The following is a 57671-nucleotide window of genomic DNA, read 5'->3' as shown; positions in this document are numbered from 1 at the left end:
GTTTCTTTTAGTTCTATTGCTTTTAAATGAAGTTCTATTGCTTTTTTACTGTCCCCTTGTTGGGCATATAAATCGGCTAAATTAGTCAAGGTAATGGCATAAAGATCTTGTCCAGGAGTGGGGTGAGAAAGCCGGTTTTTATTGTGCCATTCAATCACTTGAAGGGCTTTTAAGTAATAGCTTATTGCACTGTCGTATTTTTTTTGTTGGTGATAAATAGAACCAATATTGTTATAATTATTACATAAACCTAGAGAGTCTTTAGCCTTGACTCTAGCTTGTGTTGATTGACTAAAGTAATGAAGGGCGTTGGTTGAATTTCCCGTGTTTTGGTAGAGGTTTGCAATGTTGTTTAGAACATTTCCCATGCCTCTATAATCTTTAAGACTGTCTCTAATTTTTAAGCTAATGAAATAGTTTTTAAAAGCTGGAGAATATTCCCCTCTCTTTTCATGTATGTTTCCAAGGTTGTTGTAAGATGTAGATAAACTTTTGGCATTATTGGGAATTTGTTTTTTCACAGGGATTGAAGCTTGAATATATTCAAAGGCCAATGAATCGTTCCCTAAAATTTGATAGATGTAGGAGAGGTTATTTAAATTGGAAGCTAGGGTTTCTAGGTTGTTATTTGTTTTAGATAACGAGACGCATTCTTTCATAATAAATAATGCCGAATCAATTTGATTTTTATAGAAATAGCTTTCCCCAATATAGCTCCATCCTATTAATTTGTAATTGTTTATTGGAGTTGCTTCTGTAGGTAGTTTGGTCAATAATTGATCTGATTTTTTTACTAAGAAATCGGCATAAAAGTCGATAGCAGGCCTACTTTGTAAGCTGTCGAGTAAGTTGGCAATCAATTTTAATTGGGTAAGCTCAGATTTTGTTTCTTGGTATAATTCTAATTGTTTTTGAATGATTAACTTTTCCTGTTCAGGGAGGTCTTGAGATTTAAAGTTACTAAGGTTCAGTTCATTTTCTTGAGACCAAAACAAAAAACCGATAAGTAGTAAAGCTACCGTTATAATATGTTTTTTCAACATTCTAAATTGATAAATTAAAATTGACTTTTTAATACGACTTTTTGAAATTCACGATTTAAGATTTCTTTGGTAATGCTGATATGAGGAGTGCCTTGGGTATTGTGTATTTTTTCTTGAGGAACATCTATTCGATATAATAAGTTAAAAAGCTGGGGTTCATTTTGAATTAATAAGGTTTCAAAGTAACGAATACACGCTGTTACGAATTGCTCAGCAGAACTATTACAATCAAACTGTTGTTCAAAGCCTGTTAATAGCAAATCTTTGTTGAGTTGTTGAATGACTTTTGAAACCCAATCGCCAGAGAACTGAATACCTCTATATGTTGGAATCATAATCATCCAATTTTACTAAAGTGTCTTTTTCTCAAAATTATAATTAGAAGAATGAGAATCAAAACAAGAGCTAAAGAACCAACAATTATTTGTTTCCAATACCGATCAATAATGTTAATGTTTGGAGCTTTTGGTGTTTTGAAAGCCCTATTTCTTTCGCCTAGCGTAGGGAGGGTGTTGATATTCCAATTGGCAATATTGCTGATTTGATTAGGGTTAACTTTTTCTAGAATAATTGGTGTTTTAATACTGTCAACTTTAAAGTTTTTGTTAAGATCGTATTGAAAAGAGTCAACTACCGCTAAGTTATGATCTAACAATGCAATAAACCCATTTTGAGAGGGGATTCCTTGAGGTAAGGAGTCCTTATAAACGGGAGATTTTGCGTTTATTTTGCTTGGGTTTCTAGCGACAATTAGATAAGATTTTGGTGCTAAAAAAGTGTTGTCGTCAAAGTATAAATGACTGTCTTCAATTATTAACTTCCAGTTTGAGATGTTAATGGTGGTGTCCGAATGGTTATAAAGTTCAACCCAATCTTTAGTAAGGTTGCTTGGGTCTGATTTAAGACATAGTTCATTAAGTACAACTTTTTGTCGCCATGAACTAGCTTTCTTTTGTTGGAATTTAGGAGTTATTGTTATGGCTTCAGAAAGCTGATAGTCGTATGCTGAAGCCGTTTGGTTAATTCCAGTCCATTCTACAAAATCATAACCAAAAGCAGGTTGAGCAATGAGTCGAATAGGTATTTCTTTAAAATAATAACCATTAAAATTATCAGAAATAGTAAGAGAGTTAAGGAAGACTTTTCCTTTTTCTGGATGTGGATGTTTTATGGTAACAGCTATGGTGTCGGTTAATTCAAATTTTTCCATGAGGTGTTTACGAACATAAGTTGGCCTATAATTGGCAAAATCTCTGAGTATGTTTACATTTCTTTCCCATCTTTTCATGTTGTTACTTCTCCATTTTTTGACATGGTTAGGCATTTCATCGTTGAGTAATGCTTTGATAGAATCAATTTTAAATAATACATTTTCTGAAGTGAAAATAGTATTTAGTCTATCAGAGAAACGGTTGATATAGTTGTTTTTTAGACTGTCGTTTTCGAGTAGTTTTCGAATAATAAAAGTACTCCATGCAGGGTTGGGCCATGCTTCAGTATTCTTAGCTGTCATTTTGGAAAGGGTATTTGTTTTATAACCTTTCCAATCGCTAATACCAAAACTCATATCAGTGTCAAATAAGATCCAACGCCATTGAGAATTGTTGTCTTGGGGTTTCCAGTAACGAATATTTCCTCCAGCATCTCGATTATCAGCATATATTTGAGTAATGTTGTAATCCATAAAGTTGTCAATGTCCATTAGTTGAGACAAGGTTCTTACAGCTAGGGTATCGCTTAAATCATGTCTAGAAAGGTATTTTAACAAGGCTTTGTATTGTTTTCTATTTCCATGTTGTAAATCATTGCGATGTTTCATTAAATCAACACTGTCTGGATTGGCATTCCCATTAAATTTTAAAAAATGTTCTGTAATTTTTTCTCTTAAGTTGTGAATCCCCCAGTAGGTCCCATTAATATAAACGACAACAGGTCGATAAGCTTGAATTTCTATGTCTAAAGGGGCTACAAGGTTGGTGATAAGAGCATCTCTAAAGTGCGTTTTGTTAAAGTCGCCACCAGAGTTTCTTAGTACAAAGGACTTAAATTTTGTAATTTCCTTATCAGGGAATAGTTGGTATTTAAAGTATTTTTTTTCATATTTCTTTCGTGACGTGAGAGAAATTGATTTCATAGGAAGGCTTTTACTAAAACCTCCAAATATTTTTGCCCCAGCTTTTTGATTAAAAGCGAGTGTTCCATCAGATTCATACAGTTCTACGTTGACTTTTCTTTCCCAACCTTTCCAAAAGTTGGCGCCATTATAGGGAGGATCTTCATTGGCACAACACCCTTTAACATAAATTCCTCTTTCATAACTAAAGAAATCGTCTGGATTTGCGGTAATAGCAATTACGCCCATGTCGAAAGTTCTGTCTGTAAAAAAAGTGGTAGTCTTTTGAGCAATTCTTTTCCCCTTTTTATAAGCTACAACAGAGAGTGATCTTGTTGAGTCAATGAATATCGGTTGTGTATATTTTTTTGAAGAACTATTGGGGGTACGGCCATCAAGTGTATAATAATAACTGACGCTATCTTGAGAAGAAATAGTTAGTTCAAAACTATTGGGGTGGAATCCACCAGTATGAGAAAAACAAATAACACAGCTATCTTCCTGTCCCCATAAAAAAAGACTAATTAGTAGCGTTGATAGTAATGTGATAAGTTTTTGCATTAGATAGATTATAACTAGATAAAAATAAACAAAAAAAAGCCGAAAGAATTTCTTTCGGCTTTTTAGATATGCAATATGAATTGTTAATTATCTTTCAAACTTTTTATAATCGCTAGGGATTTCAAAAATACTAGCTTCATTTGCTTTTGCTTTTACTTCTTTTGTTTTTAATTCTGAAACTAAACGGTTAGTAGAAAGAATATATTCTTGACTCAACATTGGGAAGAATCCGTCAATGTTTTCAATTTTTTGGAAAAACAATGATTGATTTTCTTTTCTGTTTAATGCAACAAGCATTGGAATGAAAAAGTCATAATCTCCTTTAGTAACCCAATAGATAATTTTTCGATCTTTTGCTGTACTTGTAACAACAATTTCTTTACATTTTTTACCTAAAATTTCTTTAGTTTTTCCTGTTCTTTCAACTTCAACGTTAAATTCTCCTGCAGGACGTCTATTTGGAGCTTCCATGTATAACTTTTGCTCAGGGCTGATAGCATACATTGTTTTTTTAGTTAAATCAATTAATTGTATACCCTCAACAGCTCCATCATCAGCAACTTCTTCGATTCTAATATGGTCTCCTTTGACGAAGTATCTGTAGTTAACACTAACACTTCCAACATTTTTTTCAAAATCGATTACTCCTTCAAATTGAGCCTGCGCTCCGAATGATATAATTCCTGCTGTTAATACCGTAAAAGCAAGTTTCTTAATGTTTAATTTCATAATGTTTGTTTTGTGGCGACAAAATTTTGTCTAATATAAAAAAACTATCTTAATAATTATTATTGAATGTTCTAAATAATTCAATTACAGTTGTTTTTGCAAGTTTTATTCCAAAAGGTGAAAATATAGGCGGAAAATAAAAGCTTAACAATCTTTTAACGTTTAATTCTCTACTTCTAAACTGTTGAAAGTCGATAACATTTTTTTTACTTTTTCTCTGTAAATATCACGGTTCTTTTTTAACGTCCACAACATGATTGTGTATAGCCTTTCAGTACTTGCTACATGATAAATAAAGTAACTGGCAGTTTCTTGAGTCCCCTCAATATTGGCGTCAAATTCAGCAAAGTAAGCAGCTGTATTTCTCAATTGAATAAATTGAGGTGTAGAGGTGGGGCGCAAATGCATGGCTGTAGTTAGGTGCGTTGTCTGAACCTCATGAAAATTCTTTAGTGTATTCTGCTCTTCATCGTAGGCTTCTAATGCTCTAAAGGCATCAATAAATTCTTGTTTAGATTCATCAATTATGATTAAATATTCTTCCTTATACATGTGCATATACTGTAAAGAAGCTTCATCATTTAGAATTGTAGTAGACTTTAAGTAGTTGGGAACTTTTATTTTATAGCGATGTTCAACAGTGGCCCATTCAAAGTCTTTTTCTAATGAAAGGTTACGAGCAGATTCAACAGTTTCGGTCTTACAGCTTGTCCAAAAAAAGAAGAAAATAAAGAGTAGTGGAAGATACTTTTTAATCATTTTCCATCAAATTTAATGCTTTCATCCTTTTGTTCTTTAGGATAGTAATTGTTTTCGCGGTTAATGTCAGCCATTCTTGTTGATGGGTCTATTTCAATAGCTTCAATGTTTTCAATAGCTTCGTCAATAATTAGTTCATATTCTGGATAAACCCAAGGCCAAGCAGCCTTATTAACTCTAGGGATTTCATAAAGGTCTTCCCCCTTATTGTTTCTCATAATTCGCATAGGAATATAGTACCATTTTAAAGAACCATCTTTTAGTTTTACAACTAAATCTATTGGCATTGGCATGTCTCCTTTTCTAGCAAGTGTAATGTTTGTTTTTCCATCTTTTTTAGTAACCGACTTAATACTGTAATCAATGGTATTGGTTGTTCCAACAAATTGTTCAAAGTACCAATCCAATTCCATATTTGATTCTTTTTCTATGATGCGCTTAAAGTCTTGTGGAGTAGGGTGTTTAAAATGCCATTCATCAAAATAACGTTTCATCCCACGCATTACAGCAGCATCACCAACAATATAGCTTAATTGCATTAATAAGATCGCCCCTTTTGAATAAGCATTGTTCCCATAAACGGCATTGCTTTTATAAAAATCAGCATGCGTAGTTAAAGGTTCCTGTCTGTTGGCTTCAACAACACGTTTATATCCTCCATATTGTCTAGCGATAGGGTTCAAAGCACCTCCATTATTGAGGTAATCCATCGTTTTATACTGAGCAAAAGTGGTAAACCCTTCGTCCATCCAAGCATATTTACTTTCATTAGTCGCCATTAACCCTTGAAACCAACTGTGAATGGATTCATGAACAGTAACACTTACCAGTCCTTTAAAGCTACTATGAGCAGTAATTAAGGTACACATTGGATATTCCATTCCTCCATCACCTCCTTGAATTACTGAATACTGTTTGTAAGGATATTCGCCAAAGTTTTTATTAACAAACTCAAAACTTTTTTTGGCTTCAGGCTTTAGTTTGGACCAACGTTCTTGCAAGGTATCTTTCATATAGATAAAGTGTAAGATAGTACCATTGTCCAACGCAGTTGTGTCGTGAGTAAATTCTGGATCAGCAGCCCAAGCAAAATCGTGAACTTGTGGAGCGTAGAAATGCCATGTTAGTTTATTAGGGTTTCCTTTTTGTATTTTTATTTTTTTGTTTTTATCCTCGTATCCTTTCCCCACTTCTTGTGGGTTTTGAACATATCCCGTTCCGCCTAATAAGTAGTCTTTATCAATCGTGATTTTAACATCAAAATCACCCCAAATCCCATGGAATTCTCTTCCAATATAAGGGTTAGCATGCCAACCATCTTTGTCATATTCACACATTTTAGGATACCATTGTGTCATTGAATAATCCACACCCTCTTGATTGTTTCTTCCCGTTCTTCTAATTTGTACAGGAACCTGACTGTCGAAACTCATTTTAAAGGTTGACTTTTTCCCAGGTAAAATAGGAGTTGCGAGTTGAACCTCTAAAATAGTACCAACGACATTATATTTTAAAGCTTTTCCGTTTTGAGTTAAGCTATTAATTTTATGAAAACCAATTTCATCAGGTTTTAAATGTACAATACGATCCCCCACTCTTGGGTCAGGATCAATAATAGTTCTTGAACGAACATCCATCATCGATCCGGGTTGAAAAGCATTGTAATACAAATGATAAAAAACATGGTGTAATGTATCGGGAGAGTTATTGGTATAGACTAACTCTTGTTCTCCTTTAAACTGATGCTTTTTAGCATCCATATCGATATCCATCTTGTATTTCGCATGTTGTTGCCAGTAACCGCGCTGTGCAGAGCATGATGTTTGAATAAAAGCTAAAATGATTAATAATGTGACGAATTGTTTCATGTTGTAATTTATTTTGTGTCGGAATCTGAGTTGCGAAGATACTATTTTCTGTTGGAACTTGATGAGTTGTTGGATTGCTTCAATTCAATGACTGTGATTTCTGGCCATATCCCAACTCTTCCAGGGAAAGCATGATAGCCAAAGCCTCTGTTCACATTAATATATCTACCCAATTCTTGATACAATCCAGCCCATTGTTTATAGACATATTTAGAGGGACTCCATTTGATGAATCCAGGTATTTCTATGCCAAATTGTAGCCCATGGGTATGGCCACTTAATGTCAATTGGTAATTAAAGTCATCTTTTTTCACTTCCAATTCCCAATGACTAGGGTCGTGACTCATTAATATTTTAAAGTCGTCTTGATGAACATGTTGACTAGCCAATTTTAAGTCTCCTGCTTTTTTGAATTGTTTTCCCCAGTTTTCAACTCCAATTAAAGCTATTTTTTGTCCCTCTTTTTCAATTGTTCTACTTTCATTTAATAACAGTTCAAACCCAATTTTGGGATGAATGTCTTTTATCGCTTGAAAATTAGCTGCTTTATCTTCTGGTGTTTTCCATTCGTTATATTCACCATAATCATGATTACCCAATACCGAATATTTACCATAGGGAGCGTTTAATTGCTTAAAAATAGAAATCCATTGGTCCATTTCAGTTGCTTTATTATTTACAATGTCCCCAGTAAATAACAACAAATCAGATTTTTGCTCATTAATTAAGTCAACTCCATATTGAACTTTTTCTTTGTTGGTAAAGCTTCCAGAATGTATATCAGAAATTTGAGTAATGGTAAAGCCGTCAAAAGCTTTAGGTAAATCATCGAAAAACAATTGGTATTTAATGACTTTGAAATTATACCTTCCTTTAATAATTCCATATAGAAAACTAGAAAATGGAATAGCTGCTATTCCCAAAGCTAATTGTGAAATAAATTTTCTTCTCCCTTTTATTGGAGTAGATGGTGTACCCTTAAAAAGTTTGAAAATTCGTTGACTCCCCCTGTTGAGGTCTTCAATCAACAGAAGGATGAGAATAAATAACTTAGGGACTACATTGATTAAAACAAGCCCCAAAGCCCATTGTAATTGTATTGTTTGTCCCTCAGTTCTAGGGGTTGTAATAAATCCATAGGCTAGATTAACGAAAATTAAAATAGGAATCGCCAACCAAAGCTTTTGTAATGTCTTGTTTTTGGTCAACTGTTTTATCGCCTGAAAAACATAGAGTTCTATTAAACCTCCAACGATGAAGAAGAGCAATAAAAAAACAAAAATATTCATTACAGGAATAGCTTTTTGTCAAGGTTTAACCATTCAAGTGTGCTGTTACAAAAAATGTCATCAACTACAGGTTTTTCTAAACCAGCTTCTGTAACAAACTTTCCAATTTCTAAATCCCCTAGTGGAAATGGATAATCGCTTCCCAAAGTAACTCGATTAGAGCCTTGAACTTCTAATACATATTTTAACATCCTTGGGTCATGCGTGATACAATCGACCCAAAATTTTCCTAAATAATCTTTGGGATTAATTGGATTGTCTACAGCGACTAAGTCCGGACGGCAATTAAACCCATGTTCTATTCTACCAATTGTAGCCAAGAAAGAGCCGCCTGCATGTCCAAAGTTGACTCTTAGTTTAGGGAATTTTTCGAATATTCCACCAAAAATCATCGATGAAATAGCTCGTGCTGTTTCAGCAGGCATTCCAACCAACCATGGCAACCAGTATTTTTCCATGTGCTTTTTTCCCATCATATTCCATGGATGAACAAATATGGCTAACCCTAATTTTTCACAAGCTTCCCAAATAGGGTAAAACTCAGGTTCATTCAAGTTTTTATTGTCAACGTTAGAACCAATTTGTATACCTACTAAACCGATTTCTTTTATTCGATGTAGCTCCTGCACAGCAAGTTCAGGGTCTTGCATCGGAATAGTCCCCAGACCAACATAGTTTTTAGGATATTTTGCTACTAAATTAGCGATGTCGTCATTTAGAAACTGAGCGACTTCTAATCCGTCTTTAGGCTTGGCAAAATAAGCGAATAATACAGGAATCGTACATACAACTTGAACTTGCGTTTCATGCTGCTGATATTCCTTAATTCTAACCGCTCCGTCCCAACAGTTCTCATTGATTTCTCTAAAGAACTTTTCTCCTTGCATCATGTTAGCATAACCCTCCCTATGATGATCCAAATGGATAAAACCGTCATAACCAAATTTGTCGGCCCAACGTGGAAGATTTTTAGGCATGATGTGCGTGTGCATGTCAATTTTAAGCATAGTATTGTGTGTTTTAGTGCGCGTGATTACAGTGTTCGTGATTGCATTTTCGAGGGACTGGGTCATACCCAGATGTTCCCCATGGATGACATTTTGCTAACCGTTTCATTCCTAGCCAAATGCCCTTTAGTGGTCCCCATTCCTTTACTGCTTCAACAGTATAAACAGAACAAGTAGGGGTGTGTCTACAGGTAGCAGGAAATAAGGGAGAAATAATCCATTGATAAAGTTTAACAGGAAATAAAACGATATAGCTTAAAATGGTTTTCATAATTAATTCTTACAAGATAAGATATTCTATTCTGAATCTAATTCAAAAACAGAAAAAATACCATCAGTAATGCTATAAATCTTATTGTTTTTTAACGTTGTTTTTGAATTCTTAGGTGCTTGAAATGGTGTTTCTTGCGTTTCAAACGTTAATAGATTATAAGCTTTGATGTAGTTGGGGGTTTGATAAAAAATAGTGTTTTCTTCTATGCTCAATACTTGTTGGTTATCCTGTAAATGAACGGTTGAATAGTAAGCACCAAAGTTGTCGAAAATTAAAATTGATGTTGGGGTAATGAGGTATAGCTTGTTTTTATGCTCAATTAAATCAACAACATCAAGCGTATCTAGCCCCAAAATTTGTAGTAAGTTACCAGATTCATAGATTCGGTTCATGGTAAGGTCAACTTTGATGATTTGAAACAATTCTTGGTCATAAAACCAAACGCCATTGTCAATAGAACTGTAGGCAAAAACACTGGTGTTATATAGATTAGCATTAGTTAGGTCTAGTGTTGTGTTACGTTCAGTTGATAAAGTATTGTCTAAAATTTCTAATGTGTTTTGGTCTTTATGTAGGACTAAAACTTTGAGTGGATTACTGACATCTATTTTATTGATAGCTCCTAGTTGATTGTTACTATATGTTGCTATTTTTTTTCCTTTAGCGTTGTACTGATCTATTGTTTCTTTATTAAAGATATAAATTTTGTCAAGGTGGTCAATACAGATGTCGCTGGGGGGATCAATTTTAAAGCTAAGGATAGGTTGGGGCTGGGCTTTTATGAATAAGCAGATAAACGATAGTATTATGAGAGTAGAAAATTTCATAGATAAAGATTAGTCTTATTTCATTAACGCCAAGAGTTCTTCAATTAGTATTCTGTTGTTCGACAAACGAGGTATTTTATGTTGTCCCCCCAATTTATCTTTACTAGTTAACCAATCATGAAATATGCCAGTTTTTGCAATATGAATGATCGGTTTTCTAATAGTAAGGTCATTCGATCTTTTGGCTTCATAATCACTATTCAAACTTTTTAAAGCATTGTCTAAAACGTCAACAAAAAAGTCAATGTTTTTCGGTTGTTTATAAAACTCAATAATCCACTCATGTCCGCCAGTTTCATCTTCTTTCATAAAAACGGGCGCCAGTGTATAATCTTTGACTGAGGAGTTGGTGCGTTCACAAGCAATGCGAATGGCATTGTCTGTGTTGTCTACCATAACCTCTTCTCCAAACGTATTGATAAATTGACTTGTTCGCCCAGTTACGATAATTCGGTGCGGTTTTAAATGGGTAAATTGGATAGTGTCTCCAATCATATAACGCCATAATCCAGCACTAGTCGTGATAATCAAAGCATAATTGATGCCTGTTTCAACATCTTTTAATTCTAGCGTTTTGGGGTGCTCTTTATGAAGTTCTTCTAGTGGCAAAAATTCGTAATAGATGCCATAGTCCAACATCAATAGCATATCAGTGGCTTTGACTTGATCTTGGATGGCAAAAAAGCCCTCGCTAGCATTATAGGTTTGAACATAGTTCATGTTCTTGTTTTTTATAATGGCTTCAAATTGAGAACGGTAAGGTTCAAAGTTAACACCTCCATGCATATATAACTCTAGGTTGGGCCACACCTCCATGATGTTGTCTTTTTGAGTATGTTCCAAAACTTGTTTTAGAAAAACGAGGGTCCATGAAGGAACTCCTGCTAAGATCATTACATCTTCATTGACGGTAGATTCAACCATTTTAGGAAGTTTTTCATTCCAGTTTTCCATCAATGTAATTTCTTTTTTTGGGGTTCTTCGCCATTCACACCACCAAGGTAAGTTATTGACAATAATCGCAGATAAATCCCCAAAATAGGATTGATGGTTAAAATAGTTAATTTGAGAACTCCCTCCTAAAATAAGGTGCTTCCCATTAAAAAGTTGTGTATTGGGATGATGGTTGTAGTACATCCCCAATAGATCTTTACCTCCTTTATAATGACAATCTTCTATCACCTCTTTGGTCACAGGAATAAACTTACTTTTCCCTGTCGTTGTTCCTGATGATTTTGCAAACCATTTAACTTCTTCTGGCCAAAGTAAATTTTGCTCGCCTTTTATATTTCTGTCAATGTAAGGTTTTAAGGAACTGTAGTCCTGAATAGGAATGTTTTTAGTGAAATCGAGGTAATTCTCTATGGATGAAAAATGATGCTTCTTCCCGAATTCAGTATTCTTTGCACGCGTTATAAGTGATTCTATGAGTTCGTTTTGAACTTCTATAGGGTGTTTTTTGAATAAGTCAATTTGATGGATTCTTTTTTTTATGATCCACGAAAAAATAGAATTGAAAGGTTTTCCAATTCGCTTATTCATTGTCTTGAAGCGTTTATCAAATTATCCGAAAAAAACAATAGTGAAAATAGTAACTAATGCTAATCCAACATAGATGTATCCAATTCCTTCTGTGCTTCCGTGAAAATTTTTATCTGCCATTTCTTATTCTTATTTTACACAAAAGTAATAAAAAAAGTGTTCTGCTTATAAGAGATAAATTAAAAATTTAGTTATCCTATAAGGAATTTGTTTTTTTTAAGACAGATATATAAAATGAATCAAGTCAAATAGAATAAATCAAGAGATGAAAGTGACAAAAGAATTTTACAACGAATTACCTGATTTTGATGTTTATTATCAGCATATTCAGGAGTTATTTGAAGACGGGAAGACTACAGGTACAAACCAGTCTGAAGCAATGTTGAACTATACCAAATTGTCTTTAACAAGAACAAAGAGAGGGTTGAAGACTTATCGGTTAACTGAGGAGTTGGTGGATAAAGTAAAAACACACCCTACTAAAAATTGGTTGCTAATATCAGAAGCTTGGTGTGGAGATGCAGGAAACATTATTCCAATTATGAAATTGCTAGCTGATGAGGTAGGTGGCATAACATTAAAAGTGATGATTAGGGATGAATACCCTGAAGTGATGGAGAATTATTTAACAAATGGAGCCAAAGCAATTCCCATTTTTGTGTTGTTTGATGAGGATTTTAATGAAGTTAAAAGATGGGGGCCTAGACCAGCTCCAGCTCAAAATATGGTAATGGAGCATAAAACTAATCCACAATTGTCCTATGAAGAGTTTAGTGTGGAATTACAAAAATGGTATGTAAAAGATAAAACACACACGTTACAAGAAGAGTTAGTAGAATTGTTTAGTTAGTCTCTATTTTGTCTTATCACTGATGAATTCAATAATAAGGTTAGAAGTAAACAAAAACAGTTGAGCTAAACATCCCCATTTTAAAATTTGAAATACTAATTTTTTATCCAAAAATAAACTCATAAAAAAATAAGCTATTAGATTTAGAATTGAAAAGAAAATTAGAAAAAGAAAGGTTTGTTTTACAGCTTTTTTCATCGTCTAAAGCTACATTAAAAAGCCCCAAAATAAAATTTTATTTTGGGGCTTTTTTTATTAATTGTATTTTCTTTTTTATCCATTCATAGAAGCTAAGAACTCTTCATTAGTTCTACTCGCTTGCATACGGTCTTTTAAGAATTCCATCGCTTCAACAGATTTCATGTCTGCCATATATTTTCTTAATAGCCAAACACGTTGTAGAGATTCTTTGCTTAATAATAAGTCTTCTCTTCTTGTTCCAGATGTTAGAATATCTATGGCTGGGAATATTCTTCTATTGGCAATCTTACGATCCAATTGTAACTCCATATTACCAGTACCTTTAAACTCTTCGAAAATAACTTCATCCATTTTAGAACCAGTTTCAGTTAACGCAGTAGCTAAAATGGTTAGAGAACCTCCATTTTCAATTTTACGAGCAGCACCAAAGAATCGTTTTGGTTTGTGTAAAGCATTTGCGTCAACTCCACCAGTTAAGACTTTTCCAGAAGCTGGCATTACGGTATTGTAAGCTCGTGCTAAACGAGTGATAGAGTCTAATAAAATACAAACATCGTGTCCACTTTCTACTAATCTCTTTGCTTTTTCTAATACAATATTCGCAACTTTTACATGTCTTTCTGCTGGTTCGTCAAATGTAGAGGCGATAACCTCAGCATTTACACTACGTTGCATATCGGTAACCTCTTCAGGACGTTCATCAATTAAAAGAACCATTAAGTAAACCTCAGGGTGGTTACTAGCAATAGCATTAGCTACATCTTTTAATAAAACAGTTTTCCCTGTTTTAGGTTGAGCTACGATCATTCCTCTTTGCCCTTTTCCTATAGGTGCAAATAAGTCCATAACACGAGTAGAAAGTGTTTCTTTACTGTGTCCTGTTAACTTTAGTTTTTCTGTAGGGAAAAGTGGTGTTAAGTATTTAAATGGTACACGGTCTTTAATTTCGTTAGGTTCGCGACCATTAATCTTTAAGAATTTAATTAATGGGAAATAACGTTCTCCAATTTTAGGAGGACGAATGCTTCCTTTAATCGTATCTCCAGTTTTTAAACCAAATAGCTTGATTTGTGAATGTGAAACATAAACATCATCTGGAGATGGTAAATAATGATAGTCAGAAGAACGTAAGAAACCGTAGCCATCTTGCATGACTTCTAAAACCCCCTCGCTGGCAATTAAGTTATCAAAGTTATACCCCAATTCCTCTGCTGTCGTTTGCGGTTTTCTAATTTGCTTTTGATTAGGGTTGTTACGCTGATTTTGATTAGCGTTTCTTTGAGAATTGTTGTTCTGAGGTTTGTTCCCTTTATAACTAGGGTGGTTAGGGTTGTTGGCGTTAGCCTTACTGTTGTCAGTCTTTTTTGGGGGATGCTGTTTTTTCTGTTTGTTAGAGGTGTCTTCTGCTTCTTTTTTTTGAGTTTCTTTAACTTCGTTTTTGTTGGAAGTGTTGGCTTGTTTAACAGGCTTTTTTGTCTCGTTTTTGTTCGTCGAGTTTGTTTGTTTAACAGGCTTCTTCGTTTCCTTGTTTTTAGAATCTCTATCAGTAGTTTCAGTTGTTTTTGATTCTTTTTCAGTAGCAACCGCTTTTGTTGGTTTGTTTTCAGAACTAGCCAATTTTTCTTTACGATTGGTTCTAGGCCTTTTAGGCTTAGGCTTTGAAATTTCCGATGCAGATACTACAGCTTGTTCATCTAGAATCTTATAAACTAATTCTTCTTTTTTAAGCTTATCTACCCTTGTTAATTTTAACTCAGCGGCGATTTCGCGTAATTCAACAACTTTTTTGCTTCTTAGTTGAGCTATATCGTACATATAATACTGTAAATGTTATTTTGAAAATGTTTTGTGCGTATGTAGTGAATATTATCGTTTGGAATTGATGATAGAACTTAAATTCCTTTTCACTGTATGTAGCACAAATGTAAACATTTTTTTAAACTATTGATCTTTTTTTATCTTTTTTTAAATGTGACTTATTGGCCATTTAAAAGATGGCTGAGAGTATCTTTTGCTTCTTCAATACTCCTAATGTTGTTGAAGCGCATTCTTAACTTTCCGTTCTTTTCAGCAATTGTACAGTTTTTAGTATTTTTCTGAATGTAGTTGAGTACTAATGTAAACTTTTCTGATTGGAAATAAGGAGATTGTTGATCCGCAATAAATGAACCTAACATAATGTTGTTTTTAATGATCAGTTTTGTGAAGCCAACATCTTTAGCCAACCATCTTAACCTTACAGCATTCATTAATTCTTCAGTTTCTTTTGGAATGTCTCCAAAGCGGTCTTTTAAGTTAGAAGCAAAAAGGTTCAAGCGCTCTTCGTTTTCAGAATCGTCTAATTCTCGATATAAGCTTAACCTTTCTGTAATTTCATTTACATAATCATCTGGAATAACAAGCTGTAGATCTGTTTCGAGCTGACAGTCAGTAACAAACTCTTGGTTAGCTAACTCCTCTTCAAAAACATCTTTGAATTCTTTTTCTTTTAATTCTTTTATGGCCTCATCTAAGATTTTTTGGAAAGTATCAAAACCAATATCCCCTATAAAACCACTTTGATTGGCTCCTAACAAATCTCCTGCTCCACGGATGTCTAAGTCGCGCATAGCAATGTTAATCCCACTCCCTAAATCAGAAAACTGTTCAATTGCAGCTAATCGTTTTCTGGCATCATCAGTTAAATGTTGTGGAGGAGGAGTGAATAAATAAGCAAAGGCTTTTTTGTTGGAGCGCCCAACGCGACCACGTAGTTGGTGCAAGTCACTTAATCCAAAATGATTGGCGTTATTGATGATGATGGTATTCGCGTTAGGAACATCAATTCCCGACTCAACAATAGATGTAGCAACCAAAACGTCATACATTCCCGCCATAAAATCCATTATAATGGCTTCGAGTTGTTTGCCATCCATTTGGCCATGTCCAATAGCTACTCTTACATCAGGACATAAACGCTGAATCATTCCGGCTACTTCTTTAATATTTTGGACTCTATTGTTAATGAAATAAACTTGCCCACCTCGTTGAGTTTCATAGTTGATAGCATCTCTAACTGTAGCTTCACTAAATGATTGTACTATGGTATCTATAGGAAAACGATTGGGTGGAGGAGTATTAATAACCGATAAATCACGGGCGTTCATCATACTGAACTGAAGCGTTCTAGGGATAGGTGTTGCCGTTAATGTCAATGTATCAACATTGTTTTTTAATGTTTTTAATTTGTCTTTTACTGATACTCCAAACTTTTGCTCTTCATCAATAATCAGTAAACCTAAATCTTTAAATTGAACATCTTTTCCTGCCAATCGGTGCGTACCAATGATAATATCTACCTTACCTTCTGATAACTTTTTAAGTGTTTCTTTATTTTTAGCATTAGATTTAAAACGATTCACATAGTCAACAGTACAAGGGAAGTTTTTTAATCGTTCAGAAAATGTTTTGTAATGTTGATAAGCAAGCACTGTTGTAGGGACTAGAAGAGCCACTTGTTTATTGTCGGTAACAGCTTTAAAAGCTGCTCTGATGGCTATTTCTGTTTTGCCAAATCCAACATCTCCACAAACTAAACGATCCATTGGAGCTTCAGATTCCATATCCGCTTTAACAGCTATTGTTGTTGCTAATTGGTCAGGTGTATCCTCGTATATAAATGAAGCTTCTAACTCATTCTGTAGATACGAATCAGGTGTATAGGCAAACCCTTTACTTGCTTTTCTCTTAGCATACAATTGAATTAAATCGTATGCCATTTCTTTTATTTTCGACTTGGTCTTTTTCTTGGCTGCAGCCCAAGCAGGAGAGCCTAGTTTGTTTAATGTAGGTTGTTTCCCATCTTTTCCTGTGAATTTTGAAATTCGATGTAAAGAATGGATGCTGACATATAGAATATCCCCACCTTTATATACCAAACGAATTGCTTCTTGCATTTTTCCGTTAGTGTCTACCTTTTCTAGCCCAGAAAACTCCCCAACACCATGGTCAATATGGACAACAAAATCGCCTTTTTGCAAATTGTAAATCTCTTTTAAGGTGAATGCTTGTTTGGATTTTTTGTAGCCTTCTTTTAGTTTAAAACGATGATAACGTTCAAAAATTTGATGATCGGTATAACAAGCTATTTTTAAATCTTTATCAATAAAACCTTCATGTAGTGCAATTGGTATAGAACTGTAGCTAACTTCTTGTCCTATATCTGCGAAAATTCGGTGAAGACGTTCCAGTTGTGTCGTGTTGTCTGAAACAATGAGGTTGATAAAATTGTTGGAAGTGTTGCGGTTTAGACTTTCAATTAGTAAGTCGAAGTTCTTGTTGAAAGGAGGCTGAGGTGTGATAGCATAGTTGAGGGTGAGTTGAGCGTCGAAATGAAAACGCTCTCCAAACTCAATAATGCTGTGTTGTAGTAATTGCTTTTCGAAATCAGCGGGAGCCAAATAAAGTTGTAGAGGAGATAACCTCTTTACAGTGCTATCTAGCTGATTGTAGGTATAGTTTGCTTTGTCAAAGCCTTTGAGTATTTTGTCTTTGGCGTATTCAAAGTCTTTAATCCATATTTTAGTATCGTTAGGAATATAGCTTAAAAAAGAAGTCCTGCTTTCTTCCAACATTTTTTTATTGACATTGGGAACTATAGCGACTTTTTTTAGTGTTTTAACCGAGAGTTGATCTTCTGGGTTAAAGATTCGAATAGATTCTAATTCATCACCAAAAAATTCTAAACGATAAGGCTGGTCATTAGAAAAAGAATAGATGTCGACAATGTCTCCACGTATAGCAAACTGACCTGGTTCGAATACGTAATCCACTTTCTCAAAGTCATGTTCAATTAAAAGCTCATTAATAAAATCAACCTCGTATTCAATGCCAACTTCAAGCTCTAGGGTGTTTTTCTCAAACTCTTTTTTAGTAACAACGTTCTCAATAATAGCTTCGGGATAGGTCACTAATAGGATGTTTTTTCGTCTTTTTCTTACCGTATTTAGAACTTCAGTCCTTTGGATAATATTTGCATTATCAATAGCTTCTATTTGATAAGGTCTTCTGTAGGATGCAGGATAAAAAAGTAAGGAAACCCCTTTTTCATCCTTTAGAATGTGCTCTAAATTGTTATAAAAATATGCTGCTTCTTCTTTGTCTCGTAATACATATAAATAATTACCATTTAAGTTATGACAAACGCTGGCTGCAATTAATGCATCAATAGAACCAGCTAATCCTTTTAAATGAATTCGAGTGTCTCCTTGTTTTAAGGTGTTCGCAATTTGAGTCGAATGGGGAGACTCTTTGTAAATCGATTTTAATTTTTCTAAGTTCAAAGCATTAAGATTTATGAGCGGTTACAAAACTAATAAAATCTACTGGCTAATAACTTATAAAGAAGGGTAAAAAGCAGTCTTAATGTGTGTTATTTTGTCGCTATTGTTAAGCGGTATTATGATTAGATCAAAACGTGCTTCTTCATCAATATCGTGGGCTATGATATAGTGGTGGGCAGCTTCTATAATCCTTTTTTGTTGAGCAATACTTAATAAGTCTCTCAAAGATTCTTCTTGGTATTGACTACGTGTTTTGACTTCCAAAAAAACAATGCGATTTTCTGTTTGAGCGATAATGTCAATTTCAGCCTTACCATATCGGTAGTTTCTACATCGAATAACATAACCTTGCTGCTCTAAATAATTTACAGCAATTTGTTCTCCTTTGTTACCAGTAGTCTTGGTGTTTTTTCTAGTGGGGGTCAAGGGGTTTCAGATTGAATAGTAGGTTTTATAATTCTGCCTTTTTCGTCAGCCTTACATCTGCAATAACCTTCTTGGTATTCTTTGCCTTTAAATTTATGAATTACATAAATCTTTGCTCCTCTAATTGGGTAAGAATCACAATCATATCCATCATTTAGCCTTCCTTTTTTAAAGCTTACCACATAGTTGACGTTGTTTTTGAAATATAACTCAACTCCAGTAACTTTATTGGGGGTAGCAGTTAATAACCTACAACTAACAAAAGAGGAATCGTTTTTGATTTTTTTATAAAGTGAACCGTACCTTTTACCAGCATAAGGTTCAATGTCTATTTGGGCAAAAGAGTAACTTCCGATAAAAAAAGTAACGAAAAATAAAACATATTTTAATGTAGTCATAATGCTAAAATTTCCACCAAAAGTAAGGATTTTATTATTTGAGTGAATATGAAAGTCAATAATTTTATAAAAATAGTTAATTGCTATCATATCTATGGCTTTGTTCTGTTTTTAGTGTTATTTATATTTCTTACCTTTCGAGCTTATTGAGTTTCGGAAGTAAAACAGATGAGTAAGTTAAAAAAATTAATGGGACAAACATTAACTTATGGTGCTAGTAGTATCATAGGTAGAACCCTAAATTACTTTTTAACGCCTTTATTTACTTCGGCATATACAGCAGCTGAGTTTGGAGTGATCACAGAAATGTATGCTTATGTTGCATTTTTAGTTGTGATGTTAACGTATGGAATGGAAACGACTTATTTTAGGTTTTCTAATAATGAGGAATATAGTGCAAAAAAAGTATATGGAAATGTTTTGTCGTTATTGATCTCAACAACAATAATTTTTCTTTTTTCAACATTTGTTTTTTCTCAGGACATTGCCAACAGTTTAATGTTTCCAGAAAACCCTGAATATATAATTTGGTTTGCTACGATAGTGGGATTAGATGCCTTAGGAAGTATCCCTTTAGCTCGATTAAGGCAGGAAAATAAAGCAAAGAAGTTTGCATTAGTTAATTTGGTAAACATAGGGGTCTTTATTTCAATGAACTTATTTTTCTTGGTGTATTGTAGATTAAACTATAATGAAAATTCCAATTGGTTGATTGATTTGTTATATAATCCTGAAATAGGGGTGGGGTATGTGTTTATTTCTAACCTAATTGCAAGTGTGGTGAAGTTCTCTCTTTTGATTCCACAAATGAAAGTGAAATTGCAGTTGAATAAAGCGTTAATACTAAAGATGTTAAGGTATACTTATCCTTTGCTTTTTGTCGGTTTAGCAGGGATTATCAATGAAACATTGGATAGAGCCATGTTGAAAGAAATGCTGTTCAACCAAAATGTAAAGCTTGGTATGCTACCTGAAAAAGCACTGAACTTAGCACAAACACAACTGGGGATTTATGGAGCAAATTATAAAATAACAATGGTTATTTCTATGGCTATTCAAGCTTATCGATATGCTGCCGAGCCTTTTTTCTTCAAAGAAGCGAAAGAAAAAAATGCAAAGAGAACTTATGCATTGATTATGAATTTCTTTGTTGTTGTGGTGTGTCTAATGTTTTTGGGAGTTGCCTTAAACCTGCAAATATTTAGATATTTTACACCCAAAGAAATTTATTGGCAGGGATTAACAATTGTTCCTATTTTATTATTAGCGAATGTAGCATTAGGGATTTATTTTAATCAATCGATATGGTATAAATTATCAAACAAAACCATTTATGGGGCAATGATTTCTGTTATTGGAGCCTTAATAACCATTACCATCAATTTAGCTTTTATTCCCTTGTATGGCTATATGGCATCTGCTTGGGCAACATTAATATGTTATGGAAGCATGATGGTTATATCCTATTTCTTAGGTCAAAAGTATTATCCAATTCCATATAATTTAAGAAAAATAGGGCTGTATGTGTCTGTAGCTCTTTTGTTATTTTTTGTACGTTATCGACAAGATTTAACTGGGGATTTCAGTTGGGGAGTATTAGGATATCATACATTATTAATTCTAGTTTTTATAGGGATTGTAGCTTTCTTTGAGCAAAAGACACTGAAACGAATTTTACCCTCAAAAATTATAAAAAGATTAACATGAAAGTAGAGATTATCAATAAATCAAAACATGATACACCAGCATATGCTACAGCACTTTCGGCAGGTGTAGATTTAAGAGCAAATATCGATGAACCAATCGTTTTGAAGCCTTTAGCTCGAACACTAGTTAAAACAGGCCTATTTATTGCATTGCCCGAAGGTGCAGAAGCACAAGTAAGGCCTCGAAGTGGATTAGCATACAAAAAAGGAATAACAGTTTTGAATTCGCCAGGAACAATTGATGCTGATTATAGAGGGGAAATAGGCGTGTTGTTGGTCAACTTATCTAATGAAGAGTTTGTTGTAGAAGATGGAGAGCGTATTGCCCAGTTAGTCTTTGCAAGGTATGAAATGGCGGAATGGGAAGTTGTTGAGCAATTGTCTGAAACAGATCGAGGGGCTGGAGGATTTGGCAGTACTGGTGTTAAATAATATACAATATCTAAGAGTCAAATAATAAAAGTTAATAATTATTCGTTTATTTGTAGCCGAACTACCCAATTATATAGTTCAATTAAGAACTTGAATATAAATAAAAAGATTACAAGAATTTAATATGAAAATTATAGTACCAATGGCAGGGAGAGGTTCTAGGTTGAGACCTCATACCTTAACAATACCTAAACCACTAGTTCCTGTAGCAGGAAAACCAATTGTACAACGGTTAGTGGAAGACATTACAAAAGTTTGTGCAGAAAAAGTAGATGAAATTGCCTTTATTATTGGTGATTTCGGGAAAGAAGTTGAGGATAATCTGATTAAAGTAGCAGAAGATTTAGGTGCTAAAGGTACAATCTATCATCAAGAAGAAGCGTTAGGGACGGCACATGCTATTTTATGTGCTAAAGAATCTTTAAAAGGAAATGTAGTTGTTGGTTTTGCTGATACGCTTTTTCAAGCTGATTTTAAATTAGATAACGAAGCAGATGGAATTATTTGGGTAAATCAAATAGAAGATCCAAGTGCTTTTGGAGTTGTAAAGTTAAATGATGATAACATCATAACCGATTTTGTCGAAAAACCTGAAACTTTTGTTTCTGATTTAGCAATCATTGGGATTTACTATTTTAAGGATGGTGAAAACTTAGCCAATGAGTTGCAATATTTAATTGATAACGATATCAAAGAAAAAGGAGAGTATCAATTAACCAATGCTTTGGAGAATATGAAGCAGAAAGGGGTGCAGTTTAAAACTGGAGAGGTAAAAGAATGGTTAGACTGTGGGAATTATAAAGCGACAGTATATTCAAACCAAAGAGTTTTAGAGTTTGAAATAGAAAAGGATAATGTTTCGCCAATCGCTACGATTCAAGATTCAATTATTATTGAGCCATGCTTCATAGGTGATAATGCTGTAATAGAGAATAGTATTATTGGTCCTCATGTATCTGTTGGTGCCAATTCTGTTGTTAAAAGCAGTATAGTTAAGAACGCTATTATACAAAACGACTCTTCGATTAATAATGCGAATATTGCAGATAGTATGATTGGTAATAAGGTGCAGTATTCAGGCCGAAGTAAAGAGTTGAGTATTGGTGACTTTACCGAAGTTAAAGAGTAGTTTTGTTAAAATATATCGTCTATATCGCCCTTTTGTTAAGTTTTTTTTCGAGCTGTAGTTCGAAAAAAAGCTTGGGTGGAAAGACAGAAAGTAAATTGAGTCAAAAGAAAGAAAATCAATTTGCTACCAACTTTATTGAAGCAACAACTCAAAAAATAATCGGGAACTATGAGTTGGCTGAGAAATTGTTTTTGGAGGGCTTAAAGTTAAAGCCTAAGAGCGCTGCTACCTATTTTGAACTTTCAGGAATATACGATTATAAGAAAGAAGGGCAAATGTGTATCGAGAGTGCACAAAAAGCTGTGGAGTTAAATGCTGAAAATGATTGGTATAAAACCAATTTGGCAGTATTATACCAAAAGTATGGTTTGTATCAAAAATCATTAGAGCTATACAAAGAGTTGGTCAATAAACACCCTAATAGACATGAGTACTTGTTTACGCTCGCTGAAAACTACTTGATATTAGAACAAAAGGAAGAAGCGCTAAAGGTGTACGACAAAATTCAAGAGGAAATTGGGAATTCAGAAGAGCTAGCAAAGTATAAACAGAGCCTTTACCTTGAATTGGGACAAATAGATAATGCAATTCTGGAAATAGAAAAATTAGTGGAAGAAAACCCTGCTAATGCTGCTTATTATGGCTTGTTAGCTGAGCTTTATGAAGAAAAAGGGGATGCAGAGAAAGCACTAAAGCTTTATAATAAAGTACTAGAAATAGAGCCTAATAATGAAAACATTCGTTTTGCTTTGTACGGGTATTATAAAGAAAAAGGACAGCATGAGGAGGCTTTTGAACAATTAAAAAAAGCATTTGAAAACCCTGATGCATCTATTGAAACTAAAATCCAGATCTTATTAGGTTACTTAAAAACAGAGCATAAAGAAAAAAAGGAACAAGGAAAAATCTTAGCAGATATCTTAACTGTTGCTCACCCAATGGACGCGAGGAGTTTTACTGCAGTGGCTGAAATTTATATTCAAAAAGAGGAACTAGAAAAAGCATTAGAAGCGTATAAAAAATCAGTAAAAATTAATCCTGACCAACATCTAATATGGGAGCAAATAGTGTTTCTTGAAGCAGATTTACAATGGTATGATTCCTTAATAGTTGATAGTGAAAAAGCCTTAGAGTTGTACCCTACTCAACCTCTTTATTATTTTTTTAGTGGGTTAGCTAATCTTCAAAAGCAAGAATACGATTTAGCTATCGATCGACTAAGTGTGGGAAAGGAGTTGATTATTGATAATCAAAAAATGTTAGCAGAATTTTATCAAAAGATAGGTGATGCTTACCACGCTAAAAAGGAACATCAGTATTCAGATGAGCACTATGATAAAGCATTGGAAATAAACCCTAGTAATCCTACGTTGCTAAATAACTACAGCTATTACCTTTCAGAAAGAGGAGAGCAATTGGAAAAAGCAGAGAAAATGGCTCAAAAAGCGAATCGCTTGGTGCCTCAAAATGCTAATTTTTTAGATACATATGCTTGGGTGCTGTTTAAACAAAAAAAGTATGCTGAGGCCGAAGAGCAATTAGATGAAGCCTTACAGTATGGAGGTAGTAATTCTGCTGTGATATTAGAGCATTATGGAGATGTTAACTTCTTTTTAGGTAAAAAAGCTACGGCAATAGAATATTGGAATAAGGCACAGGAAAAAGGTGAAGGATCGCAATATTTAGAAGAAAAAATAAAAACAGAGTCTTACATAGAAAAGTAATTGATGAGGATAATAAAGCTTATAATATTATTTGTTGTTTTGAGCTGTTACCATTCTGCTTGGGGACAAAAGAAAGTTGTAGAGGTAACATTAGATATTAATGGAGTATTGGCAACTGTTCAGCTGGATGATTCAGGGAAAGAATATAAAGTTAAGTTAAATGAAACCTATTTTTGGTATAAGTCCAACAAAGTAATACAGACTGTAGGAGGATATCAAGGAAAACTCTTAAATGGCTATTATATCGAAAGCTACCCTAATGGACAATTAAAGCTAAAAGGTTGTTTCTGTAGAGGACAGCAGTGTGGAGAATGGAAGTATTGGAATGAAGAAGGGAAGCTACAGCGTGTTGAGCAATGGAAACAAAACCAATTGCATGGAAAGGTTACATACTTTAAAGATACTGGTGAAGTTGCGTTAGTAAAAGAGTTCAAAAAAGGAGTTGAAGCTTCAAAAGAATAACGAAGTAAGTTTAAAATAAAAAACATTGTTTACATTTCATCAAGTAAACTCCATGCTCTCTTTAAATAGTTCTTCTGTCCTTATAGGAAAGGGAAAGGCTGTGTGTGGCCTTTTTTCATTTTTTTGTCAAACTTAAAAAAATCAATTTTTTCATTTTTTTTTTAAGTACAAAACTCTATTTTTTTTAGTTGTAATATTCTTTTTTTTAGCTGATTTAGTAAAGTTATTCTATGCTATCAAAGAATGACTAAAGTCATGTCATATTATTTTTAATGAATCTAAATAGCAGATAGCTTTGCAGAAAAAATAATAATATGGACAAGAGAATAGTATTAAAATTGGCTTTGGGGCTGGCGTCTTTTCAGCTATATGGACAAAGCTTTAGAGAGATAGAAATCTTAAATGGAGAAGGGACAATTTATGGAGAGGTTTTATGGATAGATAGTCAAAATGATAGTATAAAAGAAGCCGTTGTCTCAGGTGCATCAGATAACTATGATCATTATGCATCATTGGTAAACAATACTGAGGGAGATTTGTCAGTAGATAGTGTTAATCAGTTGGAAGGCGTTTCTTTATCTTCTCTAGATAAAGCAGATTTTAATGGTGATGGATATATGGATATCATCATGACAGGTTATAATGGAACAGAGAATGTGGTTAATTTGTACACGAATAATACAGATGGTAGTTATTCAAAGACATTAACAGATATGATCGGAACGACCAATGGTAGAATTAGAAGTGCAGATTTTAACAATGATAATTTAGCTGATGTGATCATCACAGGAGTAGATACAAGTAGTACTTATTCAGCAAGAGTGTATCTTCAAAATGCCCAAGGTGGTTTTGTTTTAAAGGCAAATACTCTGATGGAGAACTATTTTGGAGATATTACCATTCTTGATGGAGATCAGGATGGAGATTTAGACGTGTTGTTAACAGGATTTGATTTAAGTTATGCACCAAATGCTAAATATTATTTAAATGATGGGACTGGAGTTTTTACTGAAAATGCCAATGCTGGTTTTGGGGGAGCTTACTTTACAGGTTCAAGTGTAGCAGATTATGATAATGATGGAGATGAAGACGTGTTGATTACAGGATTTAATTCAAGTTTTTCAGCTGAGACATTTTTATATGAAAATGACGGTAATGGTATTTTTACTAAACTAACAACTATGCCATTTGAGGGATTGTATTTTGGAACAGCCGATTTTGTAGACACTGATTTAGATGGAGATTATGAAGTCTTTATTACTGGTCAAGATGCATCGAGTACTTCAAAATCTTTATTCTATAGAAATGATAATGGAGTATATACACTAGATCAAGTGATCTCAGATACAATTATGGGGTTAAGTATAAGTTCAACTGCATGGGAAGACTATGATAAGGATAATGATTTAGATTTGATTTATTCAGGTTTTGATACAACATCATCCAGACAAATAAGAGTGTATGTAAATGAACTGTATGAGCCTACTTATGAGTACGCTTCAATAGTGAATGAAGAGAAAGGTAATTTGGTTCTTTTTCCAAATCCATGTGAAGAGCAATTTACGATTCTAACGGAAAATCGTTGGTTAGATAACGCAACTTTTATGATATATGATTTATCAGGAAAGATAGTGGTTTCAGGAAAAATAAAAAGTCCTGAACAAAGTGTTTCAATGTCTGGTGTAGATGCTGGGGTTTACATTGTACATGCTATAGTTGATGGTAAAACATTTATCCAAAAAGTAACTGTTAAATAACCAAGTTATAAATCAGAAGAAAAGGGCTGGCTCTATATAGAACCAGCCCTTTTTAGTTAAATTAACCCAGCTTTTTTTAATAAAGCTTTCGTTGAGGGAACAGCTCCTCTAAATTGTTTGTATAATTCCATAGGGTGTTTACTTCCACCTTTACTTAAGATATTGTCTTTGTATGAAGTAGCAACAGCTTTGTTAAAGATACCCTTTTCAAGAAAGAAGTCGAAAGCATCAGCCTCAAGTACTTCAGCCCATTTATAACTGTAATAACCAGCTGCATATCCTCCTGCGAAAATATGAGAAAAAGCCGCAGAAGTATTCGTTTTCTCATTATAAGGGAATAATTGCGTCTTTTCTCCCGCATTTTTTTCAAACTCACTAACCGAAATTTCTGGCGCTTTATTGAGGTTGTGCCATGCCATGTCTAATTGACCTAAACTGGTTTGTCTAACAGTTTGGTAAGCACTTAAGTATTGAGCGCTATCCTTTATTTTTTGGACAAATTCCATAGGGATAGCTTCATTTGTTTGATAATGTTTAGCAAAAAGATTAAGGCTTTCTTCTTCATAACACCAGTTTTCCATAAGCTGAGAAGGCAGCTCTACAAAATCCCAAAAAACAGAAGTCCCAGATAAACTTTCGTAATATCCATCGGCAAGCATGCCATGTAAAGCATGCCCAAACTCATGAAATAATGTCGTTACTTCATTAAACGTTAATAGCGAAGGCTTAGTTTCTGTAGGTTTAGTAAAATTACATACAATTGAAACAAAAGGTCTTTGATTGCTGTTGTTGTATTTGTTTTGTCCTCTAAATGAAGTCATCCAAGCCCCACTTCTTTTTCCTTCCCTTGGAAAGAAATCAGCGTAAAACAATGCGATGAAGTTATTATTGTTGTCTTTTACTTCGTAAGTAACAACGTCTTCATGGTATAAAGGAATGTCTTCACGTTGATGAAAGGTAATGTCAAAGAGTTTATTGGCAACTTTAAAAGCACCTTCTAAAACATTCTCCAATTTGAAGTATGGTTTTAGTATTTCGTCATTAATTGCAAATTTCTCATTTTTTAATTGTTCAGCATAATAAGAAAAGTCCCATGCTTCTAACTGTTCATTAAATCCCAGTTTTTGAGCATAGCTTTTTATTTCGTTAAGCTCTTCTGTTGCTTTTGGTAAAGCTACTTCAAGTAGTTCGTCCCATAGTTGGTATACTTTAGTTGGTGATTTAGCCATACGTTCTTCTAAAACAAAGTCAGCGTAGGTGTGATAACCTAATAATTGAGCTTTCTTTAAACGTAAAGCAACAATTTCAGCAATAGTATTTTCGTTATTGTAGTTGTTCTTGTTAAACCCTCGAGCTCCAAAAGCTTCGTTTAATTGCTTCCTTAATGTACGATTTTCTGCATATTTCATAAATGGAATATAAGATGGGTAGTCTAAAGTAAATAACCATCCATCAGTTTTTCCTTTTGATTTGCTTAACAAAGCTGCAGCTTCTTTTATCCCATCTGGTAAACCTTTTAAATCATCTTCGTTGGTGAGGTGTAATTCAAACTCCATAGCATCTTTCATCACATTTTCAGAAAATGTTAATGTTAGTTGAGCCAGCTTAGTATTGATTTCTTTTAATTCTTCTTTTTCTTCAGGCTTGAGGTTAGCACCATTTCTAACAAAGCCTTTGTAGGTTTTTTCTAATAGATAAGCTTGTTCTTGAGTCAGCTCTTGTTTATTCGTGTTTTCGAAAACCATCTTTACAGCATTAAACAAAGCTTCATCCAACGAGATTTCACTAGAGTATGCCGTGAGCATAGGAGAGACTTCCTGTGCCAATTGTTGCATTTCATCAGAAGTGTTAGCGCTATTTAAGTTGAAAAAAACACTAGAAACTTTATTCAGTAATTGACCTGCTTGCTCTAAAGCTTCAATGGTATTGGAAAATGAAGGAGGGCATTGTTTGATTTTTTCGATTTCTTTTTTGCCCTCTTTTATACCTTCTTCAAACGCTGTTTTAAAATGTACTAGTTCAATTTTATCAAAAGGTATTGCCTCTAGAGGGGCAGTGTATGGTTGTAGAAAAGGATTATTCATTTTGCTTTAAAATTTAATTCAGCCACGAAGATAAACATATAATATTTTAAAGTACTTAAAAAACTGTCTCGTATTGGGAAAGTGTGTTTGTTGATTTAAATTGGTTTTTTGTCATAAAAAAAGAGGAATTAGTATATAAATTATATATATTTACTTCACTAACCCCAAAACCCCAATCCCAAAATGGAAAAATTTAAGATTGCTATTGCCGAGGATGATCGTTGGTATGCTGAAATGCTAAAACATTCGTTAAGCATGAATCCCGATTATGAAGTTTTTGTCTTCAATACAGGTAAGTCATTGTTAAATAATATTGCTGAAATTCAACCGTCAGTGGTTACCGTAGACTTTTCGTTACCTGATATGGAAGGGGACGAGGTCTTAAAGCGTATAAAAGGGATCGATTCCGATATTGAAGTCATTATTGTATCAGGACAAGATGACATTAGCACAGCCATAGACTTATTAAGGCAAGGAGCTTACGATTATTTAGTAAAAAACGAAGAGGTTCGTGAACGAATCTGGAAAACGATAATTAATATTCGAGAAAACGTAGGTTTAAAAAAAGAAGTAAAAAAATTAAGAACAGTTGTAGGGAAAACCAACGAAATAAAGAATCTAATAAAAGGAAATAGTAAAGAAATTACGAAAGTACACAACCTGATTAATAAATCATTGGAGACCAATATAAATGTTTCTATTACAGGAGAAACAGGGACTGGAAAAGAGTTGGTGGCTAAAGCAATTCATTTTAATTCTTCAAGAGCCAAGAAGCCATTTGTAGCCATTAATGTTGCTGCAATACCCGCAGATTTGATAGAAAGTGAGCTGTTTGGTCATGAAAAAGGCGCTTTTACTGGAGCTTCTGAAAGACGAATAGGAAAGTTTGAAGAAGCTTCGGGCGGAACATTGTTTCTCGATGAAATAGGAGAGATGGACTTAAATATGCAAAGTAAATTGCTAAGAGTGCTTCAAGAAAAGGAAATTGTGAGAGTTGGTGGCAATAAAGTTATAAAGGTGAATTGTAGAATTATAACAGCAACCCATAGAGACTTAAAAAAAGAAGTAGCAGCAGGGAACTTTAGACAGGATTTGTATTTTAGAATAATGGGATTACCCATCCAAATTCCAGCGTTGAGAAATCGCCAAGGAGATGTTTTATTCCTCGCTCATTTTTTTATTTCAGAGTTTTGCCAAGAGAATGGTATTCCCAAGAAAATTTTTACAGCAGAAGCAAAACAGAAGCTGCTAAGGTATGCTTTCCCAGGAAATGTGAGGGAGTTGAAGTCGGTAATGGAATTGGCGGTAGTACTGTCTGATGAATTTATTGATGTAGACGATCTAAATTTCGAAGAACATGAAGGATTTGGAGAGTTGATGAATCGAGAAATGACATTGAGAGAATACAACATTAAGATTGTAAAGCATTATATAGAAAAGTGTAATGGTAAGATATTACAAGCAGCTAAAAAGCTAGATGTTGGAAAGTCAACAATCTATAGAATGTTACAAGAAGAAACCGAAAAATCAAGAGCAATATGAAAGGAATAGTATTTACAGAGTTTTTAGAAATGGTTGAAGAAAAGTTTGGCTACGAAACCGTAGATGCCATTCTTGAAAAATCACAAGATGTTACTGATGGTGTATATACAAGTGTTGGGACATATAAACATGCAGAATTAGTCGCTTTAATCGTGTCGTTAAGTGAAGAAACAAAAGTTTCTGTTCCTGACTTATTGAATGCTTACGGCGTTTATTTGTTTGCTGTTTTTGTGCGCTCCTACCCCATGTTTTTTGAACATGTAAAATCAATGTTCGATTTTCTCGAAAATATTGACCGTCATATTCATAAGGAAGTCGTAAAATTATATCCAGATGCTGAGTTGCCTCGCTTCGAAAGTTTTAGAGAGAATGAAAAGCATTTAGTGATGATTTATTATTCTCAACGTAAGATGGTTGATTTTGGGATGGGGTTAATTACAGCTGCTTCCAATCATTTTAAGACCAAAATAGATTTAACAAAAACAGTGTTAGGTGACCTATCAGGTAATGAGGTTAGGATAGACATCAAAATCATAGAGTAGTATGTTAGATCCCGAGTTAGACATATTACAAAGAAGAATTAAACGAGAGCGTTTAGCACGAAAAGAAGCTGAAAATATTTTAGAGCAAAAAAGTCTAGAGTTGTTTGAAGCAAATCAAAAGTTAAATGCTTTGAATGATGAGCTACAATCTGAAGTTGATAGAAGAATTAAACAGCTGGAATTTGCTGAACACGAATATCAAGAGTTGGTAGAAGCAGTAAACGATATTATATACAAAACTGATATTCGTGGTCGATTTCTATATGTGAATCCTAAAACTGTTGAAGTTACAGGGTATACAGAAGCGGAATTTATGCGATTAAGGATTAATGATATCATCGATCCGTCTTTTGAAAAAGAGGTGACAGCCTATTATTTAAATCAGGTAGAACTAGACCTTCCGGCAAAAGATATGGAATTTCCCATTGTGACGAAGTCGGGGGATAGAATCTGGATCAATCAAACAGCAAACTTTGTTTTTAATGCGTATAAAGAAAGAAATGAGTTTATTGTTGTAGCAAGAGATGTAACGGAAAGAAGAAATTTAACTCAAGTACTTAAAAATAGTGAAGAAAAGTATAGAGGAATAATAGAAAACTTGGAATTGGGACTGTTGGAAATAGATGTCAATGGAGCAATTACTAGAGCTTACCCAAAATTTTGTGAATTATGTGGGTATGAAGAGCAAGACTTAATAGGTTTAAATGCCCGAGAAGTGTTTTTACATGACGACGATAAAACAGAGGCAAATGAAGATGGAGCAAGAAAATTTGCAAGTGTTTGTGAAGTTAGAATTCGGCATAAAAATGGGAACTATTTATGGGTGATTGTATCTAATGCACCCTTCTATGATGTCAAAGGAGTTTATTTAGGATCAATAGGTATTTACTTAAATATTTCTCAGCGCAAAGCAATGGAGTCGGAGCTAAAAATTGCAAAAGAAGTAGCTGAAGCCTCTGTTAAGAGTAAAGAAATGTTCCTGGCAAATATGAGCCATGAAATCCGAACGCCGATGAATGCAATACTTGGGTTGGGAAATCTTTTAACGGAGACAGTACTTACCAATCAGCAATATAAGTATGTGAGTACCATTAATACATCAGCAAAAAATTTATTGACAATTATCAACGATATTTTAGATTTCTCAAAAATAGAGGCTGGAAAGTTACAAATAGAAAGCATTCCGTTTGATGTAATGCAAACAGTAGACAAAACAGTAGAAGTTTTTTTACCGTTGGCGAAAGATAAGAAACTTCACTTTGTACGTGATTTAGATAAGAAAATTAGAAAAGAAGTATTGGGAGACCCAACGCGTTTAAATCAGGTGTTGATTAACTTGTTAGGAAATGCATTTAAGTTTACCGAAGAAGGAGAGGTTGTATTAAAAGTTGAACTGTTAGAAAAAGATAAAAAGAACTATAAAATTCATTTTTCTGTGAAAGATACAGGAATTGGTATCTCTCAGAAACATCAAAATACCATATTTGATTCCTTTGCTCAAGCAGAGACTTCAACAGCACGTTTGTTTGGAGGTACTGGATTAGGATTGTCCATTAGTTATCAGTTAATTAAATTGATGGGAGGAGACCTTAAAGTGAAGAGTAAAGTAGGAGAGGGCACTGAGTTCTCATTTGAGTTGGACTTAGAGATCCTCCAATTTCAAGCAATGGTTAATAATGCTTCCGTAGAAAAATTACCCAAAGGAGTTAGAGTGTTATTGGTCGAAGATAATAAGGTGAACCAGTTCTTAGCTCAAACAATCCTAAAAGGTTGGGAATGTGAAGTGGTATGCGCAGATGATGGAGAAATCGCAATAGAAAAATTAAACGAAGCCAACTTTGATATTGTATTGATGGATGTTAGAATGCCGAATATGAATGGAGAAGAAGCGACCAAAATAATTAGAGAAGAAATGAAACTTAAGATCCCAATTATAGCTCTTACAGCTAACGCAATAAAAGGAGATAAAGAAAAGTATTTGAGTATGGGCATGAATGACTATGTATCAAAACCTTTTGAAAAAGATGTTTTAAATGAGAAAATTTTGAAATGGATTAAATAAAGAAAAAATGGAAAATTTAATTGACTTAACCTTACTAGAGGAGCTCGCCAATGGAGATGTAGGGCTTCTCAATAAAATGAAATCTATTTTTATTGAAGAGACGACCCTTAACATAAAAAAAATAGAACAAAACCTAGAAGAAGAAAACTTTGTTAGAATTAGCGAAATAGCACATAGCATAAAACCCTCATTGGATTATATGGCTGTAGTTCAAATGAGAAATCAAGTAAGAACCATTGAGAAACAAGATTTTACTAATGATGATGCTATTGAAAACGTGACAAGTTTTATTGGAGATTTAAAGTCTCTAGTCAATCAATTGTCTTGATTCCCAATTTGGGAAAACTGAATCAAAATAGGAAAATCTGTTTGGCTTTTAATAGCTTAAAGAGTTGCTAATTAGCAGGTTGGATTGTTGGCTTGATTTCAGCGGCAAAAAATGTATAATTAAAAATAACTACCCCCCATGAAACAAAATGTATTAATTATCAGCTTCAACAATTTTGGGCTCTCATTCTGGAGAAACCATATTGAATTATCAGAAACGAATGTTTGGTTAATCCAAGCATCTGGTTACACTAACATTAACTTTAGAGAATTAAACCCTAGTGTTGTTATTATAGACTCTTACTTTCATAAGGAAGATAATGAAGAGCCAATAGTAGATTTACTCCGAACTGTGAAAATGCAAATGAAAGGCACTGCTGTTTTTCATTTCTCTCCAGATTATTCGGATGCTATTAACAATAACTATCCAATGTTGGATGTACACAAAACAGTAATCTGTAAAGAGGCTTTTTGGGATATTAACCATGTGTTAAACTCGAATTATTTTAATGACTTAACAGCATAACTATTATGGCAGAAAAAGATAACCCTAAAATTTTTATTGTAGAAGACAATGTCTTCTATTCTGAGCTAATAAATAGTAGGTTGGAAGAAAAAGGCTATACGAATGTAGAGCTTTATCATTCTGGTGAAGATTGCGTTGACAACCTATTTCGAAATCCGTCCATTATAATTTTAGATTATGATTTAGGAAAAATGAACGGTTTAGAAGTTCTGAAAGAGATTAAAAGTGTTAACCCGAATATTCAAATTGTATTTCTATCTGGACAAGAAAATATTTCTGTAGCAGTAGATTCCTTGAAATATGGAGCTTATGATTATGTAGAGAAAAATAATCATTCTTTAGGAAGAATTCCTGGGATAATAGCACAAATCAATAAGTATAATATAATTCTTCAGGAAAATGAAGACCTCAAGAAAGCCAAAAAAACATTTATTGTCAGTTTTGTATTGCTGGCTATGGCCTATATCTATTTGCAAATAAAGTATTTGTCTTAAAATGAAAACTTGGAATTTACATATCGTATTAGCATTTTTCGCCCTATTATTCTCACAGTGTAAAACGATAAATATTTTCGAAAAAACACCGAAGTATGATGTGCTCGACGTGTCTTTAGATGATACATCATATGAACATATCATTAAACCAGATGATAAGGTTAGTTTAAGTATTTGGAATCACAATGATGTGAGCGTTGGCTCAACGTTTAGTATCTATAATTCTAATGAAGCTTTTGGTAAATGGTTGCTGGTTCAAGAAGATAGTACCGTGGCATTGCCAAAGTTAGGAATCTTTAAGATTGGTGGTTTAACATGTAAAGAGGCAGCAGAAGAATTAAAGACAGAGTTTGGAAAGACCTTAAAAGATCCCATAATAGTCATCAAAATTATGAATAAAAAGGTAACTGTTTTGGGAGAGGTCAATCAGCCTGGTGTATATGTTTTAGAGAAAGAACGAACGCGTGTAGCTGAAGTTATTGGAGAGGCACAAGGGCTAACATTCTATGCGAATAAATCTAAGGTTCAATTGATTCGAGAAGGGAAAACCTATATTTTGGATTTTACTGCTAAAAATGCCCTAGAATATAATGTCGTGTTACATTCAGGAGATGTGCTAAATGTGTTGTCCAAAAATGAGCAACGAATCGACAAAAAAGCACCTACAATTATTCCATTTGCAAGTTTAGTTTCTTCTTTAGCAATCCTATATTCAGTATTAAGTAATTAAGATGAGTGGTTTTCAAAATATGAAAAAGCAATTAGGAGTTGTTCTTAGAGGAATTCCCATTATAATCCTTTGCCTATTGTTAGCATTGTTGTTTGCTGCAAAAATTATCTTGTATACCAATACAACCTATCAAAGTATTGCTAAGGTCAAATTAGATGATAGTAAATATGGATTCTCTAGTACAGCAATGTTTGAGGATTTTGATGTGTTTAGCTCTGAAAAGTATATCGAAACAGAAGCAGAAATTCTAAACTCACCTTTATTGGTGGGAATGGCTATTGATAGTTTAGATTTTGATATAGCAATTTATCGAGCTGGAAGTATTAAGAAGACTTTGTTGTACGATAACTCTCCAATAACAGTAACGTATCATTTTGAAAATCCAGAGCTGTATAAAAAAGAGTATGGTCTTATTATAAAAGATGACTCTGTAACATTAAAGGTAGGAAAGGAAGAAAATGCAATTGCTTACGAGTCATTTTTAGGAAAAAGCTTTGAGTTTGAAGGCGGAACGATTACTGTTTTTAAAAGAGAGTTGGCCGATAAAAATATTGTAAGAGATGGAGCCTATAAGGTGAAGTTTTTTGATAGAGAAAGTTTAATTAAAGATGTCAAAAGCCGATTGGATGTAAAGGCTGTTAGTAAGGAGATTTTTGTGTTGAGGGTTGTATATACCGATGAGTCGGCTGTTAGAGCAGCAAAGTTTACCAATAGATTATGCCAAGTTTATGTCGACGATTATATTGCAAGTAAAGCTTCGGCGGCCAATACCTCAGTGAACTTCATTAAAAGTCAGTTAGCAGAAGTGCGTCAAAAACTAGAGCGAGCCGAATTGGATTTGAAGCGCTTCAAAGAACAAAATGATGTAGTCAATACTTTGCAAGAAACAGAAACGGGATTGAGAGAAATCTCGAAGCTGAAAATACAATTAATTAACCTGTCAATTAATAAACAGAGTGTAGATCAATTAGAGGCCTATATAGCTGAGGGAAATTTCTTTGATGAAACATCTGTAAGTTTTGGTTTTGGAGATCTATTAATGACAGAGTTGGTCAAAAAAATGCAAATTCTGATTGGAGAAAGAAAAGACCTTTTGGCACTTTATACCGAAGACCATGAAAAAGTCGTTGCACATGATGAGAAAATAGAGGAAATTAAAAATTACATTAAAGAAGCCATTAAATCAAACAAAAAGGAGATAGCAACTAAAATTATTGAAGCTGAAGAGGCACTTAAAATAGCAGAAGTTCAATTCAAGCATTTTCCCCAAAGAGAAAAGGATTTAAAAATCTTAGAAAGAGAGTTTAGGTTACAAGAAAGTAGCTATAACTTCTTATCAGAAAAATTAATAGAAGCTTCCATTGCAGCATCAGTAAAAACAGCATTTCATCGAGTGATTCAAAAAGCTGTAGTCGAGAAAAAAGCTGTGAAACCTAATAAGACTTTAATTACATTCGTCTTTGGGTTGTTAGGTTTAATCATTGGAATTATTATCGTCTATTTTAGAGCGGCTATTGTCAAGAAAATTATAGATAAAGTAGATATAGAAAAAACTTCGCTAACACCTATTGTTGCTTTGGTACGTCGTAGAAAAGAAAATATGGTCAGTAGTGAGTTTATCACTATTGCAAAAGGGCTGCTGCTTAAAGGATTTATCAATAAGAAAGATCATAATGTTTTAACAATTGTTTCGGCAGTTGAAGGAGAAGGAAAATCATTTATCACCAGAAATCTAGGCGCTGCTTTAGTTGAAATGGGATACCGCGTTGCACTTGTTGATTTAGATATGGAACGCCCATCATTGCAAACAGGAGTAAAAAAGTTTAACTACTTAAATGCAGTAGATGAATCTATAGAGTTAGCAGAAGGTATAGCGCTGTATTCAACGTTAAATAAAGACAATTCTTTTTTAAATAATGTAGAGCATGTTTTGGCGAAAATAGCCATTTTAAAAGAGAAATACGATTTTGTCGTAATAGATGGAGGTTCTATTAAGGAGTCTATATCAGCTATAGAACTTATGAAAGCATCAAGTGTTTCTTTGTTTGTTGTTCGAGCAAACTATACTTATTTTAAGTATGCAACTTTTCCAGATATTTTGAAAGAAGAATATGGAGTAGATAATATTCAATTCTTACTAAACGATATTAGTTCAAGTATAAATTATACGGGATATTTCTCTAATTATAATCTAAGCTTAAAGCATTTGTATTACCGTTTAAAACATTATTACAATGCTAAATAAAATAAAACATATCGTACATTCAAAAAAGCACCAGTTGTATGTTTTGTGTGATCAAGCTTTAGTAAGTGGAGTTAACTTTTTAATAGCCATTTTATTAACGCGCTTCATGGGGCTAGAAGAGTTTGGTGTGTTTGCTACAGCTTGGATGTTAGTGCTGTTCTTTAGCAGTGTTCAACAAGCAGTCATTGTTGCACCAATGTATACTTTGCATGCAAAATCTGAAGAAAAATCTGTTTTTTTAAGTCAAGCATTTAATTTACAATTATTATTTACTGTGTTGTCAATGTTGGTAGCATTGGTCGTTGTTTTAATTGTTTTTTATTTCAATAATACTTGGTACAGAGCAGGTGTGTTTTATAGTTTACCATTAGTCGTGGGAGCATTTCTAATGCAAGATTTTTTTAGAAGAAAGAATTTTGTTGAAAATAACGGCTTTATCGTCTTGGTCTCTGATATTATAGCTTATGGATTTCAGCCTGTTTTAGTGGTAGTATTGTATGTTTTTGATTTGCTCACTATTCATAGCTTTTTTATGGGGTTGTTTGGATTAATGATCGTGGTTTCAATAGTCCAATATTTCTTAGCAGAAAAGGAACGCTTTAGTCATCAAACTGTACAGTTGTTTAAAGCGTTTTGGGGGTTTTCAAAACATTTATTCTTTACTTCAATATTGCAATGGTTTTCAGGAAACTATTTCATTGTTTTTGCAACAGGAGTCTTAGGTCCTTTAGCAATTGGAGTAATCAGAATCGCTCAAAATTTGATGGGAGTATTGCATATTTTGTTTTTAGCATTGGAGAATTTAATCCCTATACAAGCTTCAAAGATTTTAACAAAAAATGGAAAAGAACCAACCTTAAATTTCTTTAAGCAAATGACCATTAAAACAGGCCTAATGACAGTGTTGATCCTAGTGTTGATAGCTGTGTTTAGAGGTCCAATTATTGAGTTGGTATATGGAGCAGAATACCTTATTTACGATTATATCATTATCGGCTTTGCAGTCATCTACATCTTTATCTTTTTAGGAACAATTCTAAGGTTTGTAATTAGAACTTTTGAAGAAAATCGAATTGTACTAGAAAACTACATTATTACAGGTTTGTTTAGTTTTTTAACAGCAGGTTTCTTTGTCGCTAATTATCAGTTGAATGGAGTTTTGGTAGGACTTTTACTCGTGCAAGTTGTTTCACTTTTTTACATGCTAATTCGATTAGCAGCCAAACTTAAAACAAAATAAATATGAAAGTTATACATGTCACTTTAGGAAAAGCGAATCCAAATAAAATGAATGGAGTTAACAAGGTGGTGAATAGTTTGGCTATTTCACAAACCCAGTTAGGGTGTGAAGTAGAAGTGTGGGGTATAACCAAAAACCCTGTGCACAACTATCCAGAACGAATTTACAGTACTGTTTTGTTTAAAGATTTAGAGAAGTTCGCAATGCCAGAAGGTTTTGAGCAAGCATTAAAAAACGAAAGTAAAACCGCTGTTTTTCATATTCATGGAGGGTTTATTCCACAGTTTTTTACCATTTCGCAACTGATGAGTAAGTTAGGTTATCAATATATATATACGCCTCATGGGAGCTTTAATACTATAGCAATGAAAAGAAGTTGGGTGAAGAAAAAAATCTATTTTTCACTCTATGAAAGAAAGATTATTAAAAATGCCAAAGCAATTCATTTTGTAGGAGAAAGTGAAATTTCAGGAACCAATAATATGGTGAAAGTCGATCGTTATTGTTTAATCCCTAATGGAGAACAGGTCAATGAAAGCAAAATAAATTGGGTAGATGAGACTAAAAAAGATCCCGTCTTTGGTTTTTGTGGTAGGTTGGATTTGCATACGAAAGGATTGGATATACTCCTAAAAGGTTTTTCAGAATATTTAAAAAAATATAACGGAAAAGGAGTGATGTGGATGATTGGTGATGGAGAAGATAAGGAGACGCTTGTAGATTTAATCAAGGAATTAAATTTAATGTCTAAAGTGAAGTTTTTGGGAGCTCAATATGGAGAACAAAAAATAGATCTATTCCAAAAATTAGATTATTTGGTGCTGACTTCACGTAATGAGGGGTTGCCAGGTGTTGTATTAGAGTGTGCAGCGCTGGGGGTACCGAGTATTGTTAGTAAAACCACAAATGTTAGTCAAGTTGGGGTATATAATGCAGGTATTGTATTGGAGGAAAACACCCCCGGAATTTTGGCAAAAGCTTTTCAAAAAGCCTATGAATGGAAAAAAGATGGAAGCCACCTTAGAAAAAGAAAAGCAGCAATAGAGATGATAAAAAAAGAATACGATTGGAATGTCATTGCCCAAAAGTTGTTGAAAGTTTATGCAGAATGAAAAGCTTCCATATTTTGTGAGGAATATTAGTGGTTTGCTAATCACTATTCTGTGTCTGAAAATTGCGGGCTATTTTTCTATTGTAGAGGATAGAGGAATCAATCAGGTCTTCAAAATTATTACTCGAGTTGGGATGACTGGAGCCATTTTTTATTTGCAATTTAAGCTGTCCAAAATAGGTTGTATTCCAACTTTTCGTTATAAAAATGTGGTGTCGCCTTTGTTGTATGGAGCTTATTTAATATTAGGGTTTGCATCTTTTTCTTGGTCTACAGATCCAACATACTCCGTGTTGCAATGGATAATGGTTGTCGAAAGTTTAACTTTCGTTATCGTGTATATGCGAGTTGTAGCAATGGTGAATTTTTATTTTCCAGAAAGACCGGTTAACATGGTGCAAATGTTTGTCTGGGGAGCATTCCCAATTATGATTATCTTTTTTATTGGTTCTATGGCTTTTCCAGATTTATTTTGGAGAGGAATGCGTGGAGGGGAAGAGTACCGATTAGGAGGTTACCTAATGAATCCCAATGAACTCGGGATGTTGTCGAGTATTGCCGCAGCTATGGGGTACATTCATTTTCAGAAAACCAAGCATAAAGTAATTACAGTAATTAGTATTCTTATAGCTTTAGCCGTTTTAGGGATGACTTCATCAAGATCAACAGCTATAGGTTTCTTTTTGATTATTGGAATATTAATCTTAAAATCAGATAATGCAAAACTTAAAATAGCAATGTTTTCTTCAATGGGGATAGCATTTCCTTTTATTTTAAAATTTGTGATTTTTAAAGAAGGAGGAGGAGTTGAAGAGGTGATGAGTATGACTGGACGACTCCCATTCTGGAAAGCATTGTTAAATGAAGGAATTGTAAGAGAACCTTATTTTGGTTATGGGTTTATGCGAATCAATTATACAGACTATTTTCAAGGGTTAAATACCTATCCAGCAAAGATGACGCACAATACCTTTATGCAAGTTTTAATGAATTTAGGCTTTGTAGGTTTTTTTATTGCATTCTGGCAATTAGTTACGACCGTAAGAAATTATTTTAAAGAAAAAGACTCTCCTTATGGTGATTTTTTTATTGCAATGTTTATTCCTGCTTTTATCAACTCTATTACCGAGTTTGGAATTTTTGGTGAGACCAATTATGGAATCCTTTTTTACCAATTTTTGATCATGTTATTTGTGATTGAAATAAGAACAAATTGGACTTTTCAAGAAAAAGTAAGGTATGCTATTTTTAAAAAATCAACCCATAAGTTGGTAAGCCGAGTGCAGAATTCGGAATAACCGTCCCATTATGGGAAAGTTATGGTAATAGGATGATTTGACTCTTCTGTTTATTTATTTGTAGGTCAGTGCTTTACGTTTTGTAAATCGACTTTGGCACTATAATGAATAGTATAAATATGAACCCCAACCCCCAAAAATATGAAAGAAAATCTAAGATTATCAGATTTAGATATTCTTCTCAAAACACTCATAGGAGAAGAATACCAACTATTTGTTTTTGATCCATACCTTAAATTAGAAAGTGATATTGCTTTTGATCTAAAAAAGACGAATGAAAAAGCGCCACTAGTTTTAGTCAATTTGGCAGGAGAAATAGTAGGATATAAAAATATGGACTTAACAGAGTTCGATTATATATTTGATTTTGAAAACCAAAATACCAATCCAAATTTTAAGAAAACTACATTTTCGTACATTGCTAATAATGATGGATCAATGCGTTGGGTATACCCCAAAGAAAATAAAAGTGCATCATTCTTGAATTTTTACAATGCCTCAACGTTAAAGGCTAAGTTAATGAGCCAATCGATTCGTACGGCGTTTTTTTTAGGAATGGGAAGCTTGGTAGCAAAATCTAAATTTACCATTTTACATAAAAAAGAGTTAAAACCCAACAAAGACTATGCGTTGTTAGCCCATAAAACGTATTCAATTTTTACAGGAACAGCTGGACTAAACCGAACAGCATTAATCGAATTAAGTACTAAAGGGCAGTCGACACATTTTATTAAAATTCCTATAGCAAAAACTAGTCAGAAGTTGATAGCTAAGGAAACAGAAGTGCTTCAACAAATCAAAGGGAAGTTTAAGACGTTTAAAATACCTCAGGTGTTTTCTGTAAGTAACCTTAACGAGTGTGTGACAACAAATGAGGAATTAAAGAATAAAACACGTTCAAATGATTTATTGAAGCCGCATTTTGAAGCCTTAAATGAGTTGTTGGTTAAGACTGCTGAGTCAAAGTCTATAGAAGCATGTAGCGTATATCAGAATGGTAAAAATAATGTAGCCTTTATAGAGGCGCACGCAAAAACGCCAAGGCATGAAAGAATGGTTCGGTTACTAAAAGGAGTGATGGAGCAGTTAAATCCAGAAGACGAAATCGTAACCAGTATGGCTCATGGAGACTTTACACCTTGGAATATGTTTGTAAATGAAAGTGAATTATATGTTTATGATTGGGAGCTAGCTAGGAAAAACTTCTCGCCATTATTCGATCTATTTCATTTTCATTTTCAAACAGGAATATTAGTCGAAAAAATAGCCTTAAGCGTTATTTTAAATAAAATAGAAAAAAGCTTGTCTAACCCCACACTACAAAAGCAAATAAATAAGCTAAATATAGATACTGATGTCGCTCTAAAACTCTATTTGTTAGGAGTTGTAAGTTATTACGAGGCGCTTTATTTAAAACAAGGAACACATAGCCTGCAAAACCAATGGCAGTTTAGAATGTGGGAAGAAGCATTGTTGTACCTTAATAGAAATAAAGAAATGAAGCAGTCAATTAATTGTAGAGAAGAATTTATATTAGAATTAGGAAATCGTTTGGAAAAAACACCTTACGCCATGTTAAAAATGGTAGAGGAAGAATGGACTAAAATCTCAGAATCATCCGATTTAGATATCGCCGTCTTAAAGGGAGATGTAAATAATATCAAAAGCTTCTCAGTTAAACATCCATTGGTGATAAAGTCAATCGTAAAAGAGAAATCTTTTATGACGATTATTCAATTGTTTTTCAGAGATGGAACATTCTTGAGTATTGATCTAATACATCAGTTTAAACGTAAAACATTAGATATGTTTGCGTCCTCACTAATGTTCAAAAATAGAAGAAGAACTGGAGGGAATGTGTATAAGCCAAGCTTAAAAAACGATTTTGAATATAGCTTTTTGTTTTACACTTTAAACGGAGCAGATACTCCTCAGAAGTATCAAGATTTTTATAATCAAAAAATTACACATCCAGAGCAAGATACCATTTTACATTATTTAAACAATAAGTATGGATTAAAGGCCAAGACATTTAAAAGCTTATTCAACTATTCTTCTGAATTTAGACAGCAATTGATGCAGGAATTAATTGATAGAGATGAAAATAGAGGGTGGAATAGACTCAAAAATAATTATAACTACTTGTTGGATACCATTAGAGATTTGAAGCTGAATAAGGGGATGATTATTACATTTAGTGGTGTTGATGGAGCAGGCAAAACAACGGTGATTAGTAATTTCAAAAAGCTAATAGAAGAAAAGTATAGGAAAGATGTCGTGCTAGTGAGGCATAGACCAGGTTTGTTACCAATATTGAGTGCGGTTAAACATGGAAAAGAAAAAGCCGAAAAAGAGGCGGGAATAAAGCTTCCTAGACAAGGGAAAAATAAAAATATCATCTCCTCTTTATTGAGGTTTGGGTATTATTTTACAGACTATATAATAGGACAGTTCTATATTTATTTTAAGTATGTTTTAAGAGGAAAGGTCGTCTTGTATGATCGTTATTATTTCGACTTTATCAATGACGCTAAACGTTCAAATATAGTCTTGAACCGTAAGTTTGTTAAAAGTTTGTATGCATTAGTATGGAAGCCCGATTTAAATTTCTTCTTGTATGCAGATTCAGAAGTTATTCTCAAAAGAAAGCAAGAGTTAAAAGCACAGGATATTGATGTGTTAACATCGCGTTATCAGGAGTTGTTTGATGGGTTTAATAAACGGCAAACTAAAGGGATGTATGTGGCGATTCAGAATCATGATTTCAAGGATACCATGAATGCTGTTGAGTCAACTTTTAGAAAAGTTTCTTAAAAATGTTGCCTTATGAAAACAGTATTAATCACAGCGTATGCAATAAACCCCTACAAAGGATCTGAAGATGGAACAGGGTGGAATATTGCAAAAGGAGTATCCAAAGACTTTAAGACAATTGTCATTACAAGAAAAAACAATCGAGAGCATGTAGAACGGTATCTCCAAGAGTTTCCCGATCCAATTCATAATAATATGGCTTTTTATTATTTTGATTTGCCTAATTGGGCGATGTTTTGGAAAAAGAAAATAGGAGAGAGAGGGTATGTGTTATATTTCTATTTATGGCAGTTCTTTATTACTTTCTTTATTGCTAAGCATAAGTTAAAATTTGATTTGGCTCATAATTTAAACTTTCATAGCGATAGCCATCCAACTTTTTTATGGGTGTTTGGTAAACCAACGATATGGGGGCCAATAGGTCACCATCCAAAAGTTCCCAAGGAATTCCTGTTGCCAATATATGGTCGTAAAGCATTCTTAAAAGATCGTTTGTACTACAGTGTCAAATGGATGATGCGAAACTTAGATCCTTTCTATCGTTTGAGTGTTTACAAGTCTGCTAAAATTATAGGGATCAATAGTTCTGTGCAGAAAGTGATGAGGGCTCATGCTGATAAAGTTGAAATTATTCCAGCAGTAGCCTCTGAGCCTGTAAAGCCTAATGAAAAGCAAAAAGGGAAATTTACAATATTGTCTGTAGGTCGATTTGTGGAGATGAAAGGATTTGATATCGCAATAAAAGCTTTTGCCAAATTCGTAGGAACACTCCCTGAAGATCAAAAAGATGAGGTGCGTTTAAAGTTATTGGGAAAAGGTCAGTTTACAGACTTTTTAAAAAATATGGCAGAAGATTTAGGTGTAGAGAAATATGTAGAGTTTGTAGCTTGGGTGGATAAGTCAGAAATGCATGAAATTTATTCTCAAAGTGACCTCTTCCTATTTCCGTCGCATGAAGGAGCAGGTATGGTTGTTCCTGAGGCTATGAGTTATGGTTTGCCAGTTTTAACATTCGATAATGTGGGGCCAGGTGAATTGCAAAAAGAAGCAGGAATAAAAATTCCTTATTCTACTTATCAAAAAGCAGTGGACGAATTTTCAGAGGCTATCAAAATGCTTTTTGATAGCCCAGGCCAACGTTTAAGATTGAGCATAAACTCAAGTTTTACATTTAAAGAAAGTTTTACCTGGAGTAAAAAAATAAAAGCGATTACAACAATATACAATGAGTGTTTGCCGAACGAAATGGTTGCACCCATCACTAACCCTATAGCACACTAGATTATGAAAACTCTTGCAATATTTCATCCAAGCTCCGAATTGTATGGAGCAGATAGAATAATGGTGGCAGCTTTACAAGCAACGCCAGATCATGTAAAAAAAGTCGTTTATCTTTTTTCTCAAGGGCCATTGGTCGATTATATCTATCAAAATGTGACCAATGTTGAGGTGGTAGTGAATTTAAAGATGCCAGTGATTTATCGGGCAATTTTTACCCCAACTGGTGTGTTTAAGTTTGGGTATTATTGGTTGAAGTTTTATCGTTTCCTAAAGCGAGAACATAAAAAACATCAATTCGATTTAGCTTATGTGAATACCCTTTCATGTTCTTTGATTTTACCACAGTTAAAATGGTTGAAAATTAAACGATTTGTACATGTGCACGAGATCATCGATTCCCCTAAGTTAATTGGAAAGGTCACTGCAAAACTTTCTCGAAAGTATGCCGATAGAGTTGTCTGTGTGTCTAATGCTGTGTTAAATGGTTTAAAAAGATATGATGCCAGTATAGGAGCAAAGGCAGAAGTGTTGTACAATGGGATTAAACCATTAGAATTAAAAGAACGAACAGAAGAGAGTGACGTTTTAAATTTTTATTTATTTGGACGTATAAAACCCGAAAAAGGGCAATGGTTTTTAGCTGAAACTATTGCAAAATTGAGTGATTTAGAATTAGAGAAAACGCACTTTACTATTGTTGGGAGTCCTGTTAAGGGGCAAGAGAACAAACTAGAAGAATTAAAAAGAGAGTTGGAAAAAGAAGGGGTGCTAGGCTATTGTTCTTTTGTCCCCTTTGTTGATGATATCAGCCAAGAGATGATGAAAGCTGATGTTTGTTTGGTGCCATCTATAATGAAAGACCCTTTTCCAACAACAGTGTTAGAGGCAATGTCTGTAGGTAAGGCAGTAATCGCAACTTCTCATGGTGGAGCAAAAGAGGCTTTAGATAAAACAGGGATGTTAATCAAACCGCACGATGTCTCTGGTTTTGTTGCGAGTTTAAGAAAGTTAATTAAGTCACCACAAGAGGTTGTAGACCTAGGGGAAAAAGCAAAAAATAGATTTTATCAGAAGTTCACAAGTGAAGTTTTTAATAAAAATTGGAATGCTTTTTTGGTAGGTATATTATGAGTCAGCTTCCCAAAAAGGGAAAAATAGTTTTGTTTTGGGATTCTTGGATTGGTGGGGCGTTTTATAAGTGGTTGTTTTAGAGTGGATTGAGGAGTTTGGCGTGATTTAGGTAGTAGGATTAGTGTAGAAAAAAACGCCCCATCATGAAAAGAGTAGCAATAATCGGAACAGTAGGTATCCCTTCAAAATATGGAGGTTTTGAGACCTTAGCACATTTTTTAACAAAAGAGCTTCAAGATGAATTTGAGTTTACTGTGTATTGCAGTAAAAAGAGTTATACCAAAGAAGAACGAATAGACAGTCTGCATGGTGCAGATTTGGTGTATTTGCCGTTCGAAGCCAATGGAGTTCAAAGTATTATCTACGATATGGTGTCTATGCTTCATGCCTTGTTTGTGGCAGATACTTTATTAATTTTAGGAGTCTCAGGAGGTTTGCTGATTCCTTTTCTAAGAATTTTTACACGTAAAAAAATTATCATCAATATAGATGGGTTAGAATGGAGGAGAAATAAGTGGGGAAAATTTGCGAAGCTGTTTTTAAAATTCTCAGAACGTATAGCAGTAAAGTTTTCGCATGGAGATATTACGGATAATTTATCAATAAAAAGATACACTTCGATTAATTATAAAACATTAAGTAATTTGATTGAATATGGTGGAGATCATACCGAAAAAGTAGATATTACTTATAAAGATCGGGTAAAATATCCTTTTCTAATCAAAAATTACGCTTTTAAGGTTGCTAGAATAGAACCAGAAAACAATATTCATGTTGTGTTAGAAGCCTTTTCAAAGTTAAAACAAACACTCGTTGTGATTGGGAATTGGAAGAATAGCGAATATGGTATAGAGCTAAAGGAGAAATACAGTCAGTTTGAGAATATCATCTTGTTAGATCCTATATATGAACAAAGAACGTTAGATTTATTACGAGGAAATTGTGCCGTTTATGTGCATGGACACAGTGCTGGAGGAACCAACCCTTCTTTAGTAGAGGCAATGTCATTGGCTTTGCCAATTGTAGCTTTTGATGTGTCTTATAATCGTGCAACAACAGAAGATAAGTGCCTTTACTTTAAAAAAGCTGAAGATTTACAACAATTAATGGAAAATACCTCTTTAGCTGAATTGAATAAACAGAGAGCGGTGATGTCCGAAATAGCGACACGCAGGTACTCTTGGAAAAGTATAGCCAAAAAATATAAAAATTTAATTTATTCCTTTGACTTTAAGTATAAAAAGCAACACATTCAGGCTAAAATATCACATGTTGATAGCAATGAACTGAGAAACCAAGGGTTGTCACACTTAAAGAATACGAAACCTTATTATAAATAGTCATGAGCTTTTTAATGTCAAATATTTTTGAAGCTCATTATATTGATATGTTTATCCTGTCGATAATAGGAGCGGTGGTGAGTTATTTATCTATTTTGGGTGTAATCAGGTTGCTAAAAATATACCGTTTCATGGACAAACCTAACGAAAGGAAGATTCATGAAGCTCCAACTCCTACCATGGGAGGTATAGGTATTTTTCTAGGAGGTCTCCCAGCTTACTTTCTAAGAGGAGAACCAGAGTTATTTCTAATTTTTATTTTATTATTTATTCTACTGGTTATAGGTACAATAGACGATATGCTAGATTTGAGTGCAATGTTACGTTTAGTGCTTCAGATAGGTATAGGAATTACATTATATTATTTTGACTTTAAAATAGATAACGTACATGGAATCTTTGGTCTAACTGAACTTCCTGAAGTCTTTAGCTTTATAATAACAGTATTGTTTACCGTTGGAATAATCAATGCATTTAACCTTATAGATGGGATTAATGGATTGGCTGGAGGTGTTGTGGCGTTAAATGCAGCCGTTTTTGGAGTTTTGTTTAGCTATAATGGAGAGTACGAATATGCTACGATGAGTTTTGTTTTAGCCAGTGCAATTGTTGGTTTCTTATTACATAACTTTAAAAAGAAAGCAGATATTTTTATGGGAGACTCAGGCTCTCTAGTGTTAGGAGGTGCAATGGCAATTTTTAGTTTAAAAGTATTTGGGCTAGAATCAGCGCATCAAGTGCTCAATATCAATCTTGTTTTAGGGATGTTGTTAGTGCCAGTATTGGATTTATTAAGAGTGGTAGTAGTGCGTCTATACGATGGGAGAAAACCATTTGATGCAGACAATAATCATATTCATCATAAATTACTTAAGATTACAAAATCCCATGTGCGTTCATCATTTTTGATCCACTTTGTAACATTAATCTGCGTGTTAATTATACCGTTGTTGTATAATAATAACGAAAAAACACTGTTGGTGATTTGTGTTTTTATATTTGGATTAAATTTATTCATAGATACACTCTTGTATTTCATTGCACGAAAGAAAAAGCGTATCTATGAATAGGGAGAGTAGTACGACTTATACAGAAATAAAAACCAATAACTTATAAAAAAAGCACGATTGATATCGTGCTTTTTATAGGGGAGGGGGTGTTTTATCTTTTCAAAAGTTGCATTCTAGAAATGGAGGAGTTGCTGGTATATACCAGTTGGTAAATGCCATTTTCCATAGTTGTCAAATCCACTGTGAATGTTTTCAGTACTGTTTCAAACGATTGAACTAACTTTCCATTCATATCGTAGATATAAACAGTTGCGTTTTCATTTGCAGTTCCATTAACCTCATAGACACCAGAAGAAGGGTTGGGGAATACCGAAAGTGAAGTTTTAGCTAGATGATCAATACCATTAGTGTAAATGGAAACACAGTCAGAAGTGTCAGAACAGTTTCCCTCAGTTATAATTACTGCATAATTGCCATTAACAGAACTCGTAAAAGATTGCCCTGTTTCGCCAATAATTTCTGAATTGTCAGAACAATCTATCCATTGATAAGTTGCATTCGCATTGTTTGCTGTTATAGTTAATCCACTTGTAGTTGTAGTAATGTCAGAAACAGTATTGATGGTTAAATTCAATGTGACAACTGAATCACACCCTGCTGCATTGATTAATGTATCTGTTGCAGTGTTGTTAGATGAAGTGTAGGTGTTCCCATCAATCCATGTGTATGTTCCGCATGCAACTTGCGTATCTATTCCCATACTTGAACATTGACTCATTTTCTGTACAAATACGTCTCGACCTCCATTGGAAGAAAGGTTAAAGGTTCCCGTTCCTGGATCAAAATCCGGTGTTCCTTCAAAATAGCCAGTTATATACATATTTCCCGAAAGGTCTACATCAATAGACTGTGCTATATCATAAAGATTTCCTCCTAAAGATACTGCCCATTGAAAGTTTCCAGATGGATTCATCTTTTGGACGAAAATATCAGTAAACCCGGTACTGGTAAGGTTGTATGTTCCTGTTCCTGGATCAAAATCTGACGTTCCTTCAAAGAGGCCGAACGTATAGATGTTTCCAGAAACATCAACCGCTAAGGAGTGCCCATAGTCATTGGAGCTTCCACCTAAAGTTTTGGCCCATAGGAAATTTCCAGACGGATCCAATTTCAGAACAAAAGCATCTCTACTTCCATTAGAAGTAAGATTGAATGTTCCTGAGCCTGAGTCAAAATCAACTGTTCCTTGAAAGTTCCCAGTAGCATATATATTTCCAGAAGCATCAACGACTACAGACTCTCCAACATCATTAATAGGTGCGCTTCCAAATGTTTTCGCCCACAAGAAGTTTCCAGAAGAATCTAGTTTATGAACAAATATATCTCTATTGTTTGAAGTGGTAATTTCATAATTCGCAGCTCCAGGGTCAAAATCTACAGTGCCAACAAAACGTCCAGTAGTGTATGCGTTTCCGGTAGCATCTACAGCGATTGATTGAGCAGATTCTGGTCCGGTACCACCAAATGCTTTTGCCCAAAGGAAGTTACCGTTGGCATCTAATTTTTGTACAAAAACATCTTCGTTTCCATTTGAAGTGATATAATCTGTTCCTGTTCCAGGATCGAAATCTACTGTACTTCTAAAAGATCCTGTAGTGTATATGTTTCCTGCGGCATCTAACGTGATTGACTGGCCTGCATCTATTGAGGTGCCACCGAATGCTACTGCCCACAGAAAATTACCATTGGCATCTAGTTTTTGAACGAAAATATCGTCACTTCCAACGGCGTCAAGATCGAATATCCCAGCCCCAGGGTCGAAATCTACGGTGTTATAGAAAATCCCTGTGGTATAGACATTTCCGGAAGCATCAGTTGTTATGGATGTGCCATAATCTTCTCCACTTCCTCCGAATGTTTTTGCCCAAATAAAGTTGCCGTTAGCATCTAGTTTTTGAATAAAAATATCATTACCTAAAAAGGAAGAAAGGTTATAGGTTCCAGGACCAGGGTCAAAATCAACCGTTCCTTGAAAGAATCCCGTAGTATAAACATTTCCAGCTGCATCAACTGCAACAGATTTACTACCATCATTTGAGTTCTGTCCAAAAGATGTGGCCCATTCAAAGATTTGAGCATTGGTTACAAATACTCCAGTACTAAGAAGTATTAATAATGTAGTTTTTAAAAAGTAAGCGTTGTGTTTTTTCATAAAATAAGTTGTCGAAAAATTTATATATACATGTTTTGTCTAGCAAAAATAGGCCTGCTAAAATGTTGTGGATAATATATTTCATGGAGGGTAGGTAAGAATTTACCAAAGTAAATTTTTAGTTCATGAATGCTTTCATTTGGGGGGCTGATCAACCGGTTAGACGAGAGAAACTAATTGAATAATAATATATTTGCACATGTTTACATCGAGATTGTAAATGTATGCAACCACATTTAGCTATGCTAACATAGCTAAAATGATGTCTTAATTATACTGATGATATTACGAACATATATTTTGCTTTTGATCTTTTCATTCTATGGAGGAATGGTGTATTGTCAGTATCCATCACACTATACCTACAAAGATGAGCAAATAGGAAGCAATACTGTTTATAATTTATGTGAATTTGATCATTATATTTATGCAGCAACAGAAAATGGAATTGTAAAAATCGACCAAGGAAAAACAACGGTGTACAGAGATAAAGAATCTGTCAAAAACAGTTATACACAATTCCAAGTAGGACCAGATGGTGGATTATATACTTTAAATTTCGGGAACCAGATTTATAGAGTGACCAACGATGGGCTTGAATTGTATTTGGATCTTAGAGAGGATTTTTCGCATCCTGTTCAGTCATACAATTTTTTTCATGATTATATCTATGTCAGTTCGAATCATGCAACACGTCGCTATGTGGTTTCTAGTTTAAAAAAGGATAGCTTATGGGAAGAGAAAGGTACGAGGTTGGAAGGGCATATAGTTGGAGATACATTGTTTTTAGGGGTTAATAAAATTACAGATGATTCGGTTTATTTTAATGCTGCAAGTAAAATTATGGGGAAAAAATATCAAGCACATGCCCGAGATCCCTTTCTTGTTTCTCCAACTGTTTCTGGTCATTACATGGCTGTTAATGGAAGTGTTTATTCAGAAAGGGGGCATCTAATTAAATTTAAACAGTACCTTCCTGAAGCTTCCAATATGCATTATTTAAAAGTATTAGATGAGGATAGAATCTGGTTGTCTAGCAATGCTGGTGCACTTATATTTAACCCTAAAGACAAAGAAGAGGTTGAGGTTCTTTTTCCTGAACAGTCGATTTCGGATATATTGGTTGATGAACAAGGAAAAATATGGGTGGCGACGTTGGGAGATGGTATTAAAGTGATACCTGATGTACAGATAAAATATTATGCTTCACCATCAATCGTCTCTGCTTTTACCATCGATAAACAAGGTAAAGAGAGTTATGTTGGGACAGAGTCTGGAGATATTTATAACTTGAGTCAATTAACTGGGAAACCTTTATTAAAGGTGGATTCAAAAATTAATGCCCTATACGTTGAAGAGGATCAGTTTTATGTATCCCATCTTAATGCTAATGCACTTTTTGTTGACGAAAAGTTAGCTAAAGTAAAGCCTATATCACCAAAAGCTGACCGTATTATAAAAGTGAATGACCTTGTGCTTTTTTCTTCTTGGCATGGAGTTGATTTAACAACAAGTTCTTTAGTGGCTTACGATTCTATGAATTCCTTTCTTAAGCAGAATACCTATACTGTAGGAGCTTCAACAAGATTAAAAGAGAATCTTTCCCCTCTTTGGATTTCAGCTGACTTTGATCAGTTCCTAGGGTTGCAAAATGGAAAGCTGGTTGCTCGTGGAAATGTCACAATTCCAGAGGAAATTCAGGACAAGGACTTTTCGGATCTTCAAGTATATGAAAACCAACCGTTTTTATTATCTCGATCAGGAGAAGTCTGGACCTATTCCGTTGCTAATAATCAATTTGATAATTTATTCAAAGTCAATTGTAATGTGGGGTGTCAACGTCTAGCAGTAAGCAATTTTGGGTTTTTTCTCTATGAAAGTGGAATCATACACTATTTTTCAAATAAAGGTCATTATTCTTATACAGCTTTTTCTAGGTTTAAGCATGAAGAGCTGATTGACTTCAGGGCGAGTAAGAACTATTTATTCGTAGTCTATAGAAATGGAGTTCATAGAATCCCCATTGCTTCATTACAGCGGATATTTGAAACAGTCAGTCTCCCTCTTGAGTTGTTGGTGGATGGAGTGTTAATGCCAGAACATGACAGTTATTCTATCACTTCAGGAGAGCATTCTATTGTTGTTCGATTCAATCATTTTGATGAATTATTGAGTCCAGGAACCTATTTTTTATACCAAATTAACGCAGGTGATTGGATGGCGGCAGAAAGTCGAAGTCAATTGCAGTTGAATGGTTTGTCTTCCGGAAAGTATTGGGTTAAAATTAGGATCGATAGGCCTGTTGGTAGTCCAGTTTATAAAAAGATTTTTTTTGAAATTCGCCCATATTGGTATGAAACCTTGTGGTTTTATTTGGGAATGTCCTTTTTTGCGCTGCTACTTGTTATATTCTATTTTTTAAAGCGTATAAAGTCTATCCGAAACAGGCAACAAATGGAAAATGAAATTGTGCATGCACGTATGGCTAAAATTAATGCGCAAATGAAGCCGCATTTCATCTTTAATGTATTGACAAGTATTCAATCTATGATTTTGAGAGAAGATAGAATTCAAGCGAGTAATGCCATTGGTGAGTTTGCAGAATTTATTAGAAATACTTTGGATATCTCCAAAAGAGAATCAATAACCATTCGAGAAGAATTAGCAATCTGTGAAAAGTATATACAACTTGAACAGAGAAGACGTATCCGTGAGTTTGATTATCAAATAAATGTTGATCATATTTCTGGTTCTATTTTTCAGGTTCAGATTCCACCACTAATAATTCAGCCTTATGTTGAGAATGCCATTATTCATGGACTTAATCATTTGAACAATAGAAAAGGAAGTCTCATTATTAATTTAGTAGAAGAACGAGACTTATTGTGTATAACAATTTTAGATAACGGAGTTGGGAGAAGTTATAAAACAGGAGTTTATAAAGAACCAGAAAAAGTACATAAATCCTTTGCAAATAGTGCAAATTATAACCGTTTTTCTCTTATAAACAGAGGGCGTGTTCAAATTGTGGATTTGGATGAAGGAACTAAAGTGATTATTGAAATACCTATAGAGAAATGAAAATATTGATCGTTGATGATGAGGCCGGAGCAAGAGAAACATTGAGGTTGTTGCTCGAAAATTTTATTTCTGGTAAAAATGAAATTCTTGAAGCAGAATCCGTTCCAAAAGCGGTGAAAGTGATTCATGAATTCAATCCAGAACTGGTTTTTTTAGATATAGAAATGCCAGAGTATACAGGATTTGACTTGTTTAAGTTTATTCCTAATCCCTCGTTTTCTGTTATCTTTTCAACAGCTTATAATGAATATGCGCTCAAGGCCTTTGAAGTTTCAGCAATAGATTATTTGTTAAAGCCAATCATTGCAGATAGACTTGTTCAAGCTGTAAATAAAGTTGTCAAAAGAAATCGTTCAGCGCTTACTCCAGATCAAATAAAAACGATTAAAAGTTTACATGAAGAAAGGAGTTTAGATAGCTCTAAATTGGTCATTCCAGTGTCTCAAGGATATAACTTTATTAGAAAGGATGAAATTCTATATGCTAAGGCTGATGGTTCTTATACTCGAATATATTTGAAAGGAAAGGACGATCTTTATTTATCAAAAAGGCTGAATCTCATAGAAGAGGTTTTAAAAGACGAATGTTTCGTTAGAATCAATAGATCTTATATTATAAATTTTAACAAAATAGCCCATATATCAAGAGCTTTAGGGGGAATGGTTCGTATGGAAGATGGTCATGAGATAAGCTTGTCTAAAGAAAAAAGAGATTTTTTGATCGAAAGGTTTTCGTTTATTGAAAAGTTAGGCGATAACGCTTAAGTATAAGCATAAAAAAAAGCACCTTTAAAAAAGGTGCTTTTTTATACTAATTATTGATTAGAACTATTCCTCAATGTAGTCAACAATTAAGGAATCATCTGTTTTAGTCACTTTAGTTACTCCAAGCTTTCCAAGGGCTTTAATACCTTTGTCCCATTGCTTGTTGGATAGTTCTGAAGCGTCTTTTAGTTCACTAAGCTCCATCGATTTACGATTGGCAATGATGTCGTAAATCACTTTTTCGTTTTCTTTTAATTCCAATGTTTTTTTAGTCTCAAATACCTCTGGTCGCATCTGTGGGAAGAATAAAACTTCTTGAATAGATGGGTTATTCGTTAAGAACATAATTAATCTATCCATTCCAATACCAAGTCCAGAAGTTGGAGGCATACCGTATTCAAGAGCTCTCAAAAAGTCGTTGTCGATAAACTGACTTGCTTCATCATCTCCTTTTTCGGAGAGTTTTAATTGCTCCTCAAATCGTTCCCTTTGATCAATAGGATCATTTAACTCAGAATAGGCGTTGGCAATTTCTTTACCGCAAACCATTAACTCAAAACGCTCAGTTAATGAAGGATCATCTCTATGTTCTTTACACAAAGGACTCATTTCTTTAGGGTAATCTGTAATAAACGTAGGTTGGATATAATTTCCTTCACATTTTTCACCAAAAATCTCATCAATTAATTTTCCAACTCCCATCGTTTCATCAACTTCAATATCCATTGATTGAGCAGCTGCACGAAGTTCTTCTTCTGTTTTACCTTTGATGTCAAAGCCAGTAAAGTCGATAATAGCTTGTCGCATAGTAACGCGCTTGTATGGAGCTTTGAAATCAATTTCATGTTCTCCAAAAGTAGCTTTGCTAGTTCCATTTACTGCAATGGCACAGTGTTCCAATAAACGCTCTGTGAAATCCATCATCCAGTTGTAATCTTTATAAGAGACATAGATTTCCATCGCAGTAAACTCAGGGTTATGGGTTCTGTCCATTCCCTCATTTCTAAAGTTTTTAGAAAACTCATAAACACCATCAAATCCACCAACAATTAAGCGTTTTAAGTAAAGCTCATTGGCAATTCTCATATAAAGAGGAATGTCTAATGAATTGTGGTGTGTAATAAATGGACGAGCAGCAGCTCCTCCTGGTATAGGCTGTAGAATTGGAGTTTCAACCTCAAAATATCCAGCGTCGTTAAAGAATGTTCTCATAGCAGTAAAAAGTTTAGTTCTCTTTACAAATACATCTTTAACATGAGGGTTTACAGTTAAATCAGCATAACGTTGTCTATATCTTAATTCCGGGTCAGTGAAACCGTCATAAACATTTCCTTCCTTGTCAGTCTTAGGAAGAGGAAGAGGCTTAAGAGATTTGCTGAGCAGTGTAAACTTTTTTACACGGACGCTAATTTCTCCTACTTTCGTTTTAAATAATTCACCCTCAACTCCAATAAAATCACCTAAGTCAAGTAGTTTTTTGAATACGGTGTTATAAAGCGTTTTGTCTTCACCTTCGCATATCACATCACGGTTGATGTAAATTTGAATCCTTCCCGCAGAATCTTGTAGTTGAGCAAAAGAAGCTTTTCCTTGAACGTTAATAGCCATCAATCTTCCCGCTATAATCACCTGTTTATCCTCTTCATAGTTTTCCTTTATCTCTTTCGATAAATGGTTTACAGGAAATAGGTCAGCTGGGTACGGATTAATGTCTAAAGCTCTTAGTTTGTCTAGCTTTTCTCTACGTACTAATTCTTGTTCAGAAAGTTGTAAATTCATTGGTTTATTTCTATAATGTTATCTCAAAAATTAAATACAAATGTATTGATTATCTTTTTTGTTTTTTATTGGATGGAATAAAAGTTGTAATAAAAACGAAAACCTTTTTCTCTTTTTGAAGTATAAAGGATACTTTTTTGTAAGGATTGAACCTTTTTAATTCAGAAGTGTAAAAGAATTAGAATGGGTGAAAAATGACTATAATTTGATGATTAATAGGAGGTATTTTTATAACTCGTATTAATTATCGATATTTGTAGGTTAAATTGTTTGTTAACAGTGAATAAAATATATAAAATATTAATTTTAATTGGAATGTTTTTTCTATTTGAAAACAGTTTCAATTACGCTATAGCACAAGATGATCCTATTTTTATAATGGAAGGGCGTGCTGTTGATGCTTCTTCCAAAAAAGTAGCAGGAGTTCAAGTGACCGTAAAGAAGGGAGGTTCTGTTTTTAAAACAGCAACCACATCTTCAAATGGTAAGTTTCAGGATTTAGAACTGGATTATGGGTTTGTCTATACAGTAACTTATACTAAAGCAGGTTATATTACAAAATCAATTAGTATAGATGCTAAAACGGGGTATTATGCAGAAGATGTAGAAGATTTGTCTGTTTTTCCTGCTGATATTACGATGTTGAAAGCGCAACAAAATGTTGATTATAGTATTATTTCAAGTTCTCCTGTAGCCAAAGTAAGCATTGATCCAGCAACAGGAGGCTTAGATTACGATCGGAAGTATATTGGGAAGAGAGGAAAGGAAATTGCGAGGTTTTTGGAAGAGATTGCCAATAAAGAAAAAGAGCAGAAAGAACAGTTTGAAAAGTTTGTTAGAGACGGGGATGCAGGTGTTACAGCCAAAAATTATGATCAGGCAATAGCCAATTATGAAAAAGCACTAGCAATAAAAGACGATGCTGGGGTTAAAGAAAAGATTTCACAAGCAAAACATTTTTTAGAAAAGCAAAAAGAAGCGCAAGCTAGGGACAAAATTTACAATGAGAAAATGGCAGCAGCAGCAAAGTCTTTAGCAGAAAAAGATTATGCTTTTGCAAAGACACAATACCAAGAAGCTTCAGATTTAAAGCCGAGTGAACAAGCTCCAAAAGATAAAATAAAAGAGATTGATGGAATCATCCAGAAACAGTTAGAAGCAGAACAAAAGTATAATCAATTAATGGCAGATGGTGAAAAAGCTTTAATGGCCAAGTCTTTTGATGATGCTATTGCTAAATATACAGAAGCATCTCAATTAAAACCGAGTGAACAACTACCTAAAGATCAGTTAGCAAAGGCTAAAAAACTTAAGGCAGAAGCGGATGCAGCAGCAGAGAAAGAAAAGCAATACAACGATTTAATCGCTAAAGCTGATGGCCTATTTGGTAGTGATAAATTAGAAGAAGCAAAGTCTGCTTACCAAGAAGCATTAGGAATCAAAGCTGGTGAATCACATCCAACCAGTCGAATCGCCGAAATCGATAAAAAGTTAGCAGACCAAGCGGCAGCAGCAGAAAAGGAGAAACAATACAACGATTTAATCGCAAAAGCAGATGGGTTATTTGGTAGTGATAAACTAGAAGAAGCAAAGGCCGCTTACCAAGAAGCATTAGGAATCAAAGCAGGAGAGTCACATCC

General features: G+C 34.0%; 44 protein-coding genes (1 of these 44 running past the window's edge). 26 read left to right on the top strand and 18 right to left on the bottom strand.

What is annotated here, in order from left to right:
• The 11 genes from N4A35_16480 to N4A35_16430 form a co-directional block, all read right to left on the bottom strand.
• Window positions 1-1043, bottom strand: the 5' portion of a protein-coding gene (locus tag N4A35_16480; protein MCT4583011.1) for a tetratricopeptide repeat protein. 1093 nt of this gene lie to the left of the window's left edge; only the first 1043 of its 2136 coding nucleotides appear in the window; its start codon is at window positions 1041-1043; its stop codon lies beyond the left edge, outside the window.
• A 14-nt stretch (window positions 1044-1057) separates the two neighbouring features.
• Window positions 1058-1378: a hypothetical protein gene (locus tag N4A35_16475; protein MCT4583010.1), complete on the bottom strand. Its 321-nt coding sequence runs from the start codon at window positions 1376-1378 to the stop codon at window positions 1058-1060.
• 2 nt (window positions 1379-1380) lie between these two features.
• Window positions 1381-3717, bottom strand: coding sequence for a CotH kinase family protein (locus N4A35_16470; protein MCT4583009.1), 2337 nt, complete (start codon window positions 3715-3717; stop codon window positions 1381-1383).
• An 87-nt stretch (window positions 3718-3804) separates the two neighbouring features.
• Window positions 3805-4446: a DUF4412 domain-containing protein gene (locus tag N4A35_16465; protein MCT4583008.1), complete on the bottom strand. Its 642-nt coding sequence runs from the start codon at window positions 4444-4446 to the stop codon at window positions 3805-3807.
• 162 nt (window positions 4447-4608) lie between these two features.
• Window positions 4609-5205, bottom strand: a complete 597-nt coding sequence (locus N4A35_16460) for a hypothetical protein (protein ID MCT4583007.1) — start codon at window positions 5203-5205, stop codon at window positions 4609-4611.
• Complete coding sequence (locus N4A35_16455) at window positions 5202-7073, bottom strand: M1 family metallopeptidase (GenBank protein ID MCT4583006.1); 1872 nt, start codon at window positions 7071-7073, stop codon at window positions 5202-5204. The genes N4A35_16460 and N4A35_16455 overlap by 4 nt, the downstream gene beginning before the upstream one ends.
• A gap of 41 nt (window positions 7074-7114) precedes the next feature.
• Complete coding sequence (locus N4A35_16450) at window positions 7115-8362, bottom strand: metallophosphoesterase (GenBank protein MCT4583005.1); 1248 nt, start codon at window positions 8360-8362, stop codon at window positions 7115-7117.
• Complete coding sequence (locus tag N4A35_16445) at window positions 8362-9369, bottom strand: amidohydrolase (protein MCT4583004.1); 1008 nt, start codon at window positions 9367-9369, stop codon at window positions 8362-8364. Before N4A35_16445 ends, N4A35_16450 begins: the two co-directional genes overlap by 1 nt.
• A gap of 13 nt (window positions 9370-9382) precedes the next feature.
• Window positions 9383-9640, bottom strand: coding sequence for a membrane protein insertion efficiency factor YidD (yidD, locus tag N4A35_16440; GenBank protein MCT4583003.1), 258 nt, complete (start codon window positions 9638-9640; stop codon window positions 9383-9385).
• 26 nt (window positions 9641-9666) lie between these two features.
• Window positions 9667-10470 carry a hypothetical protein gene (locus N4A35_16435; protein MCT4583002.1) on the bottom strand — a complete coding sequence of 268 codons (804 nt, stop codon included), beginning with the start codon at window positions 10468-10470 and terminating at the stop codon, window positions 9667-9669.
• A gap of 15 nt (window positions 10471-10485) precedes the next feature.
• Window positions 10486-12012: a GH3 auxin-responsive promoter family protein gene (locus N4A35_16430; GenBank protein MCT4583001.1), complete on the bottom strand. Its 1527-nt coding sequence runs from the start codon at window positions 12010-12012 to the stop codon at window positions 10486-10488.
• A gap of 265 nt (window positions 12013-12277) precedes the next feature.
• On the opposite strand from N4A35_16430, the gene N4A35_16425 reads away from it, so the two are divergent.
• A complete protein-coding gene (locus N4A35_16425; protein MCT4583000.1) occupies window positions 12278-12862 on the top strand; it encodes a thioredoxin family protein in 585 nt (194 codons plus the stop codon).
• A gap of 273 nt (window positions 12863-13135) precedes the next feature.
• Here N4A35_16425 and rho read toward each other — a convergent pair whose 3' ends face one another.
• From rho to N4A35_16405, 4 genes are all read right to left on the bottom strand, one after another.
• Window positions 13136-14878, bottom strand: coding sequence for a transcription termination factor Rho (rho, locus tag N4A35_16420; GenBank protein ID MCT4582999.1), 1743 nt, complete (start codon window positions 14876-14878; stop codon window positions 13136-13138).
• A 161-nt stretch (window positions 14879-15039) separates the two neighbouring features.
• Window positions 15040-18384, bottom strand: a complete 3345-nt coding sequence (gene mfd / locus N4A35_16415; protein MCT4582998.1) for a transcription-repair coupling factor — start codon at window positions 18382-18384, stop codon at window positions 15040-15042.
• A 54-nt stretch (window positions 18385-18438) separates the two neighbouring features.
• Window positions 18439-18810: a YraN family protein gene (locus N4A35_16410; GenBank protein ID MCT4582997.1), complete on the bottom strand. Its 372-nt coding sequence runs from the start codon at window positions 18808-18810 to the stop codon at window positions 18439-18441.
• The gene (locus N4A35_16405; protein MCT4582996.1) at window positions 18807-19298 is read right to left on the bottom strand and encodes a hypothetical protein; all 492 of its coding nucleotides are present in this window, start codon (window positions 19296-19298) and stop codon (window positions 18807-18809) included. The genes N4A35_16410 and N4A35_16405 overlap by 4 nt, the downstream gene beginning before the upstream one ends.
• Before the next feature lie 78 nt (window positions 19299-19376).
• On the opposite strand from N4A35_16405, the gene N4A35_16400 reads away from it, so the two are divergent.
• The 6 genes from N4A35_16400 (at window position 19377) to N4A35_16375 (ending at window position 26418) form a co-directional block, all read left to right on the top strand.
• The gene (locus N4A35_16400) at window positions 19377-20915 is read left to right on the top strand and encodes an oligosaccharide flippase family protein (GenBank protein MCT4582995.1); all 1539 of its coding nucleotides are present in this window, start codon (window positions 19377-19379) and stop codon (window positions 20913-20915) included.
• A complete protein-coding gene (gene dut / locus N4A35_16395) occupies window positions 20912-21346 on the top strand; it encodes a dUTP diphosphatase (GenBank protein ID MCT4582994.1) in 435 nt (144 codons plus the stop codon). The genes N4A35_16400 and dut overlap by 4 nt, the downstream gene beginning before the upstream one ends.
• Before the next feature lie 124 nt (window positions 21347-21470).
• Complete coding sequence (locus N4A35_16390; GenBank protein MCT4582993.1) at window positions 21471-22475, top strand: sugar phosphate nucleotidyltransferase; 1005 nt, start codon at window positions 21471-21473, stop codon at window positions 22473-22475.
• 71 nt (window positions 22476-22546) lie between these two features.
• Window positions 22547-24199, top strand: a complete 1653-nt coding sequence (locus N4A35_16385) for a tetratricopeptide repeat protein (GenBank protein ID MCT4582992.1) — start codon at window positions 22547-22549, stop codon at window positions 24197-24199.
• Window positions 24200-24202: 3 nt separating this feature from the next.
• Window positions 24203-24661: a hypothetical protein gene (locus tag N4A35_16380; protein MCT4582991.1), complete on the top strand. Its 459-nt coding sequence runs from the start codon at window positions 24203-24205 to the stop codon at window positions 24659-24661.
• 314 nt (window positions 24662-24975) lie between these two features.
• Window positions 24976-26418, top strand: a complete 1443-nt coding sequence (locus tag N4A35_16375) for a T9SS type A sorting domain-containing protein (protein MCT4582990.1) — start codon at window positions 24976-24978, stop codon at window positions 26416-26418.
• A 56-nt stretch (window positions 26419-26474) separates the two neighbouring features.
• Here N4A35_16375 and N4A35_16370 read toward each other — a convergent pair whose 3' ends face one another.
• Window positions 26475-28502, bottom strand: coding sequence for a M3 family metallopeptidase (locus tag N4A35_16370; protein ID MCT4582989.1), 2028 nt, complete (start codon window positions 28500-28502; stop codon window positions 26475-26477).
• Between the two features lie 183 nt (window positions 28503-28685).
• Here N4A35_16370 and N4A35_16365 point away from each other — a divergent pair, with 183 nt between their 5' ends.
• The 16 genes from N4A35_16365 (at window position 28686) to N4A35_16290 (ending at window position 48255) form a co-directional block, all read left to right on the top strand.
• The gene (locus N4A35_16365) at window positions 28686-30044 is read left to right on the top strand and encodes a sigma-54 dependent transcriptional regulator (protein MCT4582988.1); all 1359 of its coding nucleotides are present in this window, start codon (window positions 28686-28688) and stop codon (window positions 30042-30044) included.
• Complete coding sequence (locus tag N4A35_16360; protein ID MCT4582987.1) at window positions 30041-30586, top strand: heme NO-binding domain-containing protein; 546 nt, start codon at window positions 30041-30043, stop codon at window positions 30584-30586. Before N4A35_16365 ends, N4A35_16360 begins: the two co-directional genes overlap by 4 nt.
• Before the next feature lies 1 nt (window position 30587).
• Window positions 30588-32648 carry a PAS domain S-box protein gene (locus N4A35_16355; GenBank protein MCT4582986.1) on the top strand — a complete coding sequence of 687 codons (2061 nt, stop codon included), beginning with the start codon at window positions 30588-30590 and terminating at the stop codon, window positions 32646-32648.
• A gap of 7 nt (window positions 32649-32655) precedes the next feature.
• The gene (locus tag N4A35_16350) at window positions 32656-32976 is read left to right on the top strand and encodes an Hpt domain-containing protein (protein MCT4582985.1); all 321 of its coding nucleotides are present in this window, start codon (window positions 32656-32658) and stop codon (window positions 32974-32976) included.
• Window positions 32977-33114: 138 nt separating this feature from the next.
• Window positions 33115-33501 carry a hypothetical protein gene (locus N4A35_16345; GenBank protein ID MCT4582984.1) on the top strand — a complete coding sequence of 129 codons (387 nt, stop codon included), beginning with the start codon at window positions 33115-33117 and terminating at the stop codon, window positions 33499-33501.
• Window positions 33502-33506: 5 nt separating this feature from the next.
• The gene (locus tag N4A35_16340) at window positions 33507-33995 is read left to right on the top strand and encodes a response regulator (GenBank protein ID MCT4582983.1); all 489 of its coding nucleotides are present in this window, start codon (window positions 33507-33509) and stop codon (window positions 33993-33995) included.
• Window position 33996: 1 nt separating this feature from the next.
• Entirely contained in the window at window positions 33997-34725 is a 729-nt protein-coding gene (locus tag N4A35_16335) for a polysaccharide biosynthesis/export family protein (GenBank protein ID MCT4582982.1), read from the top strand.
• A 19-nt stretch (window positions 34726-34744) separates the two neighbouring features.
• Window positions 34745-36970, top strand: coding sequence for a Wzz/FepE/Etk N-terminal domain-containing protein (locus N4A35_16330; GenBank protein ID MCT4582981.1), 2226 nt, complete (start codon window positions 34745-34747; stop codon window positions 36968-36970).
• Window positions 36960-38210, top strand: coding sequence for an oligosaccharide flippase family protein (locus tag N4A35_16325; protein ID MCT4582980.1), 1251 nt, complete (start codon window positions 36960-36962; stop codon window positions 38208-38210). Before N4A35_16330 ends, N4A35_16325 begins: the two co-directional genes overlap by 11 nt.
• Before the next feature lie 2 nt (window positions 38211-38212).
• Entirely contained in the window at window positions 38213-39322 is a 1110-nt protein-coding gene (locus N4A35_16320; protein MCT4582979.1) for a glycosyltransferase, read from the top strand.
• Window positions 39312-40619 carry an O-antigen ligase family protein gene (locus N4A35_16315; protein MCT4582978.1) on the top strand — a complete coding sequence of 436 codons (1308 nt, stop codon included), beginning with the start codon at window positions 39312-39314 and terminating at the stop codon, window positions 40617-40619. The genes N4A35_16320 and N4A35_16315 overlap by 11 nt, the downstream gene beginning before the upstream one ends.
• A gap of 141 nt (window positions 40620-40760) precedes the next feature.
• On the top strand, window positions 40761-43433 hold the full coding sequence (locus N4A35_16310; protein ID MCT4582977.1) for a hypothetical protein: 2673 nt from the start codon (window positions 40761-40763) through the stop codon (window positions 43431-43433).
• A 12-nt stretch (window positions 43434-43445) separates the two neighbouring features.
• Window positions 43446-44714 (top strand): glycosyltransferase family 4 protein, encoded by a 1269-nt coding sequence (locus N4A35_16305; protein ID MCT4582976.1) that lies wholly within the window; start codon window positions 43446-43448, stop codon window positions 44712-44714.
• 3 nt (window positions 44715-44717) lie between these two features.
• Entirely contained in the window at window positions 44718-45845 is a 1128-nt protein-coding gene (locus N4A35_16300; GenBank protein ID MCT4582975.1) for a glycosyltransferase family 4 protein, read from the top strand.
• 143 nt (window positions 45846-45988) lie between these two features.
• Window positions 45989-47185, top strand: a complete 1197-nt coding sequence (locus N4A35_16295; GenBank protein ID MCT4582974.1) for a DUF1972 domain-containing protein — start codon at window positions 45989-45991, stop codon at window positions 47183-47185.
• Between the two features lie 14 nt (window positions 47186-47199).
• Window positions 47200-48255: an undecaprenyl/decaprenyl-phosphate alpha-N-acetylglucosaminyl 1-phosphate transferase gene (locus N4A35_16290; protein ID MCT4582973.1), complete on the top strand. Its 1056-nt coding sequence runs from the start codon at window positions 47200-47202 to the stop codon at window positions 48253-48255.
• Between the two features lie 91 nt (window positions 48256-48346).
• Here N4A35_16290 and N4A35_16285 read toward each other — a convergent pair whose 3' ends face one another.
• Window positions 48347-50407: an SBBP repeat-containing protein gene (locus tag N4A35_16285; GenBank protein ID MCT4582972.1), complete on the bottom strand. Its 2061-nt coding sequence runs from the start codon at window positions 50405-50407 to the stop codon at window positions 48347-48349.
• A 279-nt stretch (window positions 50408-50686) separates the two neighbouring features.
• Between N4A35_16285 and N4A35_16280 the strand changes: the two genes are divergently transcribed.
• Window positions 50687-53488, top strand: a complete 2802-nt coding sequence (locus tag N4A35_16280) for a histidine kinase (protein ID MCT4582971.1) — start codon at window positions 50687-50689, stop codon at window positions 53486-53488.
• Complete coding sequence (locus N4A35_16275; GenBank protein ID MCT4582970.1) at window positions 53485-54252, top strand: LytTR family DNA-binding domain-containing protein; 768 nt, start codon at window positions 53485-53487, stop codon at window positions 54250-54252. Before N4A35_16280 ends, N4A35_16275 begins: the two co-directional genes overlap by 4 nt.
• Window positions 54253-54315: 63 nt before the next feature.
• Here the strand turns inward: N4A35_16275 and lysS are convergent, their stop codons facing one another.
• Window positions 54316-56031, bottom strand: coding sequence for a lysine--tRNA ligase (gene lysS / locus N4A35_16270; protein MCT4582969.1), 1716 nt, complete (start codon window positions 56029-56031; stop codon window positions 54316-54318).
• Between the two features lie 279 nt (window positions 56032-56310).
• Between lysS and N4A35_16265 the strand changes: the two genes are divergently transcribed.
• Window positions 56311-57671, top strand: a 1361-nt coding sequence (locus N4A35_16265) for a hypothetical protein (GenBank protein MCT4582968.1), incomplete at its 3' end; no start/stop codon positions are given.

This window comes from Flavobacteriales bacterium (assembly GCA_025210295.1).
Taxonomy (GTDB): domain Bacteria; phylum Bacteroidota; class Bacteroidia; order Flavobacteriales_D; family Parvicellaceae; genus S010-51.
Note: the sequence above shows the minus strand (reverse complement) of the source record. Positions and strands in the feature narration are given on the sequence as shown.

Excerpts from the sequence above, each read along its gene's own strand:
- N4A35_16475 (MCT4583010.1), bottom strand. The coding sequence starts at position 1,378 with ATGATTCCAACATATAGAGGTATTCAGTTCTCTGGCGATTGGGTTTCA.
- N4A35_16470 (MCT4583009.1), bottom strand. The coding sequence starts at position 3,717 with ATGCAAAAACTTATCACATTACTATCAACGCTACTAATTAGTCTTTTT.
- N4A35_16465 (MCT4583008.1), bottom strand. The coding sequence starts at position 4,446 with ATGAAATTAAACATTAAGAAACTTGCTTTTACGGTATTAACAGCAGGA.
- N4A35_16460 (MCT4583007.1), bottom strand. The coding sequence starts at position 5,205 with ATGATTAAAAAGTATCTTCCACTACTCTTTATTTTCTTCTTTTTTTGG.
- N4A35_16455 (MCT4583006.1), bottom strand. The coding sequence starts at position 7,073 with ATGAAACAATTCGTCACATTATTAATCATTTTAGCTTTTATTCAAACA.
- N4A35_16450 (MCT4583005.1), bottom strand. The coding sequence starts at position 8,362 with ATGAATATTTTTGTTTTTTTATTGCTCTTCTTCATCGTTGGAGGTTTA.
- N4A35_16445 (MCT4583004.1), bottom strand. The coding sequence starts at position 9,369 with ATGCTTAAAATTGACATGCACACGCACATCATGCCTAAAAATCTTCCA.
- yidD (MCT4583003.1), bottom strand. The coding sequence starts at position 9,640 with ATGAAAACCATTTTAAGCTATATCGTTTTATTTCCTGTTAAACTTTAT.
- N4A35_16435 (MCT4583002.1), bottom strand. The coding sequence starts at position 10,470 with ATGAAATTTTCTACTCTCATAATACTATCGTTTATCTGCTTATTCATA.
- N4A35_16430 (MCT4583001.1), bottom strand. The coding sequence starts at position 12,012 with ATGAATAAGCGAATTGGAAAACCTTTCAATTCTATTTTTTCGTGGATC.
- N4A35_16425 (MCT4583000.1), top strand. The coding sequence starts at position 12,278 with ATGAAAGTGACAAAAGAATTTTACAACGAATTACCTGATTTTGATGTT.
- rho (MCT4582999.1), bottom strand. The coding sequence starts at position 14,878 with ATGTACGATATAGCTCAACTAAGAAGCAAAAAAGTTGTTGAATTACGC.
- N4A35_16405 (MCT4582996.1), bottom strand. The coding sequence starts at position 19,298 with ATGATAGCAATTAACTATTTTTATAAAATTATTGACTTTCATATTCAC.
- N4A35_16400 (MCT4582995.1), top strand. The coding sequence starts at position 19,377 with ATGAGTAAGTTAAAAAAATTAATGGGACAAACATTAACTTATGGTGCT.
- dut (MCT4582994.1), top strand. The coding sequence starts at position 20,912 with ATGAAAGTAGAGATTATCAATAAATCAAAACATGATACACCAGCATAT.
- N4A35_16390 (MCT4582993.1), top strand. The coding sequence starts at position 21,471 with ATGAAAATTATAGTACCAATGGCAGGGAGAGGTTCTAGGTTGAGACCT.
- N4A35_16380 (MCT4582991.1), top strand. The coding sequence starts at position 24,203 with ATGAGGATAATAAAGCTTATAATATTATTTGTTGTTTTGAGCTGTTAC.
- N4A35_16375 (MCT4582990.1), top strand. The coding sequence starts at position 24,976 with ATGGACAAGAGAATAGTATTAAAATTGGCTTTGGGGCTGGCGTCTTTT.
- N4A35_16370 (MCT4582989.1), bottom strand. The coding sequence starts at position 28,502 with ATGAATAATCCTTTTCTACAACCATACACTGCCCCTCTAGAGGCAATA.
- N4A35_16365 (MCT4582988.1), top strand. The coding sequence starts at position 28,686 with ATGGAAAAATTTAAGATTGCTATTGCCGAGGATGATCGTTGGTATGCT.
- N4A35_16360 (MCT4582987.1), top strand. The coding sequence starts at position 30,041 with ATGAAAGGAATAGTATTTACAGAGTTTTTAGAAATGGTTGAAGAAAAG.
- N4A35_16355 (MCT4582986.1), top strand. The coding sequence starts at position 30,588 with ATGTTAGATCCCGAGTTAGACATATTACAAAGAAGAATTAAACGAGAG.
- N4A35_16350 (MCT4582985.1), top strand. The coding sequence starts at position 32,656 with ATGGAAAATTTAATTGACTTAACCTTACTAGAGGAGCTCGCCAATGGA.
- N4A35_16345 (MCT4582984.1), top strand. The coding sequence starts at position 33,115 with ATGAAACAAAATGTATTAATTATCAGCTTCAACAATTTTGGGCTCTCA.
- N4A35_16340 (MCT4582983.1), top strand. The coding sequence starts at position 33,507 with ATGGCAGAAAAAGATAACCCTAAAATTTTTATTGTAGAAGACAATGTC.
- N4A35_16335 (MCT4582982.1), top strand. The coding sequence starts at position 33,997 with ATGAAAACTTGGAATTTACATATCGTATTAGCATTTTTCGCCCTATTA.
- N4A35_16330 (MCT4582981.1), top strand. The coding sequence starts at position 34,745 with ATGAAAAAGCAATTAGGAGTTGTTCTTAGAGGAATTCCCATTATAATC.
- N4A35_16325 (MCT4582980.1), top strand. The coding sequence starts at position 36,960 with ATGCTAAATAAAATAAAACATATCGTACATTCAAAAAAGCACCAGTTG.
- N4A35_16320 (MCT4582979.1), top strand. The coding sequence starts at position 38,213 with ATGAAAGTTATACATGTCACTTTAGGAAAAGCGAATCCAAATAAAATG.
- N4A35_16315 (MCT4582978.1), top strand. The coding sequence starts at position 39,312 with ATGCAGAATGAAAAGCTTCCATATTTTGTGAGGAATATTAGTGGTTTG.
- N4A35_16310 (MCT4582977.1), top strand. The coding sequence starts at position 40,761 with ATGAAAGAAAATCTAAGATTATCAGATTTAGATATTCTTCTCAAAACA.
- N4A35_16305 (MCT4582976.1), top strand. The coding sequence starts at position 43,446 with ATGAAAACAGTATTAATCACAGCGTATGCAATAAACCCCTACAAAGGA.
- N4A35_16300 (MCT4582975.1), top strand. The coding sequence starts at position 44,718 with ATGAAAACTCTTGCAATATTTCATCCAAGCTCCGAATTGTATGGAGCA.
- N4A35_16295 (MCT4582974.1), top strand. The coding sequence starts at position 45,989 with ATGAAAAGAGTAGCAATAATCGGAACAGTAGGTATCCCTTCAAAATAT.
- N4A35_16290 (MCT4582973.1), top strand. The coding sequence starts at position 47,200 with ATGTCAAATATTTTTGAAGCTCATTATATTGATATGTTTATCCTGTCG.
- N4A35_16285 (MCT4582972.1), bottom strand. The coding sequence starts at position 50,407 with ATGAAAAAACACAACGCTTACTTTTTAAAAACTACATTATTAATACTT.
- N4A35_16280 (MCT4582971.1), top strand. The coding sequence starts at position 50,687 with ATGATATTACGAACATATATTTTGCTTTTGATCTTTTCATTCTATGGA.
- N4A35_16275 (MCT4582970.1), top strand. The coding sequence starts at position 53,485 with ATGAAAATATTGATCGTTGATGATGAGGCCGGAGCAAGAGAAACATTG.
- lysS (MCT4582969.1), bottom strand. The coding sequence starts at position 56,031 with ATGAATTTACAACTTTCTGAACAAGAATTAGTACGTAGAGAAAAGCTA.